The sequence below is a fragment of the Streptomyces sp. PT12 genome, assembly GCF_003311645.1.
Taxonomy (GTDB): domain Bacteria; phylum Actinomycetota; class Actinomycetes; order Streptomycetales; family Streptomycetaceae; genus Streptomyces.
The window spans coordinates 170402-226991 of sequence record NZ_QEST01000088.1 but is presented as its reverse complement, the minus strand read 5'-3'; the positions used below and the strand labels follow the sequence as shown (position 1 = coordinate 226991).

The 56590-nt window shown below is 73.3% G+C and carries 54 protein-coding genes (2 of these 54 cut by a window edge); 32 read left to right on the top strand and 22 right to left on the bottom strand.

Annotation, left to right across the window (positions count from 1 at the left end; all coding sequences use genetic code 11):
* A protein-coding gene (locus tag DEH69_RS10180) for a TIGR01777 family oxidoreductase (protein ID WP_113686595.1) crosses the window boundary here: on the bottom strand, positions 1–615 show its 5' portion. Its footprint begins 306 nt before the window's first position; only the first 615 of its 921 coding nucleotides appear in the window; it begins with the start codon at positions 613–615; its stop codon lies beyond the left edge, outside the window.
* A gap of 155 nt (positions 616–770) precedes the next feature.
* On the opposite strand from DEH69_RS10180, the gene DEH69_RS10175 reads away from it, so the two are divergent.
* On the top strand, positions 771–1703 hold the full coding sequence (locus tag DEH69_RS10175; RefSeq protein ID WP_113686594.1) for an SDR family oxidoreductase: 933 nt from the start codon (positions 771–773) through the stop codon (positions 1701–1703).
* Positions 1704–1839: 136 nt separating this feature from the next.
* Here DEH69_RS10175 and DEH69_RS10170 read toward each other — a convergent pair whose 3' ends face one another.
* The 6 genes from DEH69_RS10170 to DEH69_RS10145 all read right to left on the bottom strand — a co-directional run bounded on the left by DEH69_RS10170 (position 1840) and on the right by DEH69_RS10145 (position 9689).
* Positions 1840–2814 carry a YafY family protein gene (locus DEH69_RS10170; RefSeq protein WP_113686593.1) on the bottom strand — a complete coding sequence of 325 codons (975 nt, stop codon included), beginning with the start codon at positions 2812–2814 and terminating at the stop codon, positions 1840–1842.
* A 256-nt stretch (positions 2815–3070) separates the two neighbouring features.
* Entirely contained in the window at positions 3071–3694 is a 624-nt protein-coding gene (locus DEH69_RS10165) for a GntR family transcriptional regulator (protein ID WP_113686592.1), read from the bottom strand.
* A 124-nt stretch (positions 3695–3818) separates the two neighbouring features.
* Positions 3819–5585: a 2-oxoglutarate dehydrogenase, E2 component, dihydrolipoamide succinyltransferase gene (gene sucB / locus DEH69_RS10160; protein ID WP_113686591.1), complete on the bottom strand. Its 1767-nt coding sequence runs from the start codon at positions 5583–5585 to the stop codon at positions 3819–3821.
* A gap of 66 nt (positions 5586–5651) precedes the next feature.
* A complete protein-coding gene (gene lpdA / locus DEH69_RS10155; protein WP_113686590.1) occupies positions 5652–7040 on the bottom strand; it encodes a dihydrolipoyl dehydrogenase in 1389 nt (462 codons plus the stop codon).
* A 184-nt stretch (positions 7041–7224) separates the two neighbouring features.
* On the bottom strand, positions 7225–8748 hold the full coding sequence (locus tag DEH69_RS10150; RefSeq protein WP_113686589.1) for a leucyl aminopeptidase: 1524 nt from the start codon (positions 8746–8748) through the stop codon (positions 7225–7227).
* A 98-nt stretch (positions 8749–8846) separates the two neighbouring features.
* On the bottom strand, positions 8847–9689 hold the full coding sequence (locus DEH69_RS10145) for an adenosylcobinamide-GDP ribazoletransferase (protein ID WP_113686588.1): 843 nt from the start codon (positions 9687–9689) through the stop codon (positions 8847–8849).
* Positions 9690–9723: 34 nt separating this feature from the next.
* Here DEH69_RS10145 and DEH69_RS10140 point away from each other — a divergent pair, with 34 nt between their 5' ends.
* Positions 9724–10500 (top strand): hypothetical protein, encoded by a 777-nt coding sequence (locus tag DEH69_RS10140; protein ID WP_113686587.1) that lies wholly within the window; start codon positions 9724–9726, stop codon positions 10498–10500.
* Positions 10501–10973: 473 nt separating this feature from the next.
* On the opposite strand, the gene DEH69_RS10135 is transcribed toward DEH69_RS10140, so the two are convergent.
* Both DEH69_RS10135 and DEH69_RS10130 read right to left on the bottom strand, forming a co-directional pair.
* Positions 10974–12083: a nicotinate-nucleotide--dimethylbenzimidazole phosphoribosyltransferase gene (locus DEH69_RS10135; protein ID WP_113686586.1), complete on the bottom strand. Its 1110-nt coding sequence runs from the start codon at positions 12081–12083 to the stop codon at positions 10974–10976.
* 53 nt (positions 12084–12136) lie between these two features.
* Complete coding sequence (locus DEH69_RS10130; RefSeq protein WP_113686585.1) at positions 12137–13336, bottom strand: bifunctional adenosylcobinamide kinase/adenosylcobinamide-phosphate guanylyltransferase; 1200 nt, start codon at positions 13334–13336, stop codon at positions 12137–12139.
* A 223-nt stretch (positions 13337–13559) separates the two neighbouring features.
* Between DEH69_RS10130 and DEH69_RS10125 the strand changes: the two genes are divergently transcribed.
* A complete protein-coding gene (locus DEH69_RS10125; RefSeq protein WP_113686584.1) occupies positions 13560–13772 on the top strand; it encodes a hypothetical protein in 213 nt (70 codons plus the stop codon).
* Between the two features lie 77 nt (positions 13773–13849).
* Here the strand turns inward: DEH69_RS10125 and DEH69_RS10120 are convergent, their stop codons facing one another.
* Both DEH69_RS10120 and DEH69_RS10115 read right to left on the bottom strand, forming a co-directional pair.
* Positions 13850–14878 (bottom strand): S1C family serine protease, encoded by a 1029-nt coding sequence (locus tag DEH69_RS10120; RefSeq protein ID WP_113686583.1) that lies wholly within the window; start codon positions 14876–14878, stop codon positions 13850–13852.
* A gap of 97 nt (positions 14879–14975) precedes the next feature.
* A complete protein-coding gene (locus tag DEH69_RS10115; protein ID WP_113686582.1) occupies positions 14976–15566 on the bottom strand; it encodes a DUF3043 domain-containing protein in 591 nt (196 codons plus the stop codon).
* Between the two features lie 256 nt (positions 15567–15822).
* Here DEH69_RS10115 and DEH69_RS10110 point away from each other — a divergent pair, with 256 nt between their 5' ends.
* The 4 genes from DEH69_RS10110 to DEH69_RS10095 all read left to right on the top strand — a co-directional run bounded on the left by DEH69_RS10110 (position 15823) and on the right by DEH69_RS10095 (position 18979).
* Positions 15823–16629: a PspA/IM30 family protein gene (locus tag DEH69_RS10110; protein ID WP_113686581.1), complete on the top strand. Its 807-nt coding sequence runs from the start codon at positions 15823–15825 to the stop codon at positions 16627–16629.
* A 53-nt stretch (positions 16630–16682) separates the two neighbouring features.
* A complete protein-coding gene (locus tag DEH69_RS10105) occupies positions 16683–16961 on the top strand; it encodes a hypothetical protein (protein WP_113686580.1) in 279 nt (92 codons plus the stop codon).
* Between the two features lie 75 nt (positions 16962–17036).
* Positions 17037–18305, top strand: coding sequence for a sensor histidine kinase (locus DEH69_RS10100; protein ID WP_113686641.1), 1269 nt, complete (start codon positions 17037–17039; stop codon positions 18303–18305).
* Positions 18302–18979 (top strand): response regulator transcription factor, encoded by a 678-nt coding sequence (locus DEH69_RS10095; protein ID WP_113686579.1) that lies wholly within the window; start codon positions 18302–18304, stop codon positions 18977–18979. The genes DEH69_RS10100 and DEH69_RS10095 overlap by 4 nt, the downstream gene beginning before the upstream one ends.
* A gap of 55 nt (positions 18980–19034) precedes the next feature.
* On the opposite strand, the gene nadA is transcribed toward DEH69_RS10095, so the two are convergent.
* Positions 19035–20222 carry a quinolinate synthase NadA gene (nadA, locus tag DEH69_RS10090; protein WP_113686578.1) on the bottom strand — a complete coding sequence of 396 codons (1188 nt, stop codon included), beginning with the start codon at positions 20220–20222 and terminating at the stop codon, positions 19035–19037.
* 257 nt (positions 20223–20479) lie between these two features.
* On the opposite strand from nadA, the gene DEH69_RS10085 reads away from it, so the two are divergent.
* Positions 20480–20833: an iron-sulfur cluster assembly accessory protein gene (locus tag DEH69_RS10085; RefSeq protein ID WP_113686577.1), complete on the top strand. Its 354-nt coding sequence runs from the start codon at positions 20480–20482 to the stop codon at positions 20831–20833.
* Between the two features lie 79 nt (positions 20834–20912).
* Here DEH69_RS10085 and DEH69_RS10080 read toward each other — a convergent pair whose 3' ends face one another.
* A complete protein-coding gene (locus tag DEH69_RS10080) occupies positions 20913–22505 on the bottom strand; it encodes a hypothetical protein (protein ID WP_181727350.1) in 1593 nt (530 codons plus the stop codon).
* 167 nt (positions 22506–22672) lie between these two features.
* Between DEH69_RS10080 and DEH69_RS10075 the strand changes: the two genes are divergently transcribed.
* Positions 22673–23647, top strand: coding sequence for a carbohydrate kinase family protein (locus DEH69_RS10075; protein ID WP_181727349.1), 975 nt, complete (start codon positions 22673–22675; stop codon positions 23645–23647).
* A 113-nt stretch (positions 23648–23760) separates the two neighbouring features.
* Here the strand turns inward: DEH69_RS10075 and DEH69_RS10070 are convergent, their stop codons facing one another.
* Positions 23761–25164, bottom strand: coding sequence for a cysteine desulfurase/sulfurtransferase TusA family protein (locus DEH69_RS10070; RefSeq protein WP_113686574.1), 1404 nt, complete (start codon positions 25162–25164; stop codon positions 23761–23763).
* Between the two features lie 230 nt (positions 25165–25394).
* On the opposite strand from DEH69_RS10070, the gene coxB reads away from it, so the two are divergent.
* From coxB to DEH69_RS10050, 4 genes are all read left to right on the top strand, one after another.
* Complete coding sequence (gene coxB / locus DEH69_RS10065; protein WP_113686573.1) at positions 25395–26360, top strand: cytochrome c oxidase subunit II; 966 nt, start codon at positions 25395–25397, stop codon at positions 26358–26360.
* Between the two features lie 44 nt (positions 26361–26404).
* Positions 26405–28102 carry a cytochrome c oxidase subunit I gene (ctaD, locus tag DEH69_RS10060; RefSeq protein WP_258534573.1) on the top strand — a complete coding sequence of 566 codons (1698 nt, stop codon included), beginning with the start codon at positions 26405–26407 and terminating at the stop codon, positions 28100–28102.
* The gene (locus DEH69_RS10055) at positions 28099–28497 is read left to right on the top strand and encodes a cytochrome c oxidase subunit 4 (RefSeq protein ID WP_113686571.1); all 399 of its coding nucleotides are present in this window, start codon (positions 28099–28101) and stop codon (positions 28495–28497) included. Before ctaD ends, DEH69_RS10055 begins: the two co-directional genes overlap by 4 nt.
* Before the next feature lie 117 nt (positions 28498–28614).
* A complete protein-coding gene (locus DEH69_RS10050; protein ID WP_113686570.1) occupies positions 28615–29868 on the top strand; it encodes an Ig-like domain-containing protein in 1254 nt (417 codons plus the stop codon).
* 32 nt (positions 29869–29900) lie between these two features.
* Here the strand turns inward: DEH69_RS10050 and DEH69_RS10045 are convergent, their stop codons facing one another.
* Positions 29901–30302 carry a hypothetical protein gene (locus tag DEH69_RS10045; protein WP_113686569.1) on the bottom strand — a complete coding sequence of 134 codons (402 nt, stop codon included), beginning with the start codon at positions 30300–30302 and terminating at the stop codon, positions 29901–29903.
* Between the two features lie 198 nt (positions 30303–30500).
* Here DEH69_RS10045 and DEH69_RS10040 point away from each other — a divergent pair, with 198 nt between their 5' ends.
* The 5 genes from DEH69_RS10040 to trpD all read left to right on the top strand — a co-directional run bounded on the left by DEH69_RS10040 (position 30501) and on the right by trpD (position 35966).
* Positions 30501–31121, top strand: coding sequence for a heme-copper oxidase subunit III (locus DEH69_RS10040; RefSeq protein WP_113686568.1), 621 nt, complete (start codon positions 30501–30503; stop codon positions 31119–31121).
* A 105-nt stretch (positions 31122–31226) separates the two neighbouring features.
* Positions 31227–32036 carry a cytochrome c gene (locus DEH69_RS10035; protein WP_113686567.1) on the top strand — a complete coding sequence of 270 codons (810 nt, stop codon included), beginning with the start codon at positions 31227–31229 and terminating at the stop codon, positions 32034–32036.
* On the top strand, positions 32033–33103 hold the full coding sequence (locus DEH69_RS10030) for a ubiquinol-cytochrome c reductase iron-sulfur subunit (RefSeq protein ID WP_113686566.1): 1071 nt from the start codon (positions 32033–32035) through the stop codon (positions 33101–33103). The genes DEH69_RS10035 and DEH69_RS10030 overlap by 4 nt, the downstream gene beginning before the upstream one ends.
* Positions 33100–34737: a cytochrome bc complex cytochrome b subunit gene (locus tag DEH69_RS10025; RefSeq protein WP_113686565.1), complete on the top strand. Its 1638-nt coding sequence runs from the start codon at positions 33100–33102 to the stop codon at positions 34735–34737. The genes DEH69_RS10030 and DEH69_RS10025 overlap by 4 nt, the downstream gene beginning before the upstream one ends.
* Before the next feature lie 164 nt (positions 34738–34901).
* Positions 34902–35966, top strand: a complete 1065-nt coding sequence (trpD, locus tag DEH69_RS10020; RefSeq protein WP_113686564.1) for an anthranilate phosphoribosyltransferase — start codon at positions 34902–34904, stop codon at positions 35964–35966.
* A 46-nt stretch (positions 35967–36012) separates the two neighbouring features.
* Here trpD and DEH69_RS10015 read toward each other — a convergent pair whose 3' ends face one another.
* A complete protein-coding gene (locus DEH69_RS10015; RefSeq protein ID WP_113686563.1) occupies positions 36013–36291 on the bottom strand; it encodes an Lrp/AsnC family transcriptional regulator in 279 nt (92 codons plus the stop codon).
* A gap of 159 nt (positions 36292–36450) precedes the next feature.
* Here DEH69_RS10015 and DEH69_RS10010 point away from each other — a divergent pair, with 159 nt between their 5' ends.
* From DEH69_RS10010 to DEH69_RS09995, 4 genes are all read left to right on the top strand, one after another.
* A complete protein-coding gene (locus tag DEH69_RS10010) occupies positions 36451–37791 on the top strand; it encodes an NYN domain-containing protein (RefSeq protein WP_113686640.1) in 1341 nt (446 codons plus the stop codon).
* A 322-nt stretch (positions 37792–38113) separates the two neighbouring features.
* Positions 38114–39160, top strand: coding sequence for an NlpC/P60 family protein (locus DEH69_RS10005; RefSeq protein WP_113686639.1), 1047 nt, complete (start codon positions 38114–38116; stop codon positions 39158–39160).
* Positions 39161–39432: 272 nt separating this feature from the next.
* The gene (locus DEH69_RS10000; protein WP_258534567.1) at positions 39433–40422 is read left to right on the top strand and encodes an NlpC/P60 family protein; all 990 of its coding nucleotides are present in this window, start codon (positions 39433–39435) and stop codon (positions 40420–40422) included.
* Positions 40423–40447: 25 nt separating this feature from the next.
* Entirely contained in the window at positions 40448–41602 is a 1155-nt protein-coding gene (locus tag DEH69_RS09995; protein ID WP_113686562.1) for a glycosyltransferase family 4 protein, read from the top strand.
* Positions 41603–41715: 113 nt separating this feature from the next.
* Here the strand turns inward: DEH69_RS09995 and DEH69_RS09990 are convergent, their stop codons facing one another.
* On the bottom strand, positions 41716–43521 hold the full coding sequence (locus DEH69_RS09990) for a long-chain fatty acid--CoA ligase (protein ID WP_113686637.1): 1806 nt from the start codon (positions 43519–43521) through the stop codon (positions 41716–41718).
* A gap of 131 nt (positions 43522–43652) precedes the next feature.
* Between DEH69_RS09990 and DEH69_RS09985 the strand changes: the two genes are divergently transcribed.
* The 4 genes from DEH69_RS09985 (at position 43653) to DEH69_RS09970 (ending at position 46577) form a co-directional block, all read left to right on the top strand.
* Positions 43653–44093 carry an SRPBCC family protein gene (locus DEH69_RS09985; RefSeq protein WP_113686561.1) on the top strand — a complete coding sequence of 147 codons (441 nt, stop codon included), beginning with the start codon at positions 43653–43655 and terminating at the stop codon, positions 44091–44093.
* A 116-nt stretch (positions 44094–44209) separates the two neighbouring features.
* Complete coding sequence (locus DEH69_RS09980; RefSeq protein ID WP_181727348.1) at positions 44210–44716, top strand: DUF5304 family protein; 507 nt, start codon at positions 44210–44212, stop codon at positions 44714–44716.
* 212 nt (positions 44717–44928) lie between these two features.
* Entirely contained in the window at positions 44929–45870 is a 942-nt protein-coding gene (locus DEH69_RS09975) for an ROK family glucokinase (RefSeq protein WP_113686560.1), read from the top strand.
* Between the two features lie 8 nt (positions 45871–45878).
* Positions 45879–46577: an endonuclease/exonuclease/phosphatase family protein gene (locus DEH69_RS09970; protein ID WP_309302775.1), complete on the top strand. Its 699-nt coding sequence runs from the start codon at positions 45879–45881 to the stop codon at positions 46575–46577.
* A gap of 43 nt (positions 46578–46620) precedes the next feature.
* Here the strand turns inward: DEH69_RS09970 and DEH69_RS09965 are convergent, their stop codons facing one another.
* Positions 46621–47115: a hypothetical protein gene (locus DEH69_RS09965; protein WP_113686559.1), complete on the bottom strand. Its 495-nt coding sequence runs from the start codon at positions 47113–47115 to the stop codon at positions 46621–46623.
* Complete coding sequence (locus DEH69_RS09960; RefSeq protein WP_113686558.1) at positions 47102–47872, bottom strand: carboxylesterase; 771 nt, start codon at positions 47870–47872, stop codon at positions 47102–47104. The genes DEH69_RS09965 and DEH69_RS09960 overlap by 14 nt, the downstream gene beginning before the upstream one ends.
* Before the next feature lie 149 nt (positions 47873–48021).
* On the opposite strand from DEH69_RS09960, the gene DEH69_RS09955 reads away from it, so the two are divergent.
* The 3 genes from DEH69_RS09955 to DEH69_RS09945 are packed head-to-tail and all read left to right on the top strand — an operon-like array spanning position 48022 to position 50641.
* A complete protein-coding gene (locus DEH69_RS09955; RefSeq protein WP_258534566.1) occupies positions 48022–48795 on the top strand; it encodes a 1-acyl-sn-glycerol-3-phosphate acyltransferase in 774 nt (257 codons plus the stop codon).
* 11 nt (positions 48796–48806) lie between these two features.
* Complete coding sequence (macS, locus tag DEH69_RS09950) at positions 48807–49979, top strand: MacS family sensor histidine kinase (RefSeq protein WP_113686557.1); 1173 nt, start codon at positions 48807–48809, stop codon at positions 49977–49979.
* A 20-nt stretch (positions 49980–49999) separates the two neighbouring features.
* Positions 50000–50641, top strand: a complete 642-nt coding sequence (locus DEH69_RS09945) for a response regulator transcription factor (RefSeq protein WP_181727356.1) — start codon at positions 50000–50002, stop codon at positions 50639–50641.
* A 396-nt stretch (positions 50642–51037) separates the two neighbouring features.
* On the opposite strand, the gene DEH69_RS09940 is transcribed toward DEH69_RS09945, so the two are convergent.
* A complete protein-coding gene (locus DEH69_RS09940; RefSeq protein ID WP_113686555.1) occupies positions 51038–52954 on the bottom strand; it encodes an anthranilate synthase family protein in 1917 nt (638 codons plus the stop codon).
* Between the two features lie 292 nt (positions 52955–53246).
* Here DEH69_RS09940 and DEH69_RS09935 point away from each other — a divergent pair, with 292 nt between their 5' ends.
* Both DEH69_RS09935 and DEH69_RS09930 read left to right on the top strand, forming a co-directional pair.
* A complete protein-coding gene (locus DEH69_RS09935; RefSeq protein ID WP_113686554.1) occupies positions 53247–54596 on the top strand; it encodes a class II 3-deoxy-7-phosphoheptulonate synthase in 1350 nt (449 codons plus the stop codon).
* Positions 54597–54739: 143 nt separating this feature from the next.
* Positions 54740–54970 carry a bacterioferritin-associated ferredoxin gene (locus DEH69_RS09930; protein ID WP_113686553.1) on the top strand — a complete coding sequence of 77 codons (231 nt, stop codon included), beginning with the start codon at positions 54740–54742 and terminating at the stop codon, positions 54968–54970.
* A gap of 34 nt (positions 54971–55004) precedes the next feature.
* Here the strand turns inward: DEH69_RS09930 and bfr are convergent, their stop codons facing one another.
* On the bottom strand, positions 55005–55487 hold the full coding sequence (bfr, locus tag DEH69_RS09925; protein WP_113686552.1) for a bacterioferritin: 483 nt from the start codon (positions 55485–55487) through the stop codon (positions 55005–55007).
* Positions 55488–55758: 271 nt separating this feature from the next.
* Between bfr and DEH69_RS09920 the strand changes: the two genes are divergently transcribed.
* Entirely contained in the window at positions 55759–56397 is a 639-nt protein-coding gene (locus tag DEH69_RS09920) for a sulfite oxidase-like oxidoreductase (RefSeq protein WP_113686635.1), read from the top strand.
* Between the two features lie 115 nt (positions 56398–56512).
* Here DEH69_RS09920 and DEH69_RS09915 read toward each other — a convergent pair whose 3' ends face one another.
* Positions 56513–56590, bottom strand: partial view of a transglycosylase SLT domain-containing protein gene (locus DEH69_RS09915; protein ID WP_113686551.1) — the final stretch only. 789 nt of this gene lie beyond the right edge of the window; 78 of the gene's 867 nt are visible here — the last part of the coding sequence; its start codon lies off the right edge, out of view; its stop codon occupies positions 56513–56515.

Sequence of the window (56590 nt, the reverse complement as noted above, 5' to 3'; positions counted from 1 at the left end):
GTCGAGCGAGATGGGGCTCCAGTACTGCCGCCCGCCGCCGATGGGCCCGCCGACACCGGCCCTGAAGATCGGGAACAGCCGCCCCCACGCCCCGCCCGCGCCCGACACCACGAGCCCGGTGCGCAGCAGGACGGTGCGCGCCCCGGCCCGTTCGGCGGGGCGCGCCGCGGCCTCCCAGTCGCGGGCGACCGCGGCGAGGAAGCCGCTGCCGCCGGGGGAGTCCTCGTCGATCACGCGGTCGCCGGTGTAGCCGTACCAGCCGATGGCGCTGCCGGACAGGAAGACGCGGGGCGGGGTCGTCAGCGACGCGATGGCCGCGGCGACGGCGGCGGTGCCGAGCACGCGGCTGTCGCGGATCACTGCCTTGTAGGAGGCGGTCCAGCGCCGGTCCGCGACGCCCGCGCCCGCGAGGTGCACGACGGCGTCGCAGCCCTCGATCGCGGCGGCGTTCCGCTCCTGCTCGCGCCCGCTGGGGTCCCAGCGCTGCTCGTCGTCGGCGCGCGGCTCGCCGCGCACCAGCCGGACGACGTCGCGCCCTTCGCGGCGCAGGGCGTCGGCGAGGGCGCCGCCGATGAGTCCGTGGCTGCCGGTGATCGCGACGCGACGAGGTTCCATGCCCCCATCCTGGCCGACCCCCGAGGGGCCCACGCGACCAGGGGCCGCGGGGAAGGCGCGGGAAGGCGCGGGAAAGCCGGACAGGAGGTGTCGGGATTGGCTGCGAGGCTCGTCATCCGCCGCTCACCGGGAGCGCGGAGGAGAAGGGAGCGCACGTGGAGCAGGGCAGTAACGGGCCGCTCGCGGGGAAGGTCGTCCTGGTCGCGGGGGCCACCCGCGGCGCGGGGCGGGCGATGGCCGTCGAGCTGGGCGCCGCGGGGGCGACGGTCTATGTGACCGGGCGGACCACCAGGAGCGCGGTGAGCGAGGTCGGGCGCTCGACGGAGACGATCGAGGAGACGGCGGAGCTGGTCACGGCGGCGGGCGGCGAGGGCGTCGCGGTGCCGACGGACCACCTTCAGCCGGAGCGGGTGCGGGAACTCGTGGAGCGGATCGACAGGGAACGCGGCCGCCTCGATGTCCTGGTGAACGACATCTGGGGCGCCGACCACCTGCTCGACCACCCGTCGACCGTGCCGATGTGGGACGTCCCCCTCGACCGGGGGATGCGGATGCTGAGGCTGGGCGTCGAGACGCACATCGTCACCAGCCACCACGCGCTGCCGCTGCTGACCAGGCGGCCCGGCGGCCTGGTGATCGAGGTGACGGACGGCACGGCGGAGTCCAACGCGGGCTATCGCGAGCACTTCTACTACGACCTCGCCAAGTGCGCGCCGATCCGGATGGCGCTGGCGCTCGGCGCGGAGCTGGCCCCGCTCGGCTGCGCGGCCGTGTCGCTGACGCCGGGGTTCCTGCGGTCCGAGGCGATGCTCGACACCTACTTCGGGGTGACCGAGGAGACGTGGCGCGACGGCATCGCGAAGGACCCGCACTTCGCGATCTCGGAGTCCCCGGCGTTTGTGGGCCGCGCGGCGGCGGCCCTGGCGGCCGACCCGGACGTCTCCCGCTGGAACGGCCGCTCCCTCTCCAGCGGCCAGCTGTCCCGTGAGTACGGCTTCACGGACGCGGACGGCTCACGCCCTGACGCCTGGGCCTATCTGAGCCAGGTGTTCAAGGGCGAGACCCCGAACCCGGACGACTACCGCTAGCGACGCGCTCAAGGACGGGTGGGTGGGGAAACGGTCCCCCGGCCCAGGCCGAGCCCGCACGCGGCGAACGACGCCCCGGCCCGCACGCGGCGAACGACGCCCCGGCCCGCACGGGACGAACGACCCCCGCCCACCCTCACCCCACCCCATACACCTCCGCCAGACGCGAAGCCGCGGCAGCCATCCGCCCCCGAAGCGCCGCAGGCGCGAGCACCTCGCACTCGGGACCGAGCCCCAGCAGCTGCGTGTGCGCCACCTCCACCGACTCCACCCGCAGCCGCACCACGACCCACCCCTCCGCGTCCGGCTCCCCGCCCCCGGCCAGCGCCTCGTCGGCCGCCCCGCGGTCGGTGACATACCGCAGGGCGCGCGTTCCCCCTGGGCTCAGCCGGAGCACGACCTCGTCGCGCAGCATCGAGCGCGCGAACTCCGCCGAGCGCTCCGCCCAAAACCCCGCGAGGTCGAACTCCTCGTCGCGCGCGAAGCGCCGCCCCACCGGCACCACCTCGGCGAAACGCGCCACCCGGTACACGCGGTGCCCCCCGCCGACCCCGGCCACCAGATACCAGACGCCCGCCTTCAACACCAGGGCGTACGGCTCGAGTTCGCGCTCCACCGACGCGCCGTCCCCGCGCCGGTAACGCACCCGCAGCACCAGGTCGTCCCACACCGCGTCGGCCACCGCGGGCAGCAGCTCGGGCGTCTCGGGCGGCTGCCACCAGCCGGGCGCGTCCAGGTGGAAGCGCTGGGCCGCGCTCTCGTGCGCCCCGCTCAGCTCGGGCACCAGCGCGGCGGACACCTTCAGGCGCGCCGCGGACGCCGCGTCGGCCAGGCCCATGTCGCGCAGCGCCGATGGCACCCCCGAGAGAAAGAGGGCCTCCGCCTCGTCGCGGCCAAGTCCCGTCAGCCGGGTGCGGTAGCCGCCGACCAGCCGGTACCCGCCCGCTCTGCCGCGGTCCGCGTACACCGGGACCCCGGCCTCGGAGAGCGCGTCGACGTCCCTGGCCACCGTGCGTTCGGAGACCTCCAGCTCGGCCGCGAGCTCGGCGGCGGTCATCGCCCTTCGGGACTGGAGGAGCAGAACCATCTTGATCAACCGTGCGGCGCGCATGACGCCATTCAACTGGCATCATTCAACCCTCAGGCAACCAGCAAGGCCGGGCCCCGTGCGTTGGCGCGACAATCGGGACCCGGACCTCACGGTGGAGCCGCGCCGCGAGCAGGACAGGTGCTGTGCGGCGCGGCTCAGCTTTCCCAAAGACTGTATGCCCCTGATCGATGATCGATCAAAGCTTCGCGGGAAAAAGTTCAACGAATCATGGACATTGGCATCCCGTGCCAGTTGAATCCCGGGCATTCCGCCGTGCTCAGGCACGCGGTGCACAGTTGAGAACGTGCTCCTTCACCAGCTCGCCGATGCGCGGATCCCGCCGCACGAAGGCATCGACGAGCTCCTGGTGCTCCTCGGCGTACGACCGCTGCCTGGTGCCGAGCCAGCGGATGGACAGCGCCGTCCAGATCTCGATGCCGAGCGACTCCCACGTGTGCAGGAGCACGCTGTTCCCCGACGCCTTCACCAGCTCGCGGTGGAACGCCACCGTGTGCCCGGTCTGGGCCTCCGCGTCGGCGAGCGCGTCGGCCGTGCGCAGCGCCTCGACCTCGGGCACGAGCGCCGAGACGTCCCCGGCCAGGGCCCCGGCGGCCAGCTCGGCCGCCATCTGTTCGAGCCCGGCCCGCACCGGATAGATCTCCTCCAGGTCGGCGGCGGTCAGCGCCCGCACCCGAACGCCCTTGTTGGGGGCCGATTCGATCAGGCGCAGCGCCTCGAGCTCGCGCAGCGCCTCGCGCACCGGCGTCTGGCTGACGTCCAGCTCGACCGCGATCCGCCGCTCCACGATCCGCTCGCCCGGCTGCCAGCGTCCGCTGACGATGCCCTCCACGATGTGCTCGCGGATCTGCTGCCGCAGGGAGTGGACGATCGGCGGGCTCATCCCACGCTCCTCTCGGGCTCTCGCCCCGACAGGCCGCGCCCCGCCCGGAAGGATTCCGGGCGGGGCGCGACCGGTGTCGCTCGGTGTCGCTCGTGCGTCGGCGTGAGCCGAGTCGGGAGCCGGGTCAGAGGCCGAGCTCGCCCTCGAACTCGCCCGCCTCGAGCCTGGCCTTGACATCGCCCAGGTAACGGGCGGCATCGGCGCCGTCCACCAGCTGGTGGTCGTAGGACAGGGTCAGGTAGACCATGTCCCTGATCGCGATGGTCTCCCCGAGCTCGGGGTGGTCCACGACGACGGGGCGGCGCACGGTGGCGCCGATGCCCAGCTCGGCGACCTGCGGGAAGTTCACGATGATCGTGTCGAACAGCGCGCCGCGCGAGCCGGTGTTGCTGATCGTGAACGTCCCGCCGGACATGTCGTCGGGCGCCAGGCCGCCCTTGCGGACCTTGCCCGCGAGCTCGGCGGTCTTCTTGGCGATCCCGGCCAGGCTGAGGTCGCCCGCGCCCTTGATCACCGGGACCATCAGGCCCTTCTCCGAGTCCACCGCGATGCCGATGTTCTCGACGTCGTGGTAGGTCACGGTGCCGTCGTCGTTGATCTTGGCGTTGACGGCCGGGTGCGCCTTGAGTGCCTCGGCCGCCGCCTTGACGAAGAACGGCATGGGCGACAGCTTGACGCCCTCGCGCGCCAGGAACGCCTCCTTGGCCCGCGCCCGCAGCCGCATGACCCGCGTGACGTCCACCTCGACGACGGTCGAGAGCTGCGCCTGGCTGTGCAGCGCCTTCATCATGTTCTCGCCGATGAGCTTGCGGATCCGCGACATCTTGACCGTCTGGCCGCGCAGCGGGGACGGCTGGACGGGCGCGGGGCCGCGGCCCGCGGGCGCCGCGGCGGCCGGTGCCGGGGCGGCAGCGGCGGCCTTGGCGGCCTCGGCGGCGGCGAGCACGTCCTGCTTGCGGATCCGCCCGCCGACGCCCGAGCCCTTGACCGTGGACAGGTCGACGCCGTTCTCCCCGGCCAGCTTCCGCACCAGCGGGGTGACATACGCGCCGTCCGCCGCCGCGGGGGGCGCGGTGGCGGGCGTAGGCCGCGGGGACGCGGCCGGTGCGCGCGAGGGCGAGGGCGCGGGGGCAGGGGCGGGCGCGGCCTGCGGCACCGGCTGCGGCGCGGGCTTGGCCGCCTCGGGCTGCGGCGCGGGCGCGGGCTCGGGCGCCGCCTGCGGCTGGGCGGGAGCGGGGGCCGCTGGCCGCGCGGGCGCGGCACCCGCGGCGCCGATGACACCGAGCTTGGCGCCCACCTCGGCCGTCTCGTCCTCGCCGACCGAGATCTCGAGCAGCGTGCCCGCCACGGGGGCGGGGATCTCGGTATCGACCTTGTCGGTGGAGACCTCGAGCAGCGGCTCGTCGGCCTCGACCTCCTCGCCGACCGACTTCAGCCAGCGGGTGACGGTGCCCTCGGTGACGGACTCGCCGAGCGCGGGAAGCACCACATCGGTGCCTTCCCCGCCCCCCGATGGCGCCGCCTGGGGCTCGGGCTGCGCGGGCTGCGCCGGGGCCGCCTGCTGCGCGGGCGCGGGCGCCGGTGCGGCGGGCTCGGGCTGCGGAGCGGGCTCGGGCTCGGCGGCGGGCGCTGGCGCAGCGGCGCCACCGCCCGATCCGTCGTCGATGATCGCGAGCTCGGCGCCGACCTCGACGGTCTCGTCCTCGGCGACCTTGATGGAGGAGAGAACCCCGGCGGCGGGCGCGGGGATCTCGGTGTCGACCTTGTCGGTCGACACCTCGAGCAGAGGCTCGTCCGCCTCCACTTGCTCACCCTCGGCCTTGAGCCAGCGGGTGACGGTGCCCTCGGTCACGCTCTCGCCGAGCGCCGGAAGGGTTACGGAAACCGCCATGGTTTCTGAAGCTCCTTACGAAAAGTGTCACATTGTTACTGCGCGCTCTGGACAACGCGGCCAGGGTCAGTCGTGGGAGTGCAGCGGCTTGCCCGCCAGGGCCAGATGGGCCTCGCCCAGCGCCTCGTTCTGCGTCGGGTGGGCGTGGATCAGCTGGGCCACCTCGGCGGGCAGCGCCTCCCAGTTGTAGATGAGCTGCGCCTCCCCGACCTGCTCGCCCAGCCGGTCCCCGACCATGTGGACACCGACCACCGCGCCGTCCCTGACGCGCACGAGCTTGATCTCGCCCGCCGTCTTGAGGATCTTGCTCTTGCCGTTCCCCGCGAGGTTGTACTTGAGGGTGACGACCTGGTCGGCCCCGTACAGCTCCTTGGCCCGCGCCTCCGTGACGCCGACCGAGGCCACCTCGGGGTGGCAGTAGGTGACGCGCGGCACGCCGTCGTAGTCGATCGGCACGGGCGAGAGGCCCGCGAGCCGCTCGGCGACCAGGATGCCCTCGGCGAAGCCGACGTGCGCCAGCTGGAGCGTGGGGATCAGGTCGCCGACGGCGGAGATCGTCGGCACGTTGGTCCGGCAGTACTCGTCGACCGGCACGAAGCCGCGGTCCATGGCGACCCCGGCCTCCTCGTAGCCCAGGCCCTGGGAGACCGGGCCGCGGCCGATGGCGACGAGCAGCACCTCCGCCTCGAACGTCTTGCCGTTCTCCAGGGTGACCCGCACCCCGTCGTCGGTGTACTCGGCGCCCTTGAAGAAGGAGCCGAGCGAGAAGGCGATGCCGCGCTTGCGGAAGGCGCGTTCGAGCAGCTTCGAGCTGTTCTCGTCCTCGACGGGCACCAGGTGCGGCAGGCCCTCGACGATGGTCACGTCGGCGCCGAAGGACTTCCACACCGAGGCGAACTCGACGCCGATGACGCCGCCGCCGAGCACGATCGCGGACTTGGGCACCCGGTCGAGGACCAGCGCGTGGTCCGAGGAGATGATCCGGTCGCCGTCGATGGTCAGGCCCGGCAGCGACCTGGGCACCGACCCGGTGGCGAGCACTATGTGACGGCCGGTGTAGCGCTGGCCGTTCACATCCACGGAGGTCGGCGATGACAGGCGGCCCTCGCCCTCCACATAGGTGATCTTGCGGGAGGCGACCAGGCCCTGGAGCCCCTTGTACAGGCCCTGGACCACGCCGTCCTTGTATGCGTGGACCCCCGCGATGTCGATGCCGTCGAAGGTGCTGCGCACCCCGAACTCCGCGCCCTCGCGCGCCGCGTCGGCGATCTCGCCGGCGTGCAGCAGGGCCTTCGTGGGGATGCAGCCGTTGTGCAGACAGGTGCCGCCCAGCTTGTTCTTCTCGATGAGGGCGACGTCCAGGCCCAGCTGCGAGGCTCGCAGGGCGGCGGCGTAACCGCCGCTGCCGCCGCCGAGGATCACTAGGTCGAAAACGGTGCTGGCGTCGTTCGCCACGTCACGTTCCTCCAAGGATGGGGTTCGCCGGGCCGGTCGACGGTGACCGGCCGACGGTCGGGTGTACGCCGCTGGTCACGCGGCTCGTGTGGCTCGTCTGGGTGGTTGAGCCTGGCCCTGTCCTGCCGGAAACCCATCTTCGCACGCTGCCGTGTCCCACCGGTTCTCCGGGGCTGACCGGCTCTCACCCGTCGAGGTCGCCGTCCGCGACCCGCTCGGCGAGCCTGATCAGCGTCCTGACGCCCGAGCCCGTCCCGCCCTTGGGGGTGTAGCCGTAGGGCGCGCCCTCGTGGAACGCGGGGCCCGCGATGTCCAGGTGCGCCCAGGGCGTTCCCTCGGTCACGAACTCCTGGAGGAAGATCGCCGCGGAGAGCCCGCCGCCCATGCGGTCGCCGACGTTCGCGATGTCCGCGACCGGCGACTTCAGGCCCTCGCCCAGCTCTTCCGGCATCGGCAGCTGCCAGGACCGCTCGCCCGCCTGTCCCGCGGTCTCGTGCACCAGCTCGCGGAAGCCGTCGTCGTTGCCCAGCACGCCGAACGTGCGCTTGCCGAGCGCCACCACCATCGCCCCCGTGAGCGTCGCCACGTCCACGAGGGCGTCGGGGGACTCCTCGCACGCCCGCGCGAGGGCGTCGGCCATCACGAGGCGGCCCTCGGCGTCGGTGTTGAGCACCTCGACGGTCTTGCCGCTGTACATCGTCAGCACGTCCCCTGGGCGGACCGCGGCGCCCGAGGGCATGTTCTCGGCGAGGGCGAGCCAGCCGGTGACGTTGACCGCGAGGCCCAGGCGCGCGGCGGCCACCACGGTCGAGAACACGGCGGCGGCGCCGCTCATGTCGCACTTCATCGTCTCGTTGTGCCCGACCGGCTTGAGGGAGAGGCCGCCCGAGTCGTAGGTGATGCCCTTGCCGACGAGCGCGAGCGTCGCCTCGGCTTCGGGGTGCGTGTACGCCACCCGCACCAGCCGCGGCGGGGCCGCCGAGCCCTGTCCGACGCCCATGATGCCGCCGTACCCGCCCTCGGTGAGCTGCCGTTCGTCCAGCACATCGAAGCTCACGCCGTACTCGGGGGCCGCGGCCTCGACGACCGCGGCGAAGTCGGCGGGGGAGAGGGCGTTGGGCGGGGTGTTGATGAGGTCCCTGGCCCTGGCGACCTCCTCGGCGACGACCAGGGCGCGCTCGGCCGCCGCGGCGTGCGCCTCGTCGCCCGCGTCGGCGTCGAGCACCGTGACCCGGGCGAGCGGCGTGCTCGACGTGCTGGTGTTCCCGCGGCCGCGGAAGGCGGTGAACGCGTAAGCGCCGAGCAGCGCGCCCTCCGCGACGGCCGCGACATCGGCCGCCCCCGCCACCGGCAGCGCGAACGACGCGTGGCCCGCGCCCGCGAGCGCCCGCGCCGCCGCCCCGGCCGCGCGGCGCAGCGCCTCCGCGTCGTACCCGTCGTCGGGCTCCTCTCCGAGCCCCACGGCGACCAGCAGTGGAACGGCCCAGCCCGCGGGGGCGGGGACGCGCGTGATCTCGTCCTCACCGCCCTTCGCGCCCAGGGTGGCCAGCGTGTCGGTCAGCCCCCCGCCGAACGCCGCGGCGACGGCCTCGGCCGAGGGCGAGCCCGGCGCGAGCAGCGGCCCGGAGTCGCCCTTGGCGATGCCGATGACCACGGCATCCGCGGGCACCGTGGTCGCGGGCAGGTTGCTGAGGATCAGTGCTGTCACGGTGAATATGTCCGTTTCTGTCTTCGTCGTTCCACGTCGCTGGATATCTGGCTGTGCGGCTCCACCGGCAATCCCGCAGCAGACTACGCCGATCGCGCTCAGCGGGCGGCGACGGTCAGCGCCAGCAGGGTCACCGCGGCCGAGACCTCGGTGACGGCGCCGAGCACGTCCCCCGTGACCCCGCCGAACCGGCGGCGGCAGCGCGCCAGCAGCGCCTCGCCCGCGCTCAGCGCCAGCACGGCGGCGGCCACGCCCGCGACGGCGCCCGCCCCCGGGCGGTCCCACGCGAGCGCCCCGGCCGCGCAGCACCCCACGAGCGCCGCCCCCGCCACGCCAAGGGCCCCCGCGCGCGGAACGGACCCGGCGACCGCGGCGCCGAGCCCTTCGGGCCGCGCCGCGGGCACCCCGGCCCGGCATGCCCACGTCAGCGCGGTGCGCGAGACCAGCCCCGCCAGCGCGACGGCGGCGCACGCCCGGGCCGCGCCACCGCCCGCGAGCTCGGCCACCGCGGCCACCTGGGCCAGGAGCGTCAGCACGAGGACCGCGACGCCGAACGGGCCGATGTCGGACCGTTTCATGATCTCCAACGCCTGCTCGCCCCGCCGCCCGCTGCCGAGCCCGTCCGCGACATCGGCGAGCCCGTCCAGGTGCAGGCCCCGGCTGAGCGCGGCGAACGCGGCCACCGTGAGCACGCCCGTCACCAGCGGCCCCGCGTCGAGCGCGAGCAGCAGCCCGCACACCGCGGCCGCGGCCAGGCCGATCCCGAGCCCGGCGAGCGGCGCGCACAGCATCCCGGCCCGCGCGGCGGCCGGATCCCACCGCGGACGCCCCACGGGAACGACGGTGAGCAGGGCGAACGCGAAACGGATCCCGTCGCCCACCCAGGCGTGCGGCGGGCCCGGTGGGAGGGGAGGCGGGGGCGGGGGCGGCGTGGCGCTCATGGTGGGGCAGGGTAGCGCCGGACGCTGTGGTGCCATGGGCGACTGGTGGTACCGCAACATCATCGAGCCGGGCAAGCTGCCGCTGCTGCTCGCGCTGGCGGCGTTCGTGATCACCTTCGCGGTGGTCCGCGTCATCACGCGCCTGATCCGCGCGGGGCGCGGCCCGTTCCACGACATCTCGGCGGGCGGCGCGCATGTGCACCACGTGGTGCCGGGCGTGGTGCTGATGTGCGTGGGCGGCTTCGGCGCGGTGGCCTCGCGCGGCGGCGGGTGGGCGGCGGCGGTGATGGGGGCGGTGTTCGGCGTGGGGACAGGGCTCGTGCTCGACGAGTTCGCGCTGATCCTCTACCTGCACGACGTCTACTGGACCGAGCAGGGCCGCAAGAGCGTCGAGGTCGTGGTGATCACGACGGCGCTGGTCGGGATCCTGCTGACGGGCGTGGTCCCGTTCGGCGTCAACGACCTGCCCCCGGGCCAGCGCCTCGGCCGCGGCGGGCTGGTCCTCTCGGTCCTGCTGAACCTGCTGCTTGTCCTCGTCAGCCTGGCCAAGGGCAAGCTGTGGGTGGCGGTGCTCGGGGTGTTCCTGCCCCCGGTGGCCCTGGTCGGCGCCCTGCGCCTGGCCCGCACGGGCTCGCCATGGGCCAAGCTGCTCTACCCCCACTTCCCGAGGACACGGGCGCGGGCGGAGCGCCGGACGCGCGCACACGACGCCCGATGGGGCCGCTCCCGCCGCTGGCTTGACCAGATCCTGGGCGGCATCCCCGACGATAATCCGCCACGGAGCGGGGGGAGGACCGGCGACGACGGCTGAGGCCCGTCCACGGACCCCCGCACGGCTGGCGCCGCTGCGGAGCGGGCACCGCGCGCTGCGGACCGGGCGGTTGGCGGTGGCGTTCAGCCGTACAGTGCGGCCAGCGGAGCGTGCACTGCGTGCCGGGCCGGGCTGTCGATGGTGCCCGCGCCCTGCGGGCAGCGGGGCGTGCGTTGTGTGCCGGGCCGGGGCCGTTGACGGTGCCACCTCAGCCACGGCGTGCGGGCCAGGCGGAGCGTTGCGTGGGGCGGCGGAGCCGTGCAGGGGGGGCACCGGGCCGGGGCCGCCGTCGGTGCCCGCACCGTGCGGGGCAGCGGAGCGTTGCTTGGTTTGCGGCCCAGCGCCGCAGGGTGCGCTCCGTGCGGGGTAGCGGAGTGTCGGCTGGCCTGCGGCGGAGCCGCGACGTTCCCTCCGTGCCACGGCCGGGTCGTTGACGGTGCCGCCTCAGCCACAACGTGCGGGCCAGCGCAGCGTCAGGTCGCTTCCTCCGCCGCCGGTTCCGTGGTGGGCTCCTCGGGTGGGGTGGTCGGGTCGGGGCGTTCGGGGAGCTCCGCCGCAAGGGCCGCCGCCGCGCGCAGGAGGGGGAGGGCCAGCAGGCCGCCCGTGCCCTCGCCGACCGTGATGCCGTGGTCGAGCAGCGGCTCGCTCGCCATCCGGTCGAGCGCCTTGGCCTGGCCAGGCTCGCCGCTGGCCTGGCCCGTGAGCCACCAGTCGGGGGCGCGGAACGCGATCCGCTGGCCGACCAGCGCGCAGGCGGCCGACACAACGCCGTCGAGCAGCACGGGCGTTCGCCGCACCGCGCACTGCAAGAGAAAGCCCGTCATCGCCGTCAGGTCCGCGCCCGCGACCGTGGCGAGCAGCGTGAGCTGGTCGCCGAGCACCGGGCGCGCGCGGCGCAGGCCGTCCCTGATGGCCCCGCACTTCCGCATCCACGTCAGGTCGTCGATGCGGACGCCGCCCCGGCCCGTGACGACCGACGCATCCGTGCCGCACATCGCGGCGATCAGCACACCGGCCGCCGTCGTGCCGCCCACGGAGATGTCGCCGAGTACCACCAGGTCCGTGCCCGCGTCCGCCTCCTCGTCCGCCAGGGCCATGCCCGTGCGGAAGGCGCGTTCGGCCTCTTCGGCGGTCAGCGTGTCCTCGACGTCGAGGCGGCCCGAGCCGCGCCGCACCCGGTGGCGGGACACGTCGTCCGGCAGCTCTTCTGGCGGGCAGTCGAGCGACAGGTCCACGACGCGCAGCGGCACCCCGGCCTGCCTGGCCAGCACCGCCGCCGGGCTCGCGCCCTCCAGCGCGTCGCGCACCAGCGCGCTCGCGGTCCCCGCTTCGCGGGCGGAGACGCCGAGCGCGGCGATGCCGTGGTCGCCAGCGAACAGCACGGCCCTGGGGCGTTCGATCGGCGCCACAGGGACCCGGCCCTGCGCGGCGGCCAGCCACGCGCCGAGGTCGTCCAACCGGCCCAGCGCCCTGGGCGCAACGCCCGTGCGCGCCCTGTGCTCCTCCGCCCTGCGCCGGATGCGGACACTGGGGCGTTCGATGAGGTCGCCGAAGTCGTCGAGGCTGAGACCGCCGTCACTCATGCGCACGAGCGTACCGCGCGTCTTCCGCCGCCCCGCCGGGCGTTGACCTCGGGTCAGCGCAGCGTGGACACGGTCCCGGCGACGGCGAGCAGGACGTGTTCGCACTCGGCCGCCACCGCCGCGTTGAGGCGGCCGAGCTCGTCGCGGAACCTGCGCCCCGACGCGGTCGCGGGCACGACGCCCGAGCCCGCCTCGTTGCTCACCGCCACGACCGTGCGGCGCGTGGCGCGGAATGCCGCCGCGAGCGCCCCCGTGCGCTCCAGGAGCGCACGGGCGCCGCCGCCCCGCCACGCCGCGTCGTCCCACGCGTCCACGCGGTCCATCGCGTCGGTCAGCCACAGCGCGAGGCAGTCGATCAGCAGCGGCGGCCCGTCGTCCTCGGCCAGCAGCGGCCCGAGGTCGCACGTCTCGACCGTCGTCCAGCCGGGCGGGCGCCGCCCCCGGTGGGCCGCGACCCGCTCCGCCCACTCGGCGTCGCCCGCCCGCCGCCCGCCCGTGGCGGCATAGACCACGTGGGGGAACGCCGCGAGCCTGCGCTCCGCCTCGGCGGACTTCCCCGACCGCGCGCCCCCCAACACCAGCGTGCGCCGGGGCACATCGGGCACGTGCCGCACTTCGCCCGCCGTGAGCGTCGCGCCGTCCGGCAGGGCGCGCGCGCCCGCCGCGGCCAACCGCCTGCGCGCCTCCGCGCCGGGTTGCACGCCGTGGTCCAGGTGAACGGCCACCACGTCGGTGGTCAGCGACGCGGCGCCCGTGGCGCGCAGCAGCGCCAGCGCGTCGGGCCGCCCCGCCACGTCGAGCAGGCACACGTCGAACGGGCCGCCCGCCACGGGCCCGCCCGCGGGGGCCGCGCCCGGCGGCAGGTAGAGCAGCCGCGCGCCGTCGGGCCCGGTGACCGCGTAGCCCGTGCCGGGCGCGTCCACCGCGACCGCGAGCACCCGGTGGCCCGAGAGCAGCGTCAGCTCGCGCCCCTCGGGCAGCCGCACGGGCGCGGGGAGTTCGGGCGGCAGCGCGACGGCGGGGCCGTCGTGCGGGTGGCTCAGCAGCACCTGCCGCACGCCGTGCAGTGACTCCCGCGCGCGGGCGGCCGCGAGCGCGAGCCCCGGCGTGAGATCGAGTAGGAGCGCCCCGTCGACCATCAACGCGGTGGCCGTGCGCACCTCGTCCCCGAGTGCGCGGGCGCACGCGGCGCAGGGGCAACCGGGGCGCGGGAGTCCGGCGGGCGCGCCGGTGCCGAGCAGGGTGACATCCACCCCCCGATCCTCTCCCCGGCGCCCGCGGGGGGCGCGCGTCGGCCCCCGTCGATCACCCTCAGGGCGGCGCCAGCACCCGCGCGCGGTGGTGCGCGTCGGCGCCCGCCGTGATTTAGTCTGCGATCAGGCTTTCGGGCCATCAGTTCAGTCGGGCGGACCGGGCCCCGACGGGGCCCTGGCAGCGTTCGGACCGGGATCAGTCGGCAGGAAGCGGAGGCTTCGCATGGCGTGGGAGTGGCGGTTCGAGAAGGCCGACGGCACGACGACCGAGCCGGCGCAGGCCCCCGGCGACTTCGGCACCCAGGGTGACGCGGAGTCCTGGATCGGGGAGATCTGGCCCGAGCTGCTGACCGAAGGCGTGGACCAGGTCAGCCTGTTCGAGGACGGCGTGAAGATCTACGGACCCATGAGCCTGCACGTCGCCACGGAGGGCTGAGCGCCCCCTCGCCCCCCGAGGCGAGCACCGCGCCGCGAGCACCGCGCCGCGCGCCCCGGGGCGCGCGGCGCGCGCGTTCACGCCTCGCCCAGCTCGACCCGCGCGCGCTCCCGCGACCCGTCCCGCTCGAACGTCACCTCGACCTCGTCGCCGGGCCCGTGCGCCGCCAGCGCCTCGGAGAGCGAGACCACGTCGGTGACCTGCTCGTCGGAGACCCGCACGATCACATCGCCGGGCCGCAGCCCCGCGCGCGCGGCGGGCCCGTCGTCGTTCACGTCCACGATCGCCGCGCCCGACGGCTCGAACCCGTCGCCGAGCACCGTCCGCACGGTGACGCCAAGCGCCGCGCGCCCCGAGTCCCGCACCTCGCCGTGCTCGATCAGCTGGTCCGCCAGGAACGTCACCGTCGAGGCCGGGATCGCGAACCCGATCCCCGGCGCCTGCCCGCCCCCCAGGCCCGGGTCGCGCGCGGCGAGCGTGGGGATGCCGATGACATGGCCCGACAGATTGACCAGCGCGCCCCCGCTGTTCCCGGGGTTGATGGCCGCCGAGGTCTGCACCATGTCGCCCAGCGTGGCCTGCCCCTCGCCCTCGCTCACCGAGCGGCCCACGGCCGAGACGATGCCCTGGGTGACGCTCGACGACAGGCCAAGGGGGTTGCCCATCGCGAGCACGATCTGCCCGATCTCCACCTTCGACGAGTCCCCGAACGTCGCGGGCCTCAGCTGGTCCGGCGCGTCCCGCAGCCCGATCACCGCGAGGTCCTGCTCGGGGTAGGACGCCACCAGGTCGGCGCGCTCAGCCTTCCGCCCGGTGGCGAGCAGCACGTCGAACGACTCGCCCTCGCCGACGACGTGGGCGTTGGTCACGATGTGCCCCTCGTCGTCGTACACGACGCCGGAGCCCAGGCCGTCCTCGGTGGTGATCTGCACCACCGAGGGCAGCACGTCGTTCACCACGTCCTGATAGGTCTCCTGGAGGTCGTCGCTCACGACGGGGATCGGCGCCTCACGGCCGCCCGAGCCACCCGACGTACACCCGGTCCCCGCGGCGAGCAGCGCGGCGGCGGACACGAGAACGGCACCGGAAGCAGAACTGCGGACCATGACCGCATTGTGACCGCGGGCCCCCGGTCACCCGGGATGCCCCGCCACGCCGTTCGAGGGGTGGACGGCCGCGGGGACGGCCGTGGCGGCCGAGCGCCTACCTGGGCTCCTCGCCGCGCTTGACCTGCGGCTTCGGCAGGCGCATCCGCCGCATCTGCATCGTGCGCATCAGGGCGTAGGCCGACGCGCCGCGCAGGCTCTCGTCGGGGTACTTGGCGCGCAGCCGCTTCTTCAGGCGCCGGGTCATCAGGATCGAGTCGAAGACGATCATCACGATGACGACGAGCCACAGGAGCAGCGCGATGTTCCTCGCCTGGATCGACGGAAGCATGCTCATGATCAGGATGACCACGGCGATCGGCAGGAAGAACTCCGCCACATGGAACTTCGCGTCCACGAAGTCCCTCGCGTAACGGCGCACCGGGCCGCGGTCGCGCGAGGGCAGGTGCCGCTCGTCGCCGGAGAGCAGGGCCTCGCGCTGCTTGGTCAGCGCGGCGCGCCTGGCCTCCCTGGCGCGCCTTGACGCCTCCTTGCGGCTCGTGGGCGGCTTGACCACCGCGCGCCGCAGCGCCTCGGCCTCGCTGCGCTTGGGCGTGGGACGCCCCTTCGGCGCCTGCGGGTCGCGCCCCCTGGGCTCCTCGTCGACGGGAGGGGTGGCGGCATCGTCTTTCGAACGGCTACGGAACACACCCTCAGCCTACGTTCTCCCCGCGCCCGCCCCTCCTGGTCGTGCGAAAACGATCGTGCAACGGCCCCTTCCCCGAGCCCGCTGAACCCTCGGGTACTCCTCAGGCGTGAGACGCCGCGTTCCGTGATCGTCCTCGGGGAGGAGCCATTCAGGCGCGAGCGGTGCGCTAATGGATGGGGGCCCCGTAGGGTAGTAGGGGATCAGCAGCACAGTTGCCCGAGGTTCGAGTCCGTCATGAAGGGGGCGCGCGAGACCCATGAGCGGTGTCATGAAGCGGATGGGGATGATCTTCCGCGCTAAGGCCAACAAGGCGCTCGACCGGGCCGAGGACCCACGCGAGACGCTCGACTACTCCTACCAGAAGCAGCTCGAGCTGCTTCAGAAGGTCCGCCGCGGCGTTGCCGACGTGGCCACCTCGCGCAAGCGCCTCGAGCTCCAGCTCAATCAGCTGAACGGGCAGTCATCGCGCCTCGAGGAGCAGGGCAAGAAGGCCCTCGCCCTCGGCAGGGAGGACCTGGCGCGCGAGGCGCTGACCCGCCGCGCCTCGCTCCAGCAGCAGGTCTCCGACCTCCAGCAGCAGCACGAGACGCTGCAGTCGGAGGAGACGAAGCTCACCCTGGCGGCCCAGCGGCTCCAGGCGAAGGTGGACGCGTTCCGCACCCGCAAGGAGACGATCAAGGCCACCTACACCGCCGCCCAGGCCCAGACCCGCATCGGCGAGGCGTTCTCCGGCATCTCCGAGGAGATGGGCGATGTCGGCATGGCCATCCAGCGCGCCGAGGACAAGACGGCGCAGCTCCAGGCCCGCGCGGGCGCGATCGATGAGCTGCTGGCCTCGGGCGCCCTCGACGACCCCACCGGCGCCTCGAAGGACGACCTCACCGCGGAGCTGGACCGGATCTCGGGGAACGCCGACGTAGAGTTCGAGCTGGAGCGGATGAAGGCCGAGCTCGCGGGCGGCAGTTCCGCGGGGCGCCAGGCCATCGAGGGCGGCGCCGCGGGGAGCGGGGCGCAGGACCAGCAGGAGCAGCGCCGGGAATCGCCCAAGTTCGACAAGCAGTGAGGCAAGCAGGGAAAGGACGGCGCGGCTGACGCGCCGAGCGGCTGGAGGGCATCGTGATCGTACGGATCATGGGGGAGGGACAGGTCAGGCTGGACGACAGCCACTTCCCCGCCCTCAACAAGCTCGACGACGAGCTGATGGCCGAGGTGGAGTCCGGGGACAACGAGGGCTTCCGCCGCACCCTCGCCGCCCTGCTCGACGCCGTCAGGACCATGGGCACCGCGCTGCCCGACGACTCACTCGAGCCGTCGGAGCTGATCCTCCCCGCCCCCGAGGCTTCCATCGCCGAGGTGCGCGCGATGCTCACCGAGGACGGGCTGATCCCGGACTGATCCGGACGATGACGGGATCCCCACGATGAGGGTGATGTGAAGCCTCAGCAGAGAGCCAACGCGTGGCGGTGGCTCATGGCTCATCCGCTCGCGTTCGACGCGCTTATCGCGGTGGGGGTCCTCCTTGCGGCGTTGTGCGCTTTCATCACTGTGGCCCGGCCCCCCGGCGGCGGCCAGGGCTTCGGCAAGCGGGAGCTGCCCGTCCACAGCCTGGTGCTGCTGCTCGTGGGCTGTGGCGCGCTGGTGCTGCGCCGCAGGTTCCCGATGCCGGTGCTGTTCGTCGTCAGCTGCGTCTCGCTGACCGAGATGATCCTCGGCTACTTCTCGCACGGGCCCCAGGAGCGCCACCCCTCGGTGCTGATCCTCCTGGTGGTGGCCCTCTTCACGGTCGGCTCCACCACCGACCGGCCCACCACATGGCGCGTGGGCCTTGCGACCACCGTGGTCTTCACGCCCGCCGCCATGGTGCTCGGCGCCCAGCCCTGGTACCAGGCGGAGAACCTCGGCGTCTTCGCCTGGACGGGCCTGGCCGCCGCGGCGGGCGAGGCCGTGCGCAGCCGCCGCGCCGTCGTCGACGCCATCAGGGAGCGCGCCGACCGCGCCGAGCGCACGCGCGAGGAGGAGGCCAGGCGCCGGGTGGCCGACGAGCGGATGCGGATCGCCCGCGAGCTGCACGACGTGGTCGCCCACCACATCGCCCTGGTCAACGTGCAGGCGGGCGTCGCGTCGCACGTCATGGACACGCGCCCCGACCAGGCCAAGGAGGCGCTGGCCCACATCAGGCAGGCCAGCAGGCGCGCGCTCGGCGAGCTCCAGACGACGGTCGGGCTGCTGCGCCAGCAGGACGAGCCGATCGCGCCGACCGAGCCGGTCCGCGGCCTCGCGGTGCTCGACGAGCTGGTCGACGGGTTCGCCAAGGCGGGGATGGACGTGAGCGTGCACGCACCCGCCGCCCACGAGCCGCTGCCGTCGGCCGTCGACCTGGCCGCCTACCGCGTGGTGCAGGAGGCGCTGACCAACGTGCACAAGCACGCGGGACCCGAGGCCGTCGCCCGGGTGCGCATCGTCCGCGGGGGCGGCGCCGCCGACCCGGGCCTCGACATCACCGTGGACGACGACGGGCCGCCCGGAGGCGGCACGGAGCCCGAGGGCGAGAAGCTGGGCAGCGGCCACGGGCTGACCGGGATGCGCGAGCGCGCCGCCGCGCTCAGCGGCACGTGCGAGGCGGGTCCCGTGCCGGGCGGCGGGTTCCGGGTGCGGGTCACGCTGCCGCTCCAGACGCCGAGGCCGGCGGAGCCCGAGGCCGCGGCCCGGGTGACCGCCGCGCGCGGGAGGTGCCTGTGATCCGGGTGGTCCTGGTCGACGACCAGGCGCTGCTGCGCAGCGCGTTCCGTGTCCTGGTGGACTCCGACCCCGCCATGACCGTGACGGGGGAGGCGTCGGACGGCGCCGAGGCGTTGAAGGTCATCAGGGACGCGGGCGCCGATGTCGTGCTGATGGACATCCGCATGCCCGGCATGGACGGCCTCGCCGCCACGCGCGCCATCGGCGCCGACCCGGACCTCGGCGGCGTGAAGGTCGTCATCCTCACCACCTTCGAGTCCGACGACTACGTGATCGAGGCGTTGCGCGCCGGGGCCTCGGGCTTCCTCGGCAAGGGGGCCGAGCCCGAGGAGCTGCTCCACGCCATCAGGCTCGTCGCCGAGGGCGAGGCGCTGCTCTCGCCCTCGGCGACGCGGGGGCTGATCGCCACGTTCCTGGCCTCCCAGGGGAGCGGCGACGGCGGGGGCCTCGACGCGGGCGCCCTCGACCTGCTCACCGCGCGGGAGCGCGAGGTGCTGGTGGAGGTCGCGGCCGGTCTGTCCAACGACCAGATCGGCGCGCGCCTCTCCGTCAGCCCCCTCACGGTCAAGACCCACATCAACCGCCTGCTGACCAAGCTCGACGCCCGCGACCGGGCCCAACTGGTCGTCCTGGCCTACGAGACGGGCCTGGTCCGCCCGCGCTCCTCGGGGTAGGCCCCGCCGCCGAGGGCCCCGCCGCCGAGGGCGCGGCCGTCAGCCGCGGCGGCGGTCAGGGGAGGGCCAGCATGCGGTCAAGGGCGAGCGCCGCGTCGTGGGCGGTGGCCGGGTCGACCTGGATGCGGTTGACGACCTTGCCCGCCGCGAGCGACTCGAGCGACCACACCAGGTGCGGCAGGTCGATGCGGTTCATGGTGGAGCAGAAGCACACGGTGCGGTCGAGGAAGACGATCTCCTTGCCCTGGTCCGCGTACCGGGCGGCCAGGCGGCGCACGAGGTTCAGCTCGGTGCCCACGGCCCACTTCGACCCGGCGGGGGCGGCGTCGAGCGTGGCGATGATGTGCTCGGTCGAGCCCACGTGGTCCGCGGCGGCGACGACCTCGTGGCGGCACTCGGGGTGCACCAGGACGTTGACCCCGGGGATGCGGGCGCGGACCTCGTCGACCGAGTCGAGCGAGAAGCGGCCGTGCACCGAGCAGTGGCCGCGCCACAGGATCATCCTGGCCCGGCGCAGCTGGTCGGCGGTCAGCCCGCCGCCCGGCCTGTGCGGGTTGTAGACGACGCAGTCGTCCAGGCTCATGCCGAGCTCGCGCACGGCGGTGTTGCGGCCCAGGTGCTGGTCGGGCAGGAAGAGCACCTTCCCGTCCTCGCCCGCCTGGCCGAACGCCCACTCCAGGGCACGCCTGGCGTTGGACGACGTGCACACGGTGCCGCCGTTGCGGCCCGTGAACGCCTTGATGTCGGCCGATGAGTTCATATACGTCACCGGCACGGTCCGCCCGGCCACGCCCGCGTCGGTCAGCACGTCCCACGCCTCGGCGACCTGCTCGGCGGTGGCCATGTCGGCCATCGAGCAGCCCGCCGCGAGGTCGGGCAGGACCACCCGCTGGGCTTCGGTGGTGAGGATGTCGGCCGACTCGGCCATGAAGTGCACGCCGCAGAAGACGATGTACTCGGCCTGCGGACGGGCGGCGGCGTCCCTGGCCAGCTTGAAGGAGTCGCCGGTCACATCGGCGAACTGGATGACCTCGTCGCGCTGGTAGTGGTGGCCGAGCACGAAGAGGCGATCCCCCAGGGCGGCCTTGGCGGCGCGGGCCCGCTCCACCAGGTCGGGGTCGGAAGGGGCGGGCAGGTCGCCGGGGCAGTCCACGCCGCGTTCGCTCGCCGGGTCGGATCCCCGTCCCAGCAGGAGGAGGGCGAGGGGGGTAGGGGTGACGTCCAGGGCCTGGGCGCTGTTCACGGCACACGCACCCTTTCTGTATGTGGTGCGACGTCTTTTCGTCGTTCTGACGCTTGAGGGTTGAGCATAACCCCGTTCGCGTCACTGTGACGAGGTGGATCGCGTCACTGTGACACATTCCGTCCTGGCCGCGGGTGTGCGAGCATGAAGGGACGAGAAAAGGGACGCGAATCGACGCGCCGCGCCGGGAATGGAATCGGACGGCGGTGTGTTGGCGCCTCCGCCAGAGCTTTCCGTACTACCCGGGAGATACGCAGATGTCCGTAACGGAAGAGACCGCTGTCAGCGACGGCATCATCGTTTCCGAGGCGGCCGTGGCGAAGGTCAGGGGCCTGCTCGAGCAGGAGGGACGCGACGACCTCGCGCTGCGGGTGGCGGTCCAGCCGGGCGGGTGCTCGGGGCTGAGGTACCAGCTGTTCTTCGACGAGCGGTCCCTCGACGGCGACATCGTCAAGGACTTCGACGGCGTGAAGGTCGTCACCGACCGCATGAGCGCGCCGTACCTCGGCGGGGCGTCCATCGACTTCGTGGACACCATCGAGAAGCAGGGCTTCACCATCGACAACCCCAACGCCACGGGCTCGTGCGCCTGCGGGGACTCGTTCAGCTGAGCCGAAGGCTCCAGGCGCCCCGCCCGCCCACCCGCACGTGGGCGCGCGGGGCGTCGCGTTCTCTCCGGGCGTTCTCTCCTCAGCGCACGGGCAGCGGCTCGCCCCGCGAGTCGAGCAGCTCCTTCTCCCCCGCGGGCTCGTCGAGCGCGACCTCGGTCGTCTGTTCCTCCGCCACCGCGATGCAGGCGAGCTCGGGGGCGGTCGTCGTGCTCTCCAGGCTCACCGTGATCGAGGAGTCCGACTCCCGCGCCGTCGCCGCGTAGTCGCTGCACACCCCGCCCCAGAACGTCAGGGTCAGCGTGCGGTCCGACGGCTCGTAGGGCGCGATCGACCAGCCCGTGTCCCCCGGCTCCTCATCGGGCGCCCCCGGCGCGACCGGCTCCCCGGGGCCATCGGGCTCGGCGGGCGCCTCCGCCTCGTCCCGCGGCACGGCGGGCTGGCTCGTGGTCAGCCGCTCGCCCGACGGCAGCGCGTATGTGAACAGCCACGACGGCGCGAGCACCGTGCCCCCGTCGTCGAGCGGCAGCGCGGAGAGCCCGAACCGCGCGGTGGCGTCGGCGGGCTGCGCGTCGCCGCCGATCAGCCTGTTGTACTCGGCGACCGCGTCATCGGCGGGCGGCACCGCGTACTCCTCGCCCTCCGCGGGCCCCGGCACCAGCGCGCCGTACGCCGAGAACACCGAGCCGCCGGCGCCGATCCAGATCTCCGTGTCGAGCCCGTGCACCGGCAGCCCCGCCACCTCGGGAACCGCCCTGACGATGCGCTGCGAGCCGCTTGTCGCGTCCGTGACCACCGTGGCGTCGCCCAGGCCGAGCGCGTCGAGCAGCGGGCCCGCCGCCTCCAGCGCCTCGTCGGGCGTCGGCGGGGGAGTGCCGTCGGCGGGCGGCATCCCCGGCGCCTCGACCACAGGACCCGAGTCGCCAGCGCTGCCCGAGTCGCCAGCGCTGCCCGAGTCGCCCGCGCTGTCCGTGTCGCCCGCGCTGCCTGCGCCGTCCGAGGTGACAGGGGCGTCCGGGTCGTCGGGGGCGACCGGCGCGATCTCCAGCGCGTCGCTCGGCTCGCGCGGCGGGACCGGCTCAGCCGGGGTCCCCGGCTCCGCGCCCCGCGGGTCGGCGGGCAGCGCCACCGCGGAGGGGCTGAACGACCAGTGCCCGGGCCCCCGCTTCCCCACCGTCAGCGACATCCCGCCGGGATCCGCCCCCGTCACCGCCCAGCCCGCGTCGCCGCCGTCGCGCACCTCGCCGTCGATGCCGAGCGCGTCGGCCAGCTCCTGCGCGCGCTCGCGCGAGACGTCCGTCAGCGTGTACGCGGGCGCGAACTCCGGGGCGTCGGGCGGGGTCTGCGCGAGCCGGAGCGCGACCCCCGCGAACGACGCGCTTGAGCCGCCCCCCTCGTCCGAGGGCGCCATGGGCGCGGGCTCGGCGACGGCCCCGCCCGACGGGGCGCCGCCCTCCGCCGCGCCGTCCGAGTCGGCGAACAGGCGCTCGGCCCCGAAGAGACCGCCCGCGATGAGCGCCACCCCGACCGCGATCGCCGTGCCCCGCGCCAGGCCGAGACGGCGCTGGTCGGCGCCGCTCCCGCCGTGGTCCGCGCCCTCGTGTTTCGCGCCTTTGCCGTCCGCCAGGTTCCCGGTCACGTCCCCAGCCATGTCCCCCGCCATGTCCTCAGCCACGTCACCGCTCCTCGGAATCGCTCGCCTGCATCGCCACACACCCGCCCAACTCGCCGCCGCACGCGCCGGTTCGCCGGATGCCCGTTGGACGGCCCGCTCCGCCGAGCGGTTCCGCGGGGGCCGATAGTCTGAGGAGCCCTTTGTCGCCTTCACGGGAGCAGACCACCGTGCGTATCGCCGTCAGCGGCTCCATCGCCCACGATCACCTGATGACCTTTCCCGGCCGGTTCGCCGATCAGCTCGTCGGTGACCAGCTGCACACCGTCTCGCTGTCGTTCCTGGTCGACTCCCTCGAGGTGCGGCGCGGAGGGGTGGCCGCCAACATCTGCTTCGGCATGGGGCAGCTCGGCGCCTCGCCCATCCTGGTCGGCGCCGCGGGCGCGGACTTCGAGGAGTACCGCGCCTGGCTCGACCGGCACGGCGTGGACACCGCGTCCGTGCGCATTTCCGAGCTGCTGCACACCGCGCGTTTCGTCTGCACCACCGACGCCGCGCACAACCAGATCGGCTCCTTCTACACGGGCGCCATGAGCGAGGCCCGGCTCATCGAGCTCCAGTCGGTCGCCCGGCGCGTCGGCGGCCTCGACCTCGTGCACATCGGCGCCGACGACCCCGAGGCGATGCTGCGCCACACCGAGGAGTGCCGCACGCGCGGGATCCCGTTCGCGGCCGACTTCTCCCAGCAGCTCGCGCGCATGGAGGGCGAGGAGATCCGCACCCTGACCGAGGGCGCGGCCTACCTCTTCCACAACGAGTACGAGAAGGCCCTCGTCGAGAGCAAGACCGGCTGGTCGGCCGACGAGGTGCTGGCCAGGGTCGGCACGCGCGTCACCACCCTGGGCCCCCGCGGCGTCCGCATCGAGCGCGCGGGCCGGGAGACCATCGAGGTCGCCGCCCCCCAGGAGGAGGCCAAGGCCGACCCGACCGGCGTGGGTGACGCGTTCCGCGCGGGCTTCCTCGCGGGGCTCGCGTGGGGCACGTCGCTTGAACGCTCCGCCCAGGTCGGCTGCATGGTGGCCACCCTGGTCATCGAGACCGTCGGCACCCAGGAGTACACGCTGCACCGCGGCCCGTTCATGGAGCGCTTCGCCAAGGCGTACGGCATGGACGCCGCCGACGAGGTCCGCGCCCACCTGCGCTGAGCCACGCCGCCGCCCGCCCCACGCCGCCCGCCGTCACACCGGCCCGTCCTCACCCCGGCCGGTCCTCACACCGGCCCGTTCTCACCCCGGCCGGTCCTCACCCCGGCCCGTCCTCACACCGCGCGGCGCACCCGGTACGCCGTGCCGCGGCCCGCGCCGTGCGGCGCCTCGCCCAGGTACTCCTGGCCGCGCATGTCGCACCAGGCCGGGATGTCGAGGCGGGCGGCGGCGTCGTCGGCGAGCACGGTCACCACCCCGCCCACCGGCACCCGGCCGATGACCCGGGACAGCTCGATGACCGGCACGGGGCAGCGCCGCCCCAGCGCGTCCACGGTCAACGCGCCCTGCCCGCCCTCGGGTTCGCCCGCGGTCACCGGCACCGGCGGGGCCAGCTGCTCCCGCACCCCCGCCACCGCCCCCGGCAGCACCGCGAGAAAGCGCTCCACGTCCGCCTCGGCCGTCCCCGGTGGCAGCGAGACCCTGACGTTCCCCTCGGACAGCACGCCCATCGCGCGCAGCACATGGCTCGGCGTCAGCGTGCTCGACGTGCACGACGAGCCCGACGACACCGCGAACCCCTCGCGGTCGAGCGCGTGCAGCAGCGCCTCGCCGTCCGCGTAGAGGCAGGAGAACGTCACGATCCCCGGCAGCCGCTCCTCCGCGGCGCCCACCACCTCCACATCGGGCACCAGCGCGGGAACGCGCTCCCTGATCCGGTCCACAAGACCCGCGAGCCGCGCCCCCTCGGCCTGCGCGTCCTGCCGCACGGCCCGCAGCGAGGCCGCCGCCGCCACGATCGCCGGGATGTCCTCGAAGCCAGGCGCCCGCCCCGACTCCCGCTCGTCCGCGGGCCCCACGGGCGCGAACCGCGTCCCCTTGCGCACCACCAGCAGCCCCACCCCCGCGGGCCCGCCCCACTTGTGCGCGCTGCCCGCGAGCAGCGACCAGCCGCCCCCGACCGGGCCCCACGGAAGCGACTGCGCCGCGTCCACCAGCAGCGGAACGCCCGCGGCCGCGCACACCTCGGCGATCTCCTCGACGGGCTGGCGCGTGCCCACCTCGTGGTTGGCGGACTGCACGCACACCAGCGCGGGGCCACCGGTCGCCGCCCTGAGCGCCGCCGCGACGGCCTCGGGCGCCACGCGGCCCTCGCGGTCCACGCCGATCTCCGTGACGCCGCCCCCGGCCGCCCGATGCGTCCCTGCCGCGTGCAGCACCGCCGAGTGCTCGACCGCGGACACCAGCAACTCCCGCCCCACCCTGGCCCGTCCGGCCAGGGCGCCCGCGACGCCCGTGTGCAGCGCGCGCGTTCCCGACGAGGTGAACGTCAGCTCGTCGGGGCGGCAGCCCACCGCCTCGGCCGCCGCCTCGCGGGCCGCGTCGAGCAGCAGGCGCGCCTTGCGGCCCTCGCGGTGCGGGCGCGACGGGTCGGCCCACCCGTCGTCGAGCGCGGCCAGGAGCGCCTGGGTGGCCACGGGATGCGGGGGAAGGGAGCTCGCGGCGTCGAAATAGGGCACGCGCGCAACCTAACGCCACCGCGGCGGCCCCGGTGAATCCCCAGGTCGGGGACGTGCGCGGGCCCGGCGCCGCGCCACGCCGCGTTCCCGCACCCTCCCCGCGGGGTGGCAAAGGGCGTCCAGTAGGGTTTGGTCCGCATAAACATCCAAACCCCTGCCCCCGTCAGGGCCGGCCGCAGCGAAGCGCGAGGCAGCCCGGACCGAGGGCGAGACTCTCGGGAAGGCGCTACGTGAGTCCCAACGGCTCCGACCGCTCGTCGCGGCGCCCGAAGCGGCGGATCCTGCCGCAGGCGCTGATCGCGGGCTTGGTCCTGGCGACCGCCACAGGTTGCACATCCGAGGACTTTCCCCGTCTCGGCATGCCCACCCCCGTCACGGAGGAGGCGCCGCGCATCCTGTCCCTGTGGCAGGGCTCCTGGGCTGCCGCCCTGGTCACGGGTGTGCTGGTGTGGGGCCTGATCCTGTGGAGCGTCTTCTTCCACCGGCGCTCGCGCACCAAGGTCGAGATTCCCCCGCAGAACCGGTACAACCTCCCCATCGAGGCCCTTTACACGCTCGTCCCGCTCATCGTCGTCTCGGTGCTCTTCTACTTCACCGCCCGCGACCAGACCGAGCTGCTCGACACCTCCGATGAGCCCGACCACATCATCAACGTGGTGGGCTACCAGTGGAGCTGGGGCTTCAACTACATCGAGCCCGTCGGCGCCTCCGACACCGACGCGCGCGACGCGCCCGAGCTCTCCTCCATCCCCGACCGGATCGCCGACCGCTTCCCCGAGAACGCGGACGGCGTGTACGAGGTCGGCACCCCGGCCGACCGCGACCCCGACACCGGCAACCCCGGGCCCACGCTGGTCCTCCCCGAGGGTGAGACGGTGCAGTTTGTGCTGACGTCACGGGACGTCATCCACTCGTTCTGGGTCGTGCCGTTCCTGATGAAGCAGGACGTCATCCCCGGGCACACCAACGTGTTCGAGGTGACCCCCGACCGGCAGGGCACCTTCCTCGGCAAGTGCGCCGAGCTCTGCGGCGTCGACCATTCCCGCATGCTGTTCAACGTCAAGGTCGTCTCCCCCGAGGAGTACGACGCGCATCTCCAGGACTTGGCGGAACGCGGCAACACCGGCTACATCCCGGCCGGCATCGAGCAGACCGATGCCGCAAGGAACGCCGAGACCAACGAGGGGCGATCGTGAGTATCCTCGAGCAGAAGAACGCGGAGTCCCAGGAGACGGAGGCGGTGGGGTCCCCCCCCGCCGCGCCCGCCACCTACCGGCGCCGGCCGGGCTCCATCGTGGTCAAGTGGCTCACCACCACCGACCACAAGACGATCGGCACGATGTACCTGCTGACGTCGTTCCTCTTCTTCATCGTCGGTGGCGTGATGGCGCTCGTGATGCGCGCCGAGCTGGCCCGCCCCGGCACGCAGGTCGTCACCAACGAGCAGTTCAACCAGCTGTTCACCATGCACGGCACGGTCATGCTGCTGCTGTTCGCGACCCCGCTGTTCGCCGGGTTCGCCAACTGGATCATGCCGCTCCAGATCGGCGCCCCCGACGTCGCGTTCCCCCGCCTGAACATGCTGGCCTACTGGCTCTACCTGTTCGGCGGCCTCATGGTGGTCGGCGGCTTCTTCACGCCGCAGGGCGCCGCCAGCTTCGGCTGGTTCGCCTACTCGCCGCTCTCCGACGCGGTCCGCTCGCCCGGCATGGGCGCCGACCTGTGGGTCATGGGCCTGGCGCTCTCCGGCTTCGGTACCATCCTCGGCTCCGTCAACTTCATCACCACGATCATCTGCATGCGCGCCCCCGGCATGACGATGTTCCGGATGCCGATCTTCACCTGGAACGTCCTGCTCACCGGTGTCCTGGTGCTGCTGGCCTTCCCCGTGCTCGCCGCCGCGCTGTTCGCGCTCGCCGCCGACCGCGTCTTCGGGGCCCATATCTTTGACGCCTCCAACGGGGGCGCGATCCTGTGGCAGCACCTCTTCTGGTTCTTCGGCCATCCCGAGGTGTACATCATCGCGCTGCCGTTCTTCGGCATCGTCTCGGAGATCATCCCGGTCTTCTCCAGGAAGCCGATCTTCGGCTACATCGGCCTGGTCGCCGCGACGATCACCATCGCGGGCCTCTCCGTGACGGTCTGGGCGCACCACATGTATGTCACGGGCGCGGTGCTGCTGCCGTTCTTCTCGTTTATGACGTTCCTGATCGCGGTCCCGACCGGTGTGAAGTTCTTTAACTGGATCGGCACCATGTGGAAGGGATCGCTCAGTTTCGAAACGCCGATGCTCTGGTCGGTCGGCTTTCTGATCACCTTCCTCTTCGGCGGCCTCACTGGCGTGATCCTGGCCTCGCCGCCGCTCGACTTCCACGTGTCCGACACCTACTTCGTGGTGGCCCATTTCCACTACGTCGTCTTCGGCACCGTGGTCTTCGCGATGTTCGCGGGCTTCCACTTCTGGTGGCCCAAGTGGACCGGCAGGATGCTGGACGAGCGCCTTGGCAAGATCACCTTCTGGACACTCTTCATCGGCTTCCACGGAACGTTCCTCGTGCAGCACTGGCTGGGCGCCGAGGGCATGGTCCGCCGCTACCCCGACTACCTGGCGGCCGACGGGTTCACCGCGCTCAACACCATCTCGACCATGAGCTCGTTCCTGCTCGGCATGTCGATGCTGCCGTTCTTCTACAACGTCTGGAAGACCTGGAAGTACGGCGAGAAGGTCGACACCGACGACCCGTGGGGCTACGGCCGCTCGCTCGAGTGGGCCACCTCGTGCCCGCCGCCCCGGCACAACTTCCTCACGCTGCCGAGGATCCGCTCCGAGTCGCCCGCCTTCGACCTGCACCACCCCGAGGTCGCGGCGCTCGACTCCCTGGAGAACGACGCCCGCCACGAGGCCGAGGCGCTCACCGGAAAGGAGGCAGGCCAGTGAGGATCCAGGGGCACCTCTTCAGCTGGATCGCCGTCTTCATGCTCGCCGTGGCGATCGTCTACGGCGTGTGGTCCAAGGAGCCGGTCGGCACCACGGCGCTGTTCCTGTCGTTCGCCCTGTCGGCGATGATCGGGTTCTACCTGATCTTCACCGCCCGCCGCGTGGACACGGGCGCGCAGGACAACAAGGAGGCGGACGTCGCCGACGACGCCGGCGAGGTCGGGTTCTTCAGCCCGCACAGCTGGGCGCCGCTGCTGCTCGGCGCCGGCGGCGCGGTCGCGTTCATGGGCCCGGTCTTCGGCTGGTGGTTCCTGTACTTCACCGCCCCGCTCGTGGCCATCGGCCTGTGGCTGTGGGTCTTCGAGTACTACCGCGGCGAGAACCAGAACCAGTAGCGGCCAGGGACGGCACGTCCCGCACGGCATCCGGCCCCCGGAGGGATCCCCTCCGGGGGCCGCCCGTTTGCAGCAGGCCAGCGCGCCCCTACCAGGCGATGTCCGTAATTTGTGGCTATGAGTCACTCACACCGCATAAAACTGGGCTCAGCGCTGATACTCGCCCCGCTGCTCGCCGGGATCACCGGCTGCGCGGGAGGCGGCAAGCCGCTGGCGACCGAACCCTACGACGCCGTCGGACAGCTGTCCTTCGGTGACGCCGGTGGCGCGAAGGCGACCGGCGTCGATCCCGACAAGCCCCTCAGGATAAGCACCCAGGGCACCGGAACCAGGATCACCGACGTGGCCGCCGCCGACGCGGCCGGGCGCCCCCTGGCCGGTGAGCTGTCCGCCGACGGCCGCGGCTGGCGCAGCACCTCGCCGCTGGCCGCGGACGCCGAGTACACCGTTCGGGTCAGCACGGAGAACGGCAGTGGCTCCCCCGGCAGGGGCGTGCACACGTTCAGCACGCGCGCCTCCAAGGGCAAGCGCCTCGACGTCGAGTTCGGCCCCGACGCGGGCACCTACGGTGTGGGCCAGCCGGTCACCGCCGAGCTGAGCCGCAAGGTCAGCGACCCCGAGGAGCGGGCGCTCGTCGAGGGCGCGCTCAGCGTCAGCTCCGAGCCCCGCGTGGAGGGGGCGTGGCACTGGGTGGACGACAAGGAGCTGCACTACCGCCCCAAGGAGTACTGGCCCGCCAACACCGAGATCACCGTGCGCTCCAACCTCCTCGGGCTGCCGATAAGGGACGGCCTGCGCGGCGGCTCGGGCGACGCCGTCAAGCTCAGGACCGGCGACCGGATCGAGGCCGTCGCCGACATCAGCGGCCACACCATGACCGTCTCCCGCAACGGCGAGGAGCTGCGGAGCATCCCGATCACCACGGGCAAGGAGGGCTTCGCCACGAGGAACGGCAAGAAGGTCGTCCTCGCCCAGGAGGAGAACGTGCGGATGACCGGCACGAGCATCGGCATCGCGGCGGGCTCGGCGGAGTCCTACGACCTCAACGTCTCGTGGGCCTCGCGGCTCACCTGGAGCGGCGAGTACATCCACGCCGCCCCCTGGTCCGCGGGCTCGCACGGCTCGGCCAACGTCAGCCACGGCTGCACGGGCATGTCGGACGAGAACGCCAAGTGGCTGTTCGACCTGCTCAAGCCCGGTGACGTCGTCGAGCACGTCAACGGCTTCGGCGAGGACATGGCGCCCTTCGGCAACGGCTTCGGCGACTGGAACCTCTCCTGGGAGGAGTGGCGCGCCGGAAGCGCCGTGCACGGCGGCGGTGGCGGCGAGCCCGTGACCCCCGCGGCCGGCCGCCTGCGCCCCCGGGTGTGAGGGACGCCGGGCGCGAGGCGGCCCGACGGGCCTCAGACCACGGAGGGGAGCCGGCGGCGCAGGAGGGCGGCCAGGGAGGCCGCGAGCTCCGACGGCTCCACCGGGTGCGCGACGGCCGCCTCGGCCCGGCTCCAGGTGGCGAGCCAGGCGTCCTGCGGGCGCCCGATCAGCAGCAGCACGGGGGGGCACTCGAAGATCTCGTCCTTGATCTGCCGGCAGACGCCCATCCCGCCCGCGGGGACGGCCTCGCCGTCCAGCACGCACACGTCGATCCCGCCCTCTTCGAGCGCGGTCAGCACCGCGGGCAGCGTGGCGCACTCCAGGTACTCGACCGCGGGAACGTCCGCCGCGGGCCGCCTCCCGGCCGCGAGCCGCACCTGTTCGCGGGTGTTGACGTCGTCGCTGTAGACCAGCACCGTGGCGGTGCGCTCCATACGTTCCTCCGCGAGGTGGCCGTTGTCCCGGACGGCCCTCGTCGGCCGCCCCTGCGGCGGATGCTACTCCGTCGGCCCCCGGGGTGGGCAGGGCGGATGGCCGGGGAACGGGCCGGGAAGGGGCCGGGAAACGCCACGGGACGGGCGGACACACCGAACCGGACCCCCGGGGAAGACGCCGGGAAACCGACCGACATAATGACGGGCGTGGCGACAGCAACAGCAGCAGAATCCGGGCACGCGATCCCTTCGGTCAACCGGCCGAACGTCACCAGCGTCGGAACCGTCATCTGGCTGAGTTCCGAGCTGATGTTCTTCGCGGCCCTCTTCGCGATGTACTTCACCCTGCGGTCGGTGATGGGAGCGGAGTACTGGCAGGAGAACGCCGACGCGCTCAACCTCCCGTTCTCGGGGACCAACACCGTGATCCTGGTGCTCTCCTCGCTCACCTGTCAGCTCGGCGTGTTCGCCGCCGAGCGGGGCGATGTGAAGAAGCTCCGCGCGTGGTTCGTGGCCACCTTCGTGATGGGCGCCATCTTCATCGGCGGACAGGTCACGGAGTATGTGGAGCTGGTCAAGCACGAGGGCATCTCGCTGTCCTCGGGCCCCTACGGCTCGGCGTTCTACCTGACCACCGGCTTCCACGGGCTGCACGTGCTCGGCGGGCTGATCGCGTTCCTGTTCGTCCTGGCCCGCACGTACGCGGCCAAGCGCTTCACCCATGAACAGGCCACCACGGCCATCGTCGTGTCGTACTACTGGCATTTCGTCGACGTCGTGTGGATCGGCCTCTTCGCCACCATCTACCTCATCAAGTAGCTACCTCATCACGTAGCTACCTCATCACGTAGCCGACCGGCACCACGCACTCGGACACGCACACCTCAAGCACCGACGCAGAAGATCCTGACCCCGGGGTAATCCGTGAAAAAGCTCTCCGTACGACGGCGCCATCCGCTGGCGGCGCTCGTCGTCCTCCTCCTCGCGCTGGCGGCCACAGGGGGGCTGTACGCGACGCTCGCCCCCGCGGACGAGGCGCAGGCCGAGGCTTCGGCCCAGTCCCTCGCCATCGAGGAGGGCAAGAAGCTGTACGACGTCGGCTGCTCGAGCTGCCACGGCTCCGGCGGCCAGGGGAGCAGCGACGGGCCCCCGCTGACCGGGGTCGGCGCCGCGGCGGTCGACTTCCAGGTCGGCACCGGGCGCATGCCCCTCCAGCAGCCTGGCCCGCAGGCCGAGGAGAAGCCGGTCGTCTACACGCAGGCAGAGATCGACCAGCTCGCCGCGTATGTCGCCTCCCTCGGCCCGGGCCCGAGCGTGCCGAACGAGTCGGCCTACGACCCCTCGGCGGGCGACGCCGCCAGGGGCGGCGAGCTGTTCCGCACCAACTGCTCCCAGTGCCACAACTTCACCGGCCAGGGCGGCGCGCTGACCCATGGCAAGGAAGCCCCGGCGCTGGACAACGTGGACCCCAGGTACATCTACGAGGCCATGGTCACGGGCCCCGCCAACATGCCGTCCTTCCCCAACTCCACGCTGCCGGAGGAGGAGAAGCAGGACATCATCGCGTGGCTGCACGCGGTCAACACCGCGGAGTCCCCGAGCCCGGGCGGCCTGGGCCTCGGTGGCTTCGGGCCGGTCAGCGAGGGCCTCTTCGCCTGGACGTTCGGCATCGGTGCCCTCATCGCCGTCGCCGTGTGGATCGGGGCCAGGACCGCGAAGGCCAGGAAGTCATGAGTAGCCGAACTGATCAGACCGAATCGCGCAACGACTCGTCGGATGACCACCTCCCCGACCAGCGCGAGGGCGGTGCCGTGGCGGAGGCGGACGACCCGTTCGCCGACCCGGGGCTGCCGCCGCACGAACCCCGCAGGCAGGACATCGACGAGCGGGCCGCCCGGCGCTCCGAGCGCACCGTGGCCTTCCTCTTCACCCTGTCGATGCTCGCCACGGTCGGCTTCATCGCCTCCTATGTGGCCATCCCGATCGATGAGATCGTCTTCATCTGGCCGTTCGGGCACGTCAGCGGGCTGAACTTCGCCCTTGGCCTCACCCTCGGGCTCGCCCTCTTCTGCGTCGGCGCGGGCGCCATCCACTGGGCGCGCACCCTGATGTCCGACGAGGAGGTCGCCGAGGAGCGGCACGCCGTCGAGGCGACGCCCGAGGTCAAGGCGCACGTTCTCGAGGAGTTCGCCAAGGGGGCCGCCGAGTCGCAGATCGGCCGCAGGAAGCTCGCCCGCAACACCATGCTCGGCGCCCTCGGCCTCGTGCCGCTCGCCGGCGTGGTGCTGCTGCGCGACCTCGGCCCGCTGCCCGAGGACAAGCTCCACCGCACCGCCTGGAAGGAGGGCTCGCTGATCATCAACGAGGCCACCCTCCAGCCGCTGCGCCCCGAGGACATCACGGTGGGCTCGCTCACGCAGGCCATGCCGGAAGGGCTCGACCCGCACGCCGAGAACTTCCACGCGGAGATCGCCAAGGCCGCCGTCATGCTGGTGCGCCTTGAGCCGGAGGACATCAAGGACCCGCGCTCCGCGGAGTGGGGCCACGAGGGCATCCTCTGCTACTCCAAGATCTGCACTCACATCGGCTGCCCCGCGACCCTCTACGAGCAGCAGTCCCACCACGCGCTCTGCCCCTGCCACCAGTCGACGTTCGACCTCGCCGACGGCGCCCGGGTCCTCTTCGGGCCCGCGGGCCACCCGCTGCCGCAGCTGCGCATCACGGTCAACGACGAAGGCTTCCTCCAGGCGCTCGGCGACTTCGAGGAGCCCCCCGGCCCGAGCTTTTGGGAGCGCGGATGAGTACGGCAACGAAGGACCCCAAGACCAGGGGCAAGGCACCGGCCGGAGAGAAGATCGCCGACTGGGCCGACGGCCGGGTGGGGCTCTACAGCCTCGCCAAGGCCAACATGCGGAAGATCTTCCCCGACCACTGGTCGTTCCTGCTGGGTGAGATCTGCCTCTATAGCTTCGTCATCCTGATCCTGACCGGCGTGTACCTCACCATGTTCTTCGTGCCGAGCATGGCCGAGGTGGAGTACCACGGCAGCTATGTCCCGATGCAGGGCGTGATGATGACCGAGGCGTACGCCTCGACGCTCGACATCAGCTTCGACGTCCGCGGCGGCCTGCTGGTCCGGCAGATCCACCACTGGGCGGCGCTGATCTTTGTCGTCGGCATCATGTTCCACATGATGCGGGTGTTCTTCACCGGCTCCTTCCGCAAGCCGCGCGAGATCAACTGGCTGTTCGGCTGGACGCTGTTCATCCTGGCCATCTTCACGGGCCTCACCGGCTACTCGCTGCCCGACGACCTGCTCTCCGGCACCGGCATCCGCTTCATGGAGGGCGCGATCCTCTCCATGCCGGTGGTGGGCACCTATATCCAGATGTTCCTGTTCGGCGGGGAGTTCCCCGGGCACGACATCATCCCGAGGTTCTTCGTCATCCATGTGCTGCTGCTGCCCGGCATCATGCTCGGCCTGGTCGCGGCGCACCTGATCCTGATCATCTACCACAAGCACACGCACTTCGCGGGCCCCGGCAGGACCAACGACAACGTCGTCGGCATGCCGTTCCTGCCCATCTACATGGCGAAGGCGGGCGGCTTCTTCTTCCTGGTGTTCGGCGTCATCGCGGCCATCGCGGCCACGGCGACGATCAACCCCGTCTGGGTGCTCGGGCCCTATCGGCCCGACCAGGTCTCGACGAACGCCCAGCCCGACTGGTATCTCGGCTTCTCCGAGGGACTGGTCCGCATGATGCCGGGATGGGAGTGGGTGATCCCGGGCGGCTACACGCTCAACTTCGGCCTGATGATCCCGCTCGCGGTCTTCCCCGGCGTGCTCGTGCTGATCGGCCTGTACCCGTTCTTCGAGTCCTGGCTGACGCGCGACAACCGCGAGCACCACATCGCGCAGCGGCCGAGGAACGCCCCCACCCGCACGGGTCTCGGCGTCGCGTGGCTCGTGGCGTACGGCGTCGCCCTCGTCGCGGGCGGGAACGACGTGTGGGCGGTCAACTTCAACCTGTCGATCAACGCCATCACCTGGGTGTGCCGAATCGGGTTCTTCGTCTTCCCCGTGATCGCGTTCGTCATCACGCGGCGGATCTGCCTCGGCCTCCAGCGCAGGGACCGGGAGAAGGTGCTGCACGGCCGCGAGACCGGCATCATCAAGCGGCTGCCGCACGGTGAGTTCGTCGAGGTCCACGAGCCGCTGCCGCGCGAGACGCTGTACACGCTGACCGCGCACGACCAGGACAGGCCCGCCGAGATCGGCCCCGAGACGGACGAGAACGGCGTGCGGCGCAAGGTCAGCCCGCTGGAGCGGCTGCGGGTGAAGATCTCCCGCGGGTACTTCGGCGAGCAGGCGCAGATCCCGAAGCCGACGACGGAGGAGTACCGGGAGATCACGAGCGGCCACGGCCACCACTGATCGTTCCCACTGCCCCTCGGACCCCGTTTCCGACACCGTTTCCGAACGAGGCCGTGGTCCCCCGCCTGTGTGGGGGACCACGGCCTTGTGGCGTTCACCGGGCCCGCTAGGGTCTGCTGTGAAAGCGGCGCCGATCAGCCGTCCGAACCCCCGGAGTGATTCCCATGAGCGTTGTGACCCCCGCAGGAGGCGACACCGCGGCGGCGCACACCTGGCCCGAGGTGCTGACGACCCTGGTGGCCGGGCGTGACCTGTCGATGGACGCGACCGCGTGGGCAATGGACCAGATCATGACCGGCGAGGCCACCGACGCGCAGATCGCGGGCTTCGCGGTGGCGCTGCGCGCCAAGGGCGAGACGGTCGACGAGGTCGGCGGCCTGGTGCGGGCGATGTACGAACACGCCAACCTGATCGAGGTGCCGGGGCCCGCGGTGGACATCGTGGGCACGGGGGGCGACAGGGCCAGGACGGTCAACATCTCCACGATGGCCGCCATCGTGGTCGCGGGCACGGGCGCGACGGTCGTCAAGCACGGCAACCGCGCGGCGTCGAGCGCGAGCGGCGCGTCCGATGTGCTCGAACAGCTCGGCGTCAACCTGGAGTTGACCCCCGAGCGGGTCGCCGAGGTGGCCGTCGACGCGGGCATCACGTTCTGCTTCGCGATCAGGTTCCACCCGGCGCTGCGCCATGTGGCCACCGCGCGGCGCGAGCTGGGGATCCCCACCCCGTTCAACTTTCTCGGCCCCCTCACCAACCCCGCCCGCGTCCGGGCCCAGGCCACGGGCGTCGCGGACGCGCGGATGGCGCCCATCATGGCGGGCGTCCTGGCCGAACGCGGCGCCTCGGCGCTGGTGTTCCGCGGCGACGACGGGCTGGACGAGCTGACGATCACCGCCACGTCGACGGTGTGGGTCGTGCGCGACGGCAAGGTGCGCGAGGAGAGCTTCGACCCGCGCGACGTGGGCCTGGCCATCGCGCCCGTCGAGTCGCTGCGCGGCGCCGACGCGGCCCACAACGCCGAGGTGGCCAGGGCGGTCCTGGCGGGCGCGACGGGCCCGGTCAGGGACGCGGTGGTGCTCAACGCCGCGGCGGCGCTTGTCGCGTTGAACCCCGGGGACGCGCCGCTGCGCGACCAGATCGCCCTGCGGATGGCCACGGCGGCCGAGTCGATCGACAGCGGGGCCGCGGCCCGCTGCCTCGACCGCTGGGTGCGCGCGACCCACGCCTGAGGGGCCGGGGCGGGCGCGCGCGGTGGGCCTCGGCGTGGGCCTCGGCCTACTCGAGGCCGATCGCGAACGCCGCCTCGAGGTCGTGCTGCGAGTAGGTGCGGAACGCGATGTGCGTCTCCGTCGACGTCACGCCAGGGATCTTGCTGATCCTGGCCGGGATCACCTCGGCCAGCTCTTCGTGGCGGTGCACCCGCACCATGGCGATAAGGTCGTGGGGGCCGGTCACCGAGTACACCTCGCTGACCCCTTCGAGCGCCGCGATCTGCTCGGCGACCTCAGGGACGCGGTCCACGCTGGTCTTGATGAGCACGATCGAAGTGATCACGGCTGGCCCCTCCTGGTGGATGTCCCGCCCGATGTCGCGCGGGATGTGCGGCGGACGCGGTACGCAGGGCACACCTTAGCCCGCGGCGTGGGCCCCCGCGGCTACCAGGCCGTAGGGTGAAGTGGACAACGACAGGGCTGACGGACGGTGCGAGCGGTGGTGGATCCGACGGAAGGCGACGCGGACGCGGCCGAGACCCTCGACCGCCCGCTGCCCGAGCGGGTCAGGCACCGGGTGATCCTTCTCGCGGCCGACGCTTTCTCCGGGCTCACCCTGGCCGAGTTGCCTCCCACGTTGCGGCAGTATGCCCGGTTCACCCCATCCCGTCGGGTGAAATTCGGCGGCAGCTCGATGGCCGCGTCGCTCGAGAGCGACCCGGACTTCAGGCGGCGCGTCGCGGCGCGGCTGCGGGAGACCGAGCCCGAGCTCGCCGAGGCCGTGACCCAGGGCAACCCCCCGCCCGCCGCCGACCCCGTGGAGGTGGCGGCGGCGGCGTTCGTGCTGCGCCCGCCTGGCTGGGCCAAGCTGGTGGCCGCGGCGGGCGAGGAAGCGCAGCGCGCTCAGGACGAACGCGCCGAGCGGGAGCGCGAGCAGGAGCTGGCGCGGCTGCGCGACGAGGTGGCCCGGCTGACGGCGCTCACGCGCACCGAGGGCGACCGGCTGCGCGGCGAGTTGGAGGCGGCGCGCAAGGAGACCGACGCCGTGCACCGCAAGCTGCGCAGCGCGCTGGCCGACGTGCGGCGCGGCGAGGCCGCGGCGCGCAAGCTGCGGGCCGAGCTCGACGACGTGCGCGGCGAGGCCGCGGCGGCCAGGGCCGCGGCGGAGGGCGAGGCCAGGCGGCTGCGGGCGCGGCTCTCGGAGGCGGAGGCGGCCCTCGAGGCCAGCCGCAAGGCGGTGCGCGAGGGCCGCGGCATCGAGGACATGCGGCTGCGGCTCCTGCTCGACACGGTCCTCGACGCGGCCCAGGGCCTGCGCCGCGAACTGGCCCTGCCGCCCGCCAGGTTGCGGCCCGCGCAGACCGTCGAGGCGGTGGAGCCAGGCGGGTTGACCCCCCAGGACATCGCGCACCGCGCGCTCTCCGAGGACGACCCCGCGCTGCTCGACCAGCTCCTCGCGCTGCCCCAGGCGCACCTCGTGGTCGACGGGTACAACGTCACCAAGACCGGCTATCCCGCACTGCCGTTGGAGAAGCAGCGGCTGCGGCTGCTCGGCGGCCTCGCCGTGCTGGCCGCGCAGACGGGCGCCGAGATGACGTGCGTGTTCGACGGCGCCGAGCTGGCGGCCCCCGTGCTGGTGACGCCGCCGCGCGGGGTGCGGGTGCTGTTCAGCAACCCGGGGGAGACCGCCGACGAGTTGATTCGGCGCCTGGTGCGCGCCGAGCCGCAGGGGCGGCCCGTCGTGGTGGTCTCGGCCGACCGCGAGGTGGCGGACGGGGTCGCGGCCGCGGGGGCGCGCCCCGTGGCCTCCGCGCTGCTCCTGCGGCGCCTCGCGCGCGCCTGATGACCACATGGGCGATCCGCCCTTCCGTGCCGGAGTTGTGGCCGTTGCGCGGGGAAAGGGGCGACTGCGCCCGCCTTGCCCTCGCTCGTCCCCCACGGAACGTGCGTACCCGATTGCCGCTCGTGTGAGGTGAGTAAAATATGCCCGGGGGGATTTGAAGGATCGAAACCCACCTCGCTAGGGTCAGGGCTCGAACCTCCGCGCGGTAGTCCATCCATCCGGGGTGGCCGTGGGGGAACCGCCGAATCCGCGGCAGTTGCGCGGAGCCGGGGCCATCGCCCCCACGCCCGGCAGGCGGCTGAGGAAGAAGGAGCTCGCCCCCGTGGCGTCCCACCGTCGTCCCAAGCAGCCGAGCCGCGCCCGTATGACCATCTTCGGTGCCACGGCCGCCGCCGCCAGTGTCGCGATATCCACGCAGACCGCGCAGGCCGCGCCGGGTCAGAGCCTCGAAGAGGTCCAGGAAGAGGTCGACCGGCTGTACGAGGAGGCCGGTTCGGCCACCGACGAGTACAACGGCGCCAAGGAGCGCGAGGAGCAGCTCCAGGAGGAGGTCGAGGCCCTCCAGGACGCCACGGCCCGTGGCCAGCAGGAGCTCAACGAGCTGCGCGCGAGCGTCGGTTCGGTGGCCTCGGCCCAGTACCGCAACGGCGGCGTTGACCCCTCGGTGCAGCTCTTCCTCTCCTCCGACCCCGACGCCTATCTGGACCAGGCGTCCACGCTCGACCAGGTCAGCGGCAAGCAGGCGGAGACCCTGCGGCTGATCGAGGACCAGCAGCGCTCGCTCGACCAGCAGCGGGACGAGGCGAGCGACCGGCTCGCCGAGCTCGAGGAGGTCCGCACCGAGGTCGGCGACCGCAAGGAAGAGATCCAGGAGAAGCTGAGCGAGGCCCAGGCCCTGCTCAACCAGCTCACCGCCGAGCAGCAGGCCGAGTTGGAGGCCCAGGAGGCGGCCGAGGCCGCCGAGGCGGCGGAGCGCGCGAGCCGGGACAGCGGGCGCCCCATCCTGGACGGCAGCGGCTCGTCCTATGGCGAGGCCGCCCTGTCCGCCGCCATCAGCAAGCTCGGCTCCCCGTATGTGTGGGGCGCCACGGGCCCCAACGCGTTCGACTGCTCGGGCCTCACCTCATGGGCGTTCGCGCAGGCCGGTGTCTCGCTGCCGCGCACGTCCCAGGCGCAGGCGGGCGCGGGCACCAGGGTCTCCATGAGCGAACTCGCCCCGGGCGACCTGGTGATCTACTACAGCGACCTGCACCACGTCGGCATCTACGCCGGGAACGGCACGATCATCCACTCGCCCAACTCCAACTCCACGGTGGAGTACCTGGGCGTCGACGTGATGCCGTTCCAGTTTGGCGTGCGGGTCGGCTGAGCCCGGTCGTTCGCTGTCCTTGGTCGCCTTCCCCCGTCACCTTTCCCTGAGCCCATCCAGGTGATTCGGGGTTTCCCGCGCTCCGTCGCGCCCCCGGTGTGACCTGCGGTTGCGTGCCGGGAGGCGGCGCGTGCGGCGTTGCCGTTCGCCGACTCCCGTGCCGCGCGGCTACATTCTGCTCCCCTCAGGTAACCCACCGAAGGGAGCGGCCCGTAGTGGTCTCGCATCGACGCGATCCGCAGGCGAGGACGAGAAGGGCGGCCAGGGTCGGCGTGCTGTCCGCAGCCGCGACCGCGGCCGCCGCGATGGGGGCGGTGCCGGTCCTGGCCGAGCCCGCCCCGCCGCCGCCGTCCGACAGCGCCGAGGCGGCCAGGGAGTTGGACGACGTCTTCGCCGAGGCCGAGCGCGCCGTCGAGGCGTACAACGGCGCGGCGGAGCGCGTCGCGGCGCTGACCGAGGAGTTCGAGCGCCACCGCGACCGCGTCGCCGAAGGCCAGGAGGCGGTCAACGCCAAGCGGCGCACGGTCGGCTCGGCCGCGGCGGCCGAGTACCGCGCGGGCGGCCTCGGGCCCGCCGTGGCGCTCATGATGTCCGACAGCCCCGACCGGTATCTGGCCGCGGCCACCGCGCTCGAACGGTTCGGCACGCGCCGCGCGGGCGAGCTGCGCGACCTGGTGGCGGCCCAGCGGAGCCTGGAGCAGCGCCGCGAGGACGCGTCCGACAAGCTGGAGGAGCTGACCGGGGAACAGACGCGCCTGGCCCGCCACAAGCGCGCCGCGCAGCGCAAACTCGCCACCGCGCGCCGCCACTTCGACGAGCTGTCCGAGCGGGAGCGGCGCGAGCGCGAGCGCGCCGAGCGCGAGGCGGCAGCCGAGCCGCCGCCCACCGCCGCGCCCGAGGCGCCCGCGGAGGGCTCGGGGCGTGGCGCGCGGGCGCTCGCGGCCGCCCGTGGCGCCGTGGGGTCCCCGTACGCGTGGGGGCAGGCAGGGCCCGACGCGTTCGACTGCTCGGGGCTCATCCAGTGGGCCTACGCGCAGGCCGGGGTCGCCCTGCCGCGCACCTCACAGGCGCAGGCGGGCGCTGGCCGAAAGGTGTCGCTCGCCCAGGCGCAGCCCGGCGACATCGTGGTCTACCGGTCCGATGCGAGCCATGTGGGGATGTACGTCGGGGGTGGGCAGATCGTGCACTCCCCGCACCCCGGGGCCACAGTGCGGTACGAGTCGGTGGGAATTCTTCCCGTCTCCTCGGTCGTCCGGCCCTGAGGACCCTCGGTATCGTCTCGTCCTGATGCGTAAGACATTGATTGTCACCAATGATTTTCCGCCACGGCCCGGAGGCATCCAGGCGTTCCTGCACAGCATGGCGGTGCGGCTGGACCCGCGGCGGGTGGTCGTCTACACCTCCTCGTGGCGTGGCGACCCCGAACAGGGCGGCACCACGGCCGAGTTCGACGCGGAGCAGCCGTTCCCCGTCATCAGGGACAGGGCCAGCCTGCTGCTGCCCACCCCGGCCGTGCGGCGGCGGGCCACCGGGCTGCTGCGCGCGCACGGCTGCACGGCCGTGTGGTTTGGCGCCGCGGCGCCGCTCGGCGCGCTCGCGCCCGCGCTGCGCGCCGCGGGCGCGGAGCGCATGGTCGCCACGACGCACGGGCACGAGGCTGCGTGGGCCCAGCTGCCGGGCGCGCGGGCGCTGTTGCGCCGGGTCGGGGACACCACCGATGTGATCACCTACCTCGGCGAGTACACGCGCAGCAGGATCGCGCGGGCGCTGAGCCCGGAGGCCGCCGCCCGCATGGTGCAACTGCCGCCCGGCGTGGACGAGAAGACGTTCCACCCCGACTCGGGAGGCGCCGCGCTGCGGGCGTCCATGGGCCTGGCCGACCGGCCCGTGATCGTGTGCGTCTCCCGGCTGGTGCACCGCAAGGGCCAGGACACCCTGATCAGGGCGATGCCCCGGGTGCTCGCCGCGGAGCCGGACGCCGTGCTGCTGATCGTCGGCGGCGGGCCCTACCGCGTGGACCTGGAGAAGCTGGCCGCCAAGGAGGGCGTGGCGACATCGGTGCGGTTCACCGGCGCCGTGCCATGGGAGGACCTGCCCGCGCACTTCGGGGCGGGCGACGTGTTCGCGATGCCGTGCCGCACCCGGGCCGGTGGCCTGGACGTCGAAGGGCTCGGCATGGTCTACCTCGAGGCGTCAGCCACCGGACTGCCCGTGCTCAGCGGGGACTCGGGCGGCGCGCCCGACGCCGTCCTCCCTGGCGAGACCGGCTGGATCGTGCGCGGCGGCCAGGAGTCGGCACCCGTGGAGACGGCCGACCGCCTGATCACGCTGCTGCGCGACGCCGAGCTGCGCCGCCGCATGGGCGAGCGCGGCAGGGCCTGGGTCGAGGAACGCTGGCGCTGGGACCTCCTGGTGGAACGCCTGCGCGGCCTCCTCGGCTAGCCAGCGCCCTTCCGGCGGATCACGCGCCCCCCTGCCGGTCGGCCAGGCCGGATCGTGTCAGCGGCGGCGACCCTCCGGCTTCGGCGCCGGGCGCCACCGGCGCGGCGCCGCGCTCAGCGGTAGAGCGCGTCGATCTCGTCCGCGCAGTCCCTCGCCACCACATGGCGCCGCAGCTTGAGCGACGGCGTGAGGTGGCCCGACTCCTGCGTGAACTGCCCCGGCAGCACCCGGAACTTCCGCACCGACTCGGCCCTGGAGACCGCGGTGTTGCCGTCGTCCACGGCCTTCTGCACGCTCGCGAGCAGCAGCGGGTGGCGCAGCAGCTCCTCCCTCGGCAGGTCGCCGAGGCCGTTGCGGCCCGCCCAGCGCCGCAGGAACGCGTCGTCGAGCGTGATGAGCGCCGCGACGAACGGGCGCCCGTCGCCGACCACCATGCACTCGGCGATCAGCTCGTGCGCCCGCACCCGGTCCTCGATGGCGGCGGGCGCGACGTTCTTGCCGCTCGCGGTCACCAGGATCTCCTTCTTGCGCCCCGTGATGGTCAGATAGCCGTCCGCGTCGAGCGACCCGAGGTCGCCGGTGTGGAACCAGCCGCCCGCCATCGCCTCCCGCGTGGCCCGCTCGTCGCCCAGGTAGCCGGTGAACAGGTGGTCGCCGCGCACCAGCACCTCGCCGTCGTCGGCCACGCGCACCGCGGTCCCGGCGAGCGGCAGGCCCACGGTCCCGATGCGCGGTGCGTCACAGGGGTTGAACGCCGTGGGCGCGCACGTCTCGGTGAGCCCGTAGCCCTCGAGCACGGTGAAGCCGATGCCGCGGAAGAAGTGCCCCAGGCGTGCGCCGAGCGGCCCGCCGCCCGAGATCGCGTGGGTGGCGCGGCCGCCGAGCGTGTCCCTGATCCGCCGGTAGACCAGCCCGTCGCACAGCCGGTGCGCCAGCCGCAGCGGCACCCCGGGGCCCGAACGGCCGTCGAGCGCGCGGCTGTAGGCGATCGCGACCGCCGCGGCGCGGTCGAACAGCCAGCCCATGCGCCGCTCGCGCGCGGCGGCCCGCGCGCTGTTGAAGAGCTTCTCGAACACCCGGGGCACGCCCAGGACGATCGTCGGGCGGAACGTCGCCAGGTCGTCGGTCAGCGTGTGCGCGTCGGGCACGTGGCCGAGGCGGATCGGCGCGCACAGGGCCACCACCTCGACCATGCGCGCGAAGACGTGGGCGAGCGGCAGGAACAGCAGCACCGAGCTGTGCCCCGTGCGCAGCAGCGGCGCCATGGACGCGACCACGGCGTGGCCCATCGTCAGGAACGCCCGGTGCGTCAGGACACAGCCCTTGGGGCGGCCCGTCGTTCCCGAGGTGTAGATCACCGTCGCGGGGGAGTCGGCGGTCAACGTCGCGGTGGCGGCGTCCAGGTCGGCGTCGCTCACCCCGGCGCCCGCCGCGGTCAGCTCGGCGACGGCGCCGGGGGTGTCGTCGGCCGGGTCCATGGTCCACAGCCGGGTCAGCTCGGGCAGGTCGTGCCGGATCGACTCGACGGCCGCCCGGTGCCCGGCGTCGCACACGACCGCGGCGACGGCGCCCGAGTCCCTGAGGTTCCAGGCGATCTGGGCGGGCGAACTCGTCTCGTACACCGGCACGGTGACCGCGCCCGCCGTCCAGATCGCGAAGTCGAACAGCGTCCACTCGTACCGCGTGGGCGACATGAGCCCCACCCGCTGCCCCGGGCGCACGCCCGACGCCACCAGCCCCTTCGCGACCGCGCGCACCTCCGCGGCGAACGCGGACGCGGTCATGTCCCGCCAACCCGCGCCCTCCGCGCGGGCGATGAGCCCGACCCCGGGGAGGCGCTCCGCGGTGCTCCGCAGCAGCCCCGGCAGGTGTTCACCGCCGGAGACCTCGTACCGCGCCGGCAGGCTGAACTCGCGCACCACTGCTCCTCATCTGTCATGGTCCGGGGGCATTCGGCAGCCTACTGCCTCGCTCCCGTGCCCGGGTCCGCCGCGGCTCGCGGTAGCCTTCCCCCGAACGGCAGCGGCGGACAAGCGCGAGGAGCCACGCGATGGCCGAACACACCAGGTCGAGCATCACCATCGAAGCCAAGCCGGCCGATGTCATGGCGGTGATCGCCGACTTCGGCCGCTATCCCGAGTGGACGGGCGAGGTGAAGGAGGCCGAGGTGCTCTCCACGGGCGCCGACGGCAGGGCCGAGCAGGTCAGGCTGCTCCTCGACGCCGGGGCGATCAAGGACGAGCACACCCTGGCCTACACGTGGAACGGCGAGCACGAGGTCAGCTGGTCGCTGGTGAAGTCCCGCATGCTGCGCGCCCTCGACGGCTCCTACCTGCTGGCCCCCGTGGCCGACGGCGCGCACACCGAGGTCACCTACCAGCTCACCGTCGACGTCAAGATGCCGATGCTTGGCACCATCAAGCGCAAGGCCGAGAAGGTCATCATCGACCGGGCCCTCGACGGCCTGAAGAAACGCGTCGAGAGCGTGTAGCCCCCGTCGCGGCCCCCCGTCGCGCCCCCTCCTCGTGACCCCCGCCGCTGGCCCCTCGCCGCCCGGCCGTCCGGGGTAGGCTCGATGGGGACGGTCCACGCGCGAAGGAGGTCCCCATGAGCGACGCGCGCGAGCACTCCACCGAGCGCCCCTCGGGCCCGCCCCCCGACGAGGACGCCTGGGCCACGGCCTGCGAGGAGGACCTTGCCGACGAGCGGGCCAGGCGCCGTGCGGCCCGAGGCCCCCAGCCGGGCGACGCCGCGGACGAGCTGCGCAAGCTCGCCGACGCCCTCACCGACCGGCTCGGCCGCCTCGGCGCCGGTCTCGGCCCCGGCGTCGGCATGGCGGCGGGCCCCCTCGCCGCCCAGGCCAGGGCGGCCATCGAGCCCGTGATCGAGCGGAACGCCGACGTTCTCCACCATCTCGCGGGCGCGGGCCACGAGCTGCTTGCCGCCTATCGCGCCGCGGTCCTCGGCCCCGGCAGGGAGCGGCAGGACCCGGATGTGACGGCGGAGCGCGCGGACGGGCCGGGGGACAAGGCCGCGGACCCGGGCGCGGACAAGCCGGGCGAAACGGCCGGGCCCGAGGGCGGCGGCGGCCCTGGCCCCTCCGGCCAGCGCTGAACCGATACGGTCCCGCCCCGCCTCCCTCCGGTACCGTGGTCGCCGGCGGGGCACTATCTGACATCACTTGAGGGATTCGCGTTTCCTCCCCTTTCGGACATGCGGGCCGCGAGGGGGTTTCACTCGGCCGTCACGGCGAAGCGTCACCGCGAGGAGCGGTGACGCTTCGCCGTGAGTGAGCGGGGGAGCGCTTTCCATGCGAAGGAGATCTGATGGGACTGACCATCGGCGTCGATATCGGCGGTACGAAGATCGCGGCCGGTGTGGTGGACGAGGACGGCACGGTCCTCGATACGCGCCAGGTGGCGACCCCACCCACCCCCGAGGGCGTCGTCGAGGCCATCGCCGACGCGGTCAGCACGGTGGGGAAGGGCACGGGGGCCGAGGCCGTCGGCATCGGTGCCGCGGGTTACGTCGACGACAAGCGCGCCACCGTCCTCTTCGCTCCGAACATCGCGTGGCGGCACGAGGCGCTCAAGGACAAGATCGAGCAGCGCGTCGAGATGCCCGTCGTCGTGGAGAACGACGCCAACGCCGCGGCCTGGGGCGAGTTCCGCTTCGGCGCGGGCGCGGGCCACGACGACGTCGTCTGCATCACCCTGGGCACGGGCCTGGGCGGCGGCATCATCATCGGCGGCCGCCTGCACCGCGGACGGTTCGGCGTGGCGGGCGAGTTCGGGCACATCCGCGTCGTGCCCGACGGGCTGCTGTGCGGCTGCGGCAGCCAGGGCTGCTGGGAGCAGTACGCCTCGGGCCGCGCCCTTGTGCGCTACGCCAGGCAGCGCGCCGCCGCGACGCCCGAGGCCGCCGCCGTGCTGCTCGGTCTCGGCGACGGCACCCCCGATGGCATCGAGGGCCGCCACGTCAGCGCCGCGGCCCGGCAGGGCGACGGCGTCGCGATCGACTCCTTCCGCGAGCTGGCCCGCTGGGCCGGGGCCGGACTCGCCGACCTGGCCTCGCTGTTCGACCCGTCGGCGTTCATCGTGGGCGGCGGGGTCTCCGACGAGGGCGACCTGGTCCTCGACCCGATCCGCAAGTCGTTCCGCCGCTGGCTCGTCGGCAGCACCAACCGCCCGCACGCCCAGGTGCTCGCCGCCCAACTCGGCGGAAGGGCGGGCCTGGTGGGCGCGGCGGACCTGGCACGCCAGGGCTGACCCGGGCCGTGGACTTCCGCCTGCTCAGCTACAACGTCCGCTCCCTGCGCGACGACAGGGCCGCGCTCGCCCGGGTCATCAGGGCCTGCGCGCCCGATGTGCTGTGCGTGCAGGAGGCGCCGCGCTTCGCCGGGTGGCGCGCCCGCGCCGCCCGGCTGGCACGGGCCACGGGCCTGATGTACGTCACGGGCGGGGCGACCGCGTGCGGCCCGATGATCCTGGCGGCGCCGAGGGCGCTCGTGGCGGCCACGGCCGACGCGACGCTGCCGTTCACGCCGGGGCTGCACCGCAGGGGCGTGGCCTCGGCGGTGCTCCGTTTCGCGAACGGCGCGCGCCTCGCCGTCGCAAGCTGTCATCTGAGCCTGAGCGCCGCGGAACGCCTCAGGCACGCCCCCCTGGTCCTCGAGCGCCTTGAACGCCTGGGCGCGCCCGAAGGCGTGCTGGCGGGCGACCTCAACGAGGGGCCCGAGGGGCGGGCGTTCCGGCTGCTGACGCGGCGGCTTGTGGACGCGCGCGCCGCCGCGCCCGATGGCGGCGAGCTGACCTCGCCGTCGGCGGCCCCGGCCCGGCGCATCGACGCGGTGCTGTGCACGCCGGGGATCACCGTTCTCGGCTGCGGGGTCCCCGAAGGGCTGCCACGGGCCGACCTCGTCGCGGCCACGGACCACCTGCCGGTGCTCGCGCGGCTGCGCGTCGAGGCGCCCTGACCCCCCGGCCTCCGGTGGCGCGCTGGCCCCGGTGGCGCGGCGTTCAGACGACCGCGCCGCTGCCCGGGTCGGTCCAGTCGTCGTCCCTGCCGTCCCGCATCCGGCTCACCAGCGTGGCGAAGCCGCCGAGGAACCCGCCCACGCCCAGGGTGACGATCCACCACGTCATGCTGCGCTGGAGCAGCACCGACACGATCAGCAGCAGCGGCCCGCCGAGGACCGCGACCCACGCCAGCTTGGTCGCCAGGTCCGTCTCGGGCAGCGGCGGCGGGTCGGGCGGGACGAAGTGGTCGTCCTCCTCGTCCTCCGCGGCCTCCCAGTCCCTTGGACCCTCGACGGTGGGCGGCTCGGCCAGGTGCACCCGTTCGACGGTGTCACCGACGTCGAGCTTGTCCTCGTCCACGGCGGGCGAGCCCAGCGGCCAGACCCCGGGGGGATCGGCGGGCTCCTCCCCGTACCCGGCCACGATCTCGGCCCAGGCGGCTTCCTCGTCGATCGGGTCGCGGCCGTCTCCGCGCTCCTGGTCACGTTCCGTCACGGGCAGTCTTCCTTGTCGCGAGCCGGGTGATGAAGGCGTCCGTCTCTTGAAAGATACGCTCCGCGTCGTGGTCCAGGGTGGCCACATGAAAGCTGGATTCGAGCACGCGCTCGGTCGTGTCCACGGAGGACACGCCCGCCAGCACGGCCGCGGAGTCCGAGGGCGGCACCACATGGTCGACGCGGCTGTGCATGACCAGCAACGGCTGTGTCACCTGCGGTAGTTCGGCCCGCACCAGGGCGAAGAGCGCCCGCATCGAGTGCGCGGCGTGCAGCGGGACGCGCTCGTAGCCGCTCTCCCGCACGCCCTCCTTCGCGATGTCCGAGATCAGCCCCCGCGCGGTCGGCAGCAGATGGCGCAGCACCGGCAGGGCGTACCCCTGGACCCGCGGAAATGTGATCGCCGGATTGACCAGCGCGAGCCCGCTGACGGCCGCGCCACGGCGCGCCGCCAGGCGCAGCGCGAGCGCGCCCCCCATCGACAGGCCGCACACGAACACCCGCTCGCAGCGGTGGTGCAGCTCGTTGAGCTCGCGGTCCACCGTGGCGTACCAGTCCTGCCAGCCGGTGCGCTGGAGGTCCTGCCAGCGGGTGCCGTGCCCGGGCAGCAGCGGAAGCGATACGGTCATGCCGCGTTCCGCCAGGTGCCCCGCCCAGGCGCGCAGCGACTGCGGGGTGCCGGTGAAGCCGTGGCAGAACAGGACGCCGGTGGGGGAGCCGTCGTGCGTGAAGGGCTCGGCTCCGGGAAGAAGCAGCATCGGCTCGACTCCGTATGTCCTCGGCTCCACGGGATCCGTGCGTGCGGCGTCTGTCACCCTACGCGGGCGTCTCGACCGGGCGCCATGGGCGCCGGTGCCCAGTAAGGTCAGGCGCACAGACAGGAGGTCGCGGGGTGTTGTACGGGGCGATGAAGGTATCGGTCGGGGCCGGTCTGAAGGTCGTGTTCCGGCCATGGGTGGAGGGCAAGGAGCACGTCCCCGCCGAGGGGCCCGCGATCCTGGCGAGCAACCATCTGTCGTTCTCCGACTCGTTCTTCCTGCCCGCGGTCCTCGACCGCAAGGTCACCTTCATCGCCAAGGCGGAGTACTTCACCTCGCCCGGCGTCAAGGGCAGGCTGACGGCGGCGTTCTTCAGGGGCGTCGGGCAGCTGCCGGTGGACCGTTCGGGAGCGAGGGGCGCGGGCGAGGCGGCGATACGGAGCGGCATAGAGGTGCTGGAGCGCGGCGAGCTGTTCGGGATCTACCCCGAGGGCACGCGCTCGCCCGACGGCAGGCTCTACCGGGGCAAGCCGGGCGGGCTGGCCCGCGTCGCGCTGGCCACGGGGGCGCCGGTGCTTCCGGTGGCGATGATCGACACGGAGAAGATCCAGCCGCCGGGCAAGGTCGTCCCCAAGCTGATGCGCCCGGGGATCAGGATCGGCGCGCCCCTCGACTTCTCCCGCTACCAGGGGATGGAGGGGGATCGTTTCATCCTGCGTTCGATCACCGATGAGGTGATGTACGCCATCATGAAGCTCTCGGGGCAGGAGTATGTCGACATCTACGCCACCGCGGCGAAGCGGATGCTGGCGGACGAGGCGAAACGGGCGTCCGGGGGCGGCCCGGCCGAGGGCGGCGGATCCGACGGTGCCGAGGGATCCGAGGGATCCGAGGGGGAGCCCAAGGGGGCGTCCAAGGGGTGAGGGGGCGGACGATGGCGGGGGAGCCGACGGCGGGAGCCGTGGAGCTGCCGATGTGGCGCGCGCTGACCGCGTACCGGGTGCTGACGCTCGGGTACGCGGTCACGCTGTTCCTCATCGCGCACGGGGACTACGGGCGGCCCGGGGTGGCCATCGCGTATCTGGCGGCGCTCGCGGCGTGGACGCTGCTGACGTTCGGGGCGGTGCGCAACGTGGGGGCGTGCTCGCCGCGTTTCCTGGTGGCCGATCTCGCGATGGGCATCGCGGGGATCCTGCTCAGCCCGCTCGCCGACCCGGCGAACGCCGTGCGCCCCACGCTGCCCACGATCTGGGTGGCGGGGCCCGTGCTCGCCGTGGCGCTCAAGGGCGGCTGGCGCTGGGCCGCGGTGGCCTCCGTCGTGGTCGGCGCCGCGAACATGATCGAGGACGGCGACTTCTCGGGGCCCATGCTGCACAACAGCCTGCTGGTGTGCCTGGCCGCGGTCACCATCGGCTATGTCGTCGAGGTCGTGCGCGCCAGCGAGCGGACCCTGGCCAAGGCGTTGCGCATCGAGGCGGCCACGCGCGAACGTGAGCGCCTGGCCCGCGACATCCACGACAGCGTGCTCCAGGTGCTCGCGATGGTGCAGCGCCGCGGCGCCGCGATCGGCGGCGAGGCGGCCGACCTCGGCAGGCTCGCGGGCGAGCAGGAACGCGCCCTGCGCGCGCTCGTGGGCGGCGGCGCGCTCGTGGGCGGCGGCGCGCCGCGCCCTGATGCGGCCCATGCCGCGGGCACCGACCTGCGGACGCTGCTCGCGGGAACGGCGGGCGCGGGCGAGCGCGTCACCTACGCGGGCCCTGGCGAGCCGGTGCTGCTGCCCGCGCCCGTGGCCCGCGAGCTGACGGCGGCGGTGGCGGCCGCGCTGGACAACGTCCGCCGCCACGCGGGCCCTTCGGCCCAGGCGTGGATCCTGCTCGAGGACGAGGACGGCGAGGTGCTGGTGACCGTGCGGGACGACGGGCCAGGCATCCCCGAGGGGCGCCTGGCCACGGCCGAGGCGGAGGGGCGGCTGGGCGCGGCCCTGTCGATACGGGGGCGGCTGACCGAGCTGGGCGGCAGCGCGGCCTGGGTGTCGGTGCCTGGCCAGGGCACGGAGGTCGAGCTGCGGATCCCGAAGGGGCGGATCCCGAAGGGAGCGCGGGTGTGAGCGAGGAACGGATCACGGTGATGGTCGTCGACGACCACCCGATGTGGCGGGACGCGGTGGCCCGCGACCTGACGGAGGCCGGTCTCGACGTGGTGGCCACGGCGGGCGAGGGGCCCGCCGCGGTGCGGCGGGCCAGGGCGGTCAGGCCGCGGGTGCTGGTCCTCGACCTCAACCTCCCCGGGCTGCCGGGCGCCGAGGTCTGCCGCCAGCTGGCCGGTGAGGAGGGCGTTCACGTGCTGGTGCTCTCGGCCAGCGGCGAGGAGGCGGACGTCCTGGAGGCGGTGAAGGCGGGGGCCACGGGCTACCTGGTGAAGTCCGCGAGCGCCGCGGAGCTGGTGGACGCGGTGCGGCGCACTGCGGTGGGCGACCCGGTGTTCACCCCGGGGCTCGCGGGCCTGGTCCTCGGCGAGTACCGCAGACTGGCCACGTCCCCGCCCCCGACGACGGCGAACGGCACCCCCGTTCCGCACCTGACCGAACGGGAGCGCGAGGTGCTGCGGCTCGTGGCCAAGGGCCTGACCTACCGCCAGATCGCCGAACGCCTGGTGATCTCGCACCGGACGGTGCAGAACCATGTGCAGAACACCCTGGGCAAGCTGCAACTCCACAACCGCGCGGAGCTTGTTCGCTACGCGATAGAGACGGGTCTCGACACGGACTGACGCTGCGCTGGCCCGGGCGCGCCCCCTCCCGGGGCGACCCCTCACCGGGCTGGGGCCCCCGCGCCGGAGGGGCGTTCTGCCGGGCGGCGGCTGCCGCGTGTGGGAGGGCCGTGGTGGTTCCTGCCCGGGGCGTCGTCGGCCGGTGCCTGGCCCCCTTGTCGCCGGGGACGGTTGCGGCCTAGCGGCCGGGCCGAGTGCCTCCCGCGCGCCCGGGCTGGGGCCCCCGCGCCGGAGGCCGGGCCCCTGGCCGCAGCCGGACTCCCCACGGTTCTCTGCCGGGGGGCGGGCCCGCGCGCCGGGGGCGAACCCCCGCGCCGGGGGCGGTCCCCCCCCGCCGGGGGGTGCCCCCGCCGCAGGCGGGCCCTCCGCTAAGGGAGGGCGGGTGGGTGGGGGAGTTCATCCCGGCCGGAGGCCGGGCCCCGTCGACCTCGCCGGAGGCGCCACCGCGGCGAGCAACTGGCGTGCGATCCCGGGGCCGTTCAGCGTCAGCACCGACTCCGGGTGGAACTGGACGCCCACGACGCCGGGCGCGCGCAGCGCGTGGATCTCGCCCGTAGCCGGGTCCGCGCTCAGCTCCACCCCGGGAGCCACCGGCTCGCCGCGCGCCACGAACGAGTTGTAGAAGCCCACCGTCTCCGCGCGCCCGAAGAGGTCGATCTCCTCCTGGGCCCCCTGCAACGGAACGCCCTTGCGCACCACCCGCAGCCCCAGCTCCGCCGCGATCAGCTCATGGCCGAGGCACACGCCGATCACCCCGCTCCGCCCTGGCGCGGCGAGCAGCGCGCCCGTCAGCGACCGCAGGATCCGCATCTTCGGGTCGGACGCGTCGTTCGGGTCGCCGGGTCCAGGCCCGAGGACCACGGGCCCCGGATGCGCCAGCGCGCGCTCCCGCGCGCCGGGCGCGTCGTAGCGCATCACCCGCACGCGCGCCCCCGTCGAGCGCAGCAGATGCGCCAGCATCGACGTGAACGTGTCCTCCCCGTCCACCACGAGCACCTCAGGGGCGGCGGGAGCCGAGGGGACCGGCGCCTCCTCGTCCCGCATCCGCAGCCAGAACGGCGCGAGCCGCGCCCGCCGCCCCGCCAGCGCCGCCCGCACCCTGGGGTCGGCGGCGAGCGCGGGCGGGGGCGCGGCGCCGGGGTCGGCCATGGGCCGCGCGCCCAGCGCCGAGAGCACCGCGGCCGCCTTGGCGTGCGTCTCGGCGACCTCGCCCATGGGGTCGGAGCCGCGCACCAGCGTCGCGCCCACCGGCACCCGCACCCGGCCGCTGGCCACGTCGATGTCCGCGGTGCGGATCAGGATCGGCGAGTCGAGCGTCTGCGCGCCCCCCGCGTCCCGCCCGAGCAGCGCGAGCGCGCCCGCGTAGTAGCCGCGCCCGCCCCGCTCGTGGCGGGCGATGACGCGGCAGGCGTTCTCCACGGGGCTGCCGGTGACCGTCGCCGCGAACATCGTCTCCCGCAGCACGTCGCGCACGTCCAGCGTGCTGCGCCCGCGCAACTCGTACTCGGTGTGCGCCAGATGGGCCATCTCGCGCAGCCGCGGGCCGACGACGAGCCCGCCGCGGTCCCCGACCGCGCACATCATCTTCAGCTCCTCGTCCACGACCATGGACAGCTCCTCGGTCTCCTTGCGGTCGCCGAGGAACGCAAGCAGCCCCTCCACGCTCGGCCCCTCGGGCGGGTAGCGGTAGGTGCCGCTGATGGGGTTCATCACGACCGTGCCGCCGCTCATCCTGACGTGTACCTCGGGGCTCGCCCCGACCAGCACCCGACGCCCGGTGTGCACGACGAACGTCCAGTACGCGCCGCGTTCGGCCAGCAGCAGGCGGCGGAAGAGGGCCAGCGCGTCCCGGCGCGCGAAGCCGTCGATCCGCCCGGTGAACGTGCGCCTGATGACGAAGTTGGCGCCCTGGCCCGAGCCGATCTCGTCTCCGAGCACGTCCCGGACGATCCGGGCGTACGCGGCGTCGGGGATGTCGAAGCCACCGTCGGCCACCGCGACCTCGTGCGCGGGCAGCGCGGCGAGCGCCGCTTCGAGCGGCACCTCGGTGAGCGCGTCGGGCAGCAGGACGCTCAGGGGCGTTCCGTCGTCGGGGACGTCGAAGCCGCGCTCGGCGAGCTGGCGGTAGGGCACGAGCGCGAGCGCGCCGGGGTGCTCGGGGATGTCGGCGAGCCGTTCGATGTCGCGCACGGGCCCGGTCAGCACCTCCACCAGGTCGGCGTCGCGGCCCGGCGGGCGGCGGCGCAGCAGGGCGAACGGGGTGTCGCCCGCCTCGAGCGCGGCGAAGAGGCCGGGGACGAGAGGGGCGGGCACAGGGGGCTCGGGCCCAACGGGGACACGGGGATCGGACACGGGAATCCCTTCCGGGGATCGGGAGGGGACGGCCGCGTGGAAACGCCGAAGGCCGCCCCTCGGGGCGGCCTTCGCTTCTGTCCTCACGGGATCGCGCAGTCAGGTGGCCGCCTCGGAAGCGGTCCACCACCAGCTGCGGGTGTGCTGCGCGAACATGCGCACACTGTACGGCACGCTCCGGCGCGCGCGCCGGAGCCGTCTCACTCCCCGACCGCGTGGGCAAACGGGTGGCGGCCCCCCGTAACCTGGGCTCGTGACCGTGAACGCTGACAGCAGCACCTCCATCGCCAGCTCCTGGCGAGACCTGCCCGCGGCGCAGCAGCCCGACTACCCGGACCTCGGGGTTCTGCGTGAGGTGACCGCGGACCTCGAAAGCTATCCGCCGCTCGTCTTCGCGGGCGAGTGCGACCAGTTGCGCGCCAGGATGGCCGCGGTCGCCAGGGGCGAGGCGTTCCTGCTCCAGGGCGGGGACTGCGCGGAGGCGTTCAACCAGGTCAGCGCCGACCAGATCCGTGCCAAGCTCAAGACGCTGCTCCAGATGAGCGCGGTGCTGACCTATGCCGCCGCGGTGCCCGTGGTCAAGGTGGGCCGGATCGCGGGGCAGTACTCCAAGCCCAGGTCCAAGCCCGTCGAGACGCGGAACGGCGTGACCCTCCCCAGCTACCGGGGCGACTCGGTCAACGGCGCGGAGTTCACCGCCGAGGCGCGCGTGCCCGACCCCGACCGGCTGCGGCGCATGTACCACGCGTCGGCCGCCACGCTGAACCTCGTGCGCGGCTTCACCACGGGCGGCTACGCCGACCTGCACCAGGTCCACGCGTGGAACCAGGACTTCGTGCGGACCTCGGCCTCGGGGCAGCGGTACGAGGCGCTGGCCCGCGAGATCGACAACGCGCTGAACTTCATGAAGGCGTGCGGCGCCGACCCCGCGGAGTTCCACTCGGTGGAGTTCTACGCCTCCCACGAGGCGCTTCTGCTGGACTACGAGGCCGCGCTGACCCGCGTGGACTCGCGCAGCGGGCGGCTGTACGACGTGTCGGGCCACATGGTGTGGATCGGCGAGCGGACGCGGCAGCTCGACGGCGCGCACATCGCGTTCGCCGCCTCCATCCGCAACCCCATCGGCGTCAAGCTGGGCCCGACGACCACGCCGGAGACGGCCCTTGAGCTGATCGAGCGGCTCGATCCCGAACGGGAGCCGGGGCGGCTGACGTTCATCACGCGCATGGGCGCCGACCGGATCAGGGACCGCCTGCCCGAGCTCGTGGAGCGGGTCACCGCCCAGGGCGCGCAGGTGGCGTGGGTGTGCGACCCGATGCACGGGAACACGTTCGAGGCCGCCTCGGGGCACAAGACCCGGCGCTTCGACGACGTGCTCGACGAGGTCAAGGGCTTCTTCGAGGTCCACAAGGCGCTCGGCACGCACCCCGGTGGCATCCATGTCGAGCTGACGGGCGACGACGTCACCGAGTGTGTCGGTGGCGGGGACGAGATCTTCGTCGACGACCTGCACCAGCGCTACGAGACGGCCTGCGACCCCAGGCTCAACCGCAGCCAGTCGCTCGACCTGGCGTTCCTCGTGGCGGAGATGTACCGCGCGTAGCGGCCCGGGTCCGTACGCGGCCCGGGTCCGTACAGGGCGGTGCCCCGGGGGTGGCGCGAGCCACAGCCCGGGGCACTGGTGCCGCTCCTCGGCGGGAAGGTAAGGTGAGCCTTACCTCAGTGGACCGCCGGAGGGGAAAAAGCGTGTACGTCTGCTCGTGCTTCGGCATCACGGAGCAGCAGGTGCGGGAGCACGCCGCCGCCGGAGCGGGAACGCCCCGGGCGATCGCCTCCGAGTGCGGCGCGGGGACGGACTGCGGCTCGTGTGTCCGCAGGATCCAGGGCCTGCTCGGCCGCGGCGGTTGCGCCCGCCGCGAGCCGGTCACCTCGCCCGCCGTGGGGAGCCCCGTCGCCCCGGGTGTCACCCTCGTGTGAACGCGCGCCCGCGCCCCGTCGCCCGCCCGTCCGCTCACGCCTCCTTCGGCTGCTCGATCTGCTGCGCGATGTACAGCGGCTCGCCCAGCTTCTCCAGCAGTTCGAGCTGGGTGTCCAGATAGTCGATGTGGTGCTCCTCGTCCGCCAGGATGTCCTCGAAGATGCGGGCCGAGGTGATGTCGTTCTTGCCGCGCATCACATGGATGCCGCGCCGCAGGCGGTCGATGGCCTCCACCTCGATCTGCCGGTCGGCCTGGAACATCTCGGTGACCGTCTGCCCGACGCGGACGTGGAAGAGGCGCTGGTAGTTCGGCAGCCCCTCGAGGAAGAGGATGCGGTCGGTCAGCACCTCCGCGTGCCGCATCTCGTCCATCGACTCGGCGCGGGTGTAGGCCGCCAGCTTCGGCCAGCCGAAGTTCTCCTGCATCTTGGCGTGCAGGAAGTACTGGTTGATGGCGGTCAGCTCGGCGGTCAGCTGCTCGTTGAGGAACTCGATGACCTCGGGGTCGCCCTGCATGGCTGAGCACTCCTTCGCTCGGATTCAGTGCGCTTGACTGCGCTTGACTGCGCTTGACTCGGCGACGCCCGGCGGCGTCGCGCGTCCGGTTGTCTCTCGCTCGTATGTCGCTCGTATGTCCCGTCGTTCGCGATCGTGGCACCGGCGCGGCTCGCAGTCCAGTAAGCGAAGGCTTACCGAATCATGCCGGTGACCAGGGGTTTCGCCGGGTGGGAGCGGGCGGCGGGGTGGCGGTGCGAGGCGCGGGAACGGGTCTGTCACCATGGAGGGCATGGGTCAGCCGGAGCGCCGCGCGGGGGAGGGGACCGGCTCGGACGCCGAACGGCTCCCCCCGGGGCAGCGGCTCCAGCGCGGCTGGCCCGTCACCCACTACGGCCCGGTGCCCCGCTTTCGGCCCGAGCGGTGGGAGTTCCGCGTCTTCGGGGCGACGGCGGACGGCGACAAGCGCTGCTGGACGCACGAGGAGTTCTCCGCGCTGCCCCACGAGACGGTCGTCGCCGATCTGCACTGCGTCACGAAGTTCACCATGCTGGGCTCCGAGTGGGGCGGCGTCACCGGCGCCGCGATCCTCCGCCTGGCCCCGCCCGCGCCCGCCGCGACGCATGTGATGGTGTGGGCCGAGTACGGCTACGGCGCCAACCTGCGGATGGCCGACTTCGCCGCCGAGCGGACCATCCTGGCCACCCACAGGAACGGCGAGCTGCTGACCGCGGAGCACGGCTTCCCGCTGCGCCTCGTGGTGCCGCACCTCTACGCCTGGAAGGGCCCCAAGTGGGTGCGGGGCGTGGAGTACATGACGGCCGACCGCCGCGGCTTCTGGGAGGAGCGCGGCTACCACAACATCGGCGACCCCTGGCGCGAGCAGCGGTACTCGTACCAGGAGCGGGAGGGCGAAGGCCCCGAGCTGTGAACGCCGACGGCGGCCAGCCCCCGGCTCACGGGGGCTGGCCGCCGATCGGATCACGGTCGCGGGCCGTCACCGTTCCCGCGTGCCACCGGGCGCGGAACGGGGCCGGACGACCGGATCAGTAGGGGCCGTTGACGTTGTCGATCGAACCGTAGCGGTCCCAGGCGTAGTTGGCCGCCGCGACCAGGTTGGCCAC

Coding starts and splice junctions, on each gene's coding strand:
- DEH69_RS10145 (WP_113686588.1), bottom strand. CDS start 9,689: ATGAGCGCCACGCCGCCCCCGCCCCCGCCTCCCCTCCCACCGGGCCCG.
- DEH69_RS10045 (WP_113686569.1), bottom strand. CDS start 30,302: ATGGAGCGCACCGCCACGGTGCTGGTCTACAGCGACGACGTCAACACC.
- DEH69_RS10110 (WP_113686581.1), top strand. CDS start 15,823: ATGAGCGGTGTCATGAAGCGGATGGGGATGATCTTCCGCGCTAAGGCC.
- DEH69_RS09985 (WP_113686561.1), top strand. CDS start 43,653: ATGGCCGAACACACCAGGTCGAGCATCACCATCGAAGCCAAGCCGGCC.
- DEH69_RS10050 (WP_113686570.1), top strand. CDS start 28,615: ATGAGTCACTCACACCGCATAAAACTGGGCTCAGCGCTGATACTCGCC.
- DEH69_RS10165 (WP_113686592.1), bottom strand. CDS start 3,694: ATGAGCCCGCCGATCGTCCACTCCCTGCGGCAGCAGATCCGCGAGCAC.
- DEH69_RS09945 (WP_181727356.1), top strand. CDS start 50,000: ATGGTCGTCGACGACCACCCGATGTGGCGGGACGCGGTGGCCCGCGAC.
- DEH69_RS10120 (WP_113686583.1), bottom strand. CDS start 14,878: ATGGTCCGCAGTTCTGCTTCCGGTGCCGTTCTCGTGTCCGCCGCCGCG.
- trpD (WP_113686564.1), top strand. CDS start 34,902: ATGAGCGTTGTGACCCCCGCAGGAGGCGACACCGCGGCGGCGCACACC.
- DEH69_RS09920 (WP_113686635.1), top strand. CDS start 55,759: ATGGGTCAGCCGGAGCGCCGCGCGGGGGAGGGGACCGGCTCGGACGCC.
- DEH69_RS10100 (WP_113686641.1), top strand. CDS start 17,037: ATGGCTCATCCGCTCGCGTTCGACGCGCTTATCGCGGTGGGGGTCCTC.
- sucB (WP_113686591.1), bottom strand. CDS start 5,585: ATGGCGGTTTCCGTAACCCTTCCGGCGCTCGGCGAGAGCGTGACCGAG.
- DEH69_RS09980 (WP_181727348.1), top strand. CDS start 44,210: ATGAGCGACGCGCGCGAGCACTCCACCGAGCGCCCCTCGGGCCCGCCC.
- DEH69_RS09960 (WP_113686558.1), bottom strand. CDS start 47,872: ATGCTGCTTCTTCCCGGAGCCGAGCCCTTCACGCACGACGGCTCCCCC.
- DEH69_RS09975 (WP_113686560.1), top strand. CDS start 44,929: ATGGGACTGACCATCGGCGTCGATATCGGCGGTACGAAGATCGCGGCC.
- DEH69_RS10170 (WP_113686593.1), bottom strand. CDS start 2,814: ATGCGCGCCGCACGGTTGATCAAGATGGTTCTGCTCCTCCAGTCCCGA.
- bfr (WP_113686552.1), bottom strand. CDS start 55,487: ATGCAGGGCGACCCCGAGGTCATCGAGTTCCTCAACGAGCAGCTGACC.
- DEH69_RS10140 (WP_113686587.1), top strand. CDS start 9,724: ATGGGCGACTGGTGGTACCGCAACATCATCGAGCCGGGCAAGCTGCCG.
- DEH69_RS10025 (WP_113686565.1), top strand. CDS start 33,100: ATGAGTACGGCAACGAAGGACCCCAAGACCAGGGGCAAGGCACCGGCC.
- DEH69_RS10125 (WP_113686584.1), top strand. CDS start 13,560: ATGGCGTGGGAGTGGCGGTTCGAGAAGGCCGACGGCACGACGACCGAG.
- DEH69_RS09995 (WP_113686562.1), top strand. CDS start 40,448: ATGCGTAAGACATTGATTGTCACCAATGATTTTCCGCCACGGCCCGGA.
- DEH69_RS09955 (WP_258534566.1), top strand. CDS start 48,022: ATGAAGGTATCGGTCGGGGCCGGTCTGAAGGTCGTGTTCCGGCCATGG.
- DEH69_RS10135 (WP_113686586.1), bottom strand. CDS start 12,083: ATGAGTGACGGCGGTCTCAGCCTCGACGACTTCGGCGACCTCATCGAA.
- DEH69_RS10040 (WP_113686568.1), top strand. CDS start 30,501: ATGACGGGCGTGGCGACAGCAACAGCAGCAGAATCCGGGCACGCGATC.
- macS (WP_113686557.1), top strand. CDS start 48,807: ATGGCGGGGGAGCCGACGGCGGGAGCCGTGGAGCTGCCGATGTGGCGC.
- DEH69_RS10085 (WP_113686577.1), top strand. CDS start 20,480: ATGTCCGTAACGGAAGAGACCGCTGTCAGCGACGGCATCATCGTTTCC.
- DEH69_RS10030 (WP_113686566.1), top strand. CDS start 32,033: ATGAGTAGCCGAACTGATCAGACCGAATCGCGCAACGACTCGTCGGAT.